The 57,671-nt window shown below is 59.8% G+C and carries 45 protein-coding genes (1 of these 45 cut by a window edge); 23 read left to right on the top strand and 22 right to left on the bottom strand.

Annotation, left to right across the window (positions count from 1 at the left end):
* From M0D65_RS14930 to M0D65_RS14900, 7 genes are all read left to right on the top strand, one after another.
* On the top strand, positions 1–940 hold the 3' portion of the coding sequence (locus tag M0D65_RS14930) for an ATP-binding protein (protein WP_266253363.1). It extends 419 nt beyond the left edge of the window; the window shows 940 of its 1,359 coding nt (coding positions 420–1,359); its start codon lies off the left edge, out of view; its stop codon occupies positions 938–940.
* Between the two features lie 84 nt (positions 941–1,024).
* Positions 1,025–2,011 carry a TnsD family Tn7-like transposition protein gene (locus tag M0D65_RS14925; RefSeq protein ID WP_266253362.1) on the top strand — a complete coding sequence of 329 codons (987 nt, stop codon included), beginning with the start codon at positions 1,025–1,027 and terminating at the stop codon, positions 2,009–2,011.
* 311 nt (positions 2,012–2,322) lie between these two features.
* Positions 2,323–3,027: an SDR family NAD(P)-dependent oxidoreductase gene (locus M0D65_RS14920; protein WP_266253361.1), complete on the top strand. Its 705-nt coding sequence runs from the start codon at positions 2,323–2,325 to the stop codon at positions 3,025–3,027.
* A gap of 327 nt (positions 3,028–3,354) precedes the next feature.
* The gene (locus tag M0D65_RS14915; protein ID WP_266253360.1) at positions 3,355–4,458 is read left to right on the top strand and encodes a porin; all 1,104 of its coding nucleotides are present in this window, start codon (positions 3,355–3,357) and stop codon (positions 4,456–4,458) included.
* A gap of 105 nt (positions 4,459–4,563) precedes the next feature.
* Entirely contained in the window at positions 4,564–7,017 is a 2,454-nt protein-coding gene (locus M0D65_RS14910) for a glucose/quinate/shikimate family membrane-bound PQQ-dependent dehydrogenase (protein WP_266253359.1), read from the top strand.
* Positions 7,017–8,081, top strand: coding sequence for a porin (locus M0D65_RS14905; protein WP_266253358.1), 1,065 nt, complete (start codon positions 7,017–7,019; stop codon positions 8,079–8,081). The genes M0D65_RS14910 and M0D65_RS14905 overlap by 1 nt, the downstream gene beginning before the upstream one ends.
* Positions 8,082–8,340: 259 nt before the next feature.
* Complete coding sequence (locus M0D65_RS14900) at positions 8,341–9,603, top strand: multidrug effflux MFS transporter (protein ID WP_266253356.1); 1,263 nt, start codon at positions 8,341–8,343, stop codon at positions 9,601–9,603.
* Positions 9,604–9,656: 53 nt separating this feature from the next.
* On the opposite strand, the gene M0D65_RS14895 is transcribed toward M0D65_RS14900, so the two are convergent.
* The 5 genes from M0D65_RS14895 to M0D65_RS14875 all read right to left on the bottom strand — a co-directional run bounded on the left by M0D65_RS14895 (position 9,657) and on the right by M0D65_RS14875 (position 16,184).
* Positions 9,657–10,166, bottom strand: a complete 510-nt coding sequence (locus M0D65_RS14895; protein WP_266253355.1) for a DoxX family protein — start codon at positions 10,164–10,166, stop codon at positions 9,657–9,659.
* A 508-nt stretch (positions 10,167–10,674) separates the two neighbouring features.
* The gene (locus tag M0D65_RS14890; RefSeq protein ID WP_091008570.1) at positions 10,675–11,481 is read right to left on the bottom strand and encodes a hypothetical protein; all 807 of its coding nucleotides are present in this window, start codon (positions 11,479–11,481) and stop codon (positions 10,675–10,677) included.
* Between the two features lie 925 nt (positions 11,482–12,406).
* Complete coding sequence (locus M0D65_RS14885) at positions 12,407–13,102, bottom strand: helix-turn-helix transcriptional regulator (RefSeq protein ID WP_266253354.1); 696 nt, start codon at positions 13,100–13,102, stop codon at positions 12,407–12,409.
* A gap of 1,008 nt (positions 13,103–14,110) precedes the next feature.
* Entirely contained in the window at positions 14,111–15,082 is a 972-nt protein-coding gene (locus M0D65_RS14880) for a UDP-glucuronic acid decarboxylase family protein (protein WP_266253353.1), read from the bottom strand.
* 268 nt (positions 15,083–15,350) lie between these two features.
* The gene (locus tag M0D65_RS14875; protein ID WP_266253352.1) at positions 15,351–16,184 is read right to left on the bottom strand and encodes an oxidoreductase; all 834 of its coding nucleotides are present in this window, start codon (positions 16,182–16,184) and stop codon (positions 15,351–15,353) included.
* Positions 16,185–16,278: 94 nt separating this feature from the next.
* Between M0D65_RS14875 and M0D65_RS14870 the strand changes: the two genes are divergently transcribed.
* A complete protein-coding gene (locus M0D65_RS14870; protein WP_266253351.1) occupies positions 16,279–17,250 on the top strand; it encodes an AraC family transcriptional regulator in 972 nt (323 codons plus the stop codon).
* A gap of 243 nt (positions 17,251–17,493) precedes the next feature.
* On the top strand, positions 17,494–18,567 hold the full coding sequence (locus M0D65_RS14865; RefSeq protein ID WP_266253350.1) for a DUF6765 family protein: 1,074 nt from the start codon (positions 17,494–17,496) through the stop codon (positions 18,565–18,567).
* A gap of 46 nt (positions 18,568–18,613) precedes the next feature.
* Here M0D65_RS14865 and M0D65_RS14860 read toward each other — a convergent pair whose 3' ends face one another.
* From M0D65_RS14860 to M0D65_RS14850, 3 genes are all read right to left on the bottom strand, one after another.
* On the bottom strand, positions 18,614–20,080 hold the full coding sequence (locus M0D65_RS14860; RefSeq protein ID WP_266253412.1) for a glycoside hydrolase family 64 protein: 1,467 nt from the start codon (positions 20,078–20,080) through the stop codon (positions 18,614–18,616).
* A gap of 159 nt (positions 20,081–20,239) precedes the next feature.
* Positions 20,240–21,301 (bottom strand): glycosyl hydrolase family 18 protein, encoded by a 1,062-nt coding sequence (locus M0D65_RS14855; RefSeq protein ID WP_091008548.1) that lies wholly within the window; start codon positions 21,299–21,301, stop codon positions 20,240–20,242.
* Between the two features lie 486 nt (positions 21,302–21,787).
* A complete protein-coding gene (locus M0D65_RS14850; protein WP_266253349.1) occupies positions 21,788–22,783 on the bottom strand; it encodes a Zn-dependent oxidoreductase in 996 nt (331 codons plus the stop codon).
* A 139-nt stretch (positions 22,784–22,922) separates the two neighbouring features.
* On the opposite strand from M0D65_RS14850, the gene M0D65_RS14845 reads away from it, so the two are divergent.
* From M0D65_RS14845 to M0D65_RS14830, 4 genes are all read left to right on the top strand, one after another.
* Complete coding sequence (locus M0D65_RS14845) at positions 22,923–23,804, top strand: LysR family transcriptional regulator (protein ID WP_266253348.1); 882 nt, start codon at positions 22,923–22,925, stop codon at positions 23,802–23,804.
* 79 nt (positions 23,805–23,883) lie between these two features.
* Positions 23,884–24,600 carry an O-methyltransferase gene (locus tag M0D65_RS14840; RefSeq protein WP_266253347.1) on the top strand — a complete coding sequence of 239 codons (717 nt, stop codon included), beginning with the start codon at positions 23,884–23,886 and terminating at the stop codon, positions 24,598–24,600.
* A 310-nt stretch (positions 24,601–24,910) separates the two neighbouring features.
* Positions 24,911–26,641 (top strand): ABC-F family ATP-binding cassette domain-containing protein, encoded by a 1,731-nt coding sequence (locus M0D65_RS14835; RefSeq protein ID WP_266253346.1) that lies wholly within the window; start codon positions 24,911–24,913, stop codon positions 26,639–26,641.
* A 235-nt stretch (positions 26,642–26,876) separates the two neighbouring features.
* A complete protein-coding gene (locus M0D65_RS14830; RefSeq protein ID WP_091008535.1) occupies positions 26,877–27,128 on the top strand; it encodes a hypothetical protein in 252 nt (83 codons plus the stop codon).
* Between the two features lie 3 nt (positions 27,129–27,131).
* Here M0D65_RS14830 and M0D65_RS14825 read toward each other — a convergent pair whose 3' ends face one another.
* The 3 genes from M0D65_RS14825 to M0D65_RS14815 form a co-directional block, all read right to left on the bottom strand.
* Positions 27,132–27,977 (bottom strand): carbohydrate ABC transporter permease, encoded by an 846-nt coding sequence (locus tag M0D65_RS14825; RefSeq protein ID WP_266253345.1) that lies wholly within the window; start codon positions 27,975–27,977, stop codon positions 27,132–27,134.
* On the bottom strand, positions 27,974–28,885 hold the full coding sequence (locus tag M0D65_RS14820) for a carbohydrate ABC transporter permease (RefSeq protein ID WP_266253343.1): 912 nt from the start codon (positions 28,883–28,885) through the stop codon (positions 27,974–27,976). The genes M0D65_RS14825 and M0D65_RS14820 overlap by 4 nt, the downstream gene beginning before the upstream one ends.
* A 151-nt stretch (positions 28,886–29,036) precedes the next feature.
* The gene (locus M0D65_RS14815) at positions 29,037–30,269 is read right to left on the bottom strand and encodes an ABC transporter substrate-binding protein (protein WP_266253342.1); all 1,233 of its coding nucleotides are present in this window, start codon (positions 30,267–30,269) and stop codon (positions 29,037–29,039) included.
* Between the two features lie 274 nt (positions 30,270–30,543).
* Between M0D65_RS14815 and M0D65_RS14810 the strand changes: the two genes are divergently transcribed.
* The 3 genes from M0D65_RS14810 (at position 30,544) to M0D65_RS14800 (ending at position 33,387) form a co-directional block, all read left to right on the top strand.
* Complete coding sequence (locus tag M0D65_RS14810; protein ID WP_266253341.1) at positions 30,544–31,317, top strand: SDR family oxidoreductase; 774 nt, start codon at positions 30,544–30,546, stop codon at positions 31,315–31,317.
* A gap of 48 nt (positions 31,318–31,365) precedes the next feature.
* Positions 31,366–32,454, top strand: a complete 1,089-nt coding sequence (locus M0D65_RS14805) for an ABC transporter ATP-binding protein (protein ID WP_266253340.1) — start codon at positions 31,366–31,368, stop codon at positions 32,452–32,454.
* A 66-nt stretch (positions 32,455–32,520) separates the two neighbouring features.
* On the top strand, positions 32,521–33,387 hold the full coding sequence (locus M0D65_RS14800; protein ID WP_266253339.1) for a MurR/RpiR family transcriptional regulator: 867 nt from the start codon (positions 32,521–32,523) through the stop codon (positions 33,385–33,387).
* A gap of 69 nt (positions 33,388–33,456) precedes the next feature.
* On the opposite strand, the gene M0D65_RS14795 is transcribed toward M0D65_RS14800, so the two are convergent.
* The 5 genes from M0D65_RS14795 to M0D65_RS14775 all read right to left on the bottom strand — a co-directional run bounded on the left by M0D65_RS14795 (position 33,457) and on the right by M0D65_RS14775 (position 39,935).
* Positions 33,457–34,533 (bottom strand): aromatic ring-hydroxylating dioxygenase subunit alpha, encoded by a 1,077-nt coding sequence (locus M0D65_RS14795; RefSeq protein ID WP_266253338.1) that lies wholly within the window; start codon positions 34,531–34,533, stop codon positions 33,457–33,459.
* Positions 34,534–34,546: 13 nt separating this feature from the next.
* Positions 34,547–35,506 carry a PDR/VanB family oxidoreductase gene (locus M0D65_RS14790; protein WP_266253337.1) on the bottom strand — a complete coding sequence of 320 codons (960 nt, stop codon included), beginning with the start codon at positions 35,504–35,506 and terminating at the stop codon, positions 34,547–34,549.
* Between the two features lie 89 nt (positions 35,507–35,595).
* Positions 35,596–37,017, bottom strand: a complete 1,422-nt coding sequence (locus M0D65_RS14785; protein ID WP_266253336.1) for an MFS transporter — start codon at positions 37,015–37,017, stop codon at positions 35,596–35,598.
* A 544-nt stretch (positions 37,018–37,561) separates the two neighbouring features.
* Complete coding sequence (locus tag M0D65_RS14780; protein WP_266253335.1) at positions 37,562–38,443, bottom strand: LysR family transcriptional regulator; 882 nt, start codon at positions 38,441–38,443, stop codon at positions 37,562–37,564.
* Between the two features lie 595 nt (positions 38,444–39,038).
* The gene (locus M0D65_RS14775; protein WP_266253334.1) at positions 39,039–39,935 is read right to left on the bottom strand and encodes a LysR family transcriptional regulator; all 897 of its coding nucleotides are present in this window, start codon (positions 39,933–39,935) and stop codon (positions 39,039–39,041) included.
* Positions 39,936–40,042: 107 nt separating this feature from the next.
* Here M0D65_RS14775 and M0D65_RS14770 point away from each other — a divergent pair, with 107 nt between their 5' ends.
* A complete protein-coding gene (locus tag M0D65_RS14770) occupies positions 40,043–41,062 on the top strand; it encodes a LysR family transcriptional regulator (protein WP_218161335.1) in 1,020 nt (339 codons plus the stop codon).
* Between the two features lie 254 nt (positions 41,063–41,316).
* On the opposite strand, the gene M0D65_RS14765 is transcribed toward M0D65_RS14770, so the two are convergent.
* Positions 41,317–41,730, bottom strand: a complete 414-nt coding sequence (locus M0D65_RS14765) for a thioesterase family protein (RefSeq protein WP_266253411.1) — start codon at positions 41,728–41,730, stop codon at positions 41,317–41,319.
* A gap of 543 nt (positions 41,731–42,273) precedes the next feature.
* Between M0D65_RS14765 and M0D65_RS14760 the strand changes: the two genes are divergently transcribed.
* The 6 genes from M0D65_RS14760 (at position 42,274) to M0D65_RS14735 (ending at position 49,445) form a co-directional block, all read left to right on the top strand.
* The gene (locus M0D65_RS14760; protein WP_266253333.1) at positions 42,274–43,497 is read left to right on the top strand and encodes a MalY/PatB family protein; all 1,224 of its coding nucleotides are present in this window, start codon (positions 42,274–42,276) and stop codon (positions 43,495–43,497) included.
* A gap of 570 nt (positions 43,498–44,067) precedes the next feature.
* On the top strand, positions 44,068–44,787 hold the full coding sequence (locus tag M0D65_RS14755) for a glutathione S-transferase family protein (protein WP_266253332.1): 720 nt from the start codon (positions 44,068–44,070) through the stop codon (positions 44,785–44,787).
* A gap of 33 nt (positions 44,788–44,820) precedes the next feature.
* Positions 44,821–46,191, top strand: coding sequence for a glutamate--cysteine ligase (locus M0D65_RS14750; protein WP_266253331.1), 1,371 nt, complete (start codon positions 44,821–44,823; stop codon positions 46,189–46,191).
* A 113-nt stretch (positions 46,192–46,304) separates the two neighbouring features.
* Positions 46,305–47,447 carry an acyl-CoA dehydrogenase family protein gene (locus tag M0D65_RS14745; RefSeq protein WP_266253330.1) on the top strand — a complete coding sequence of 381 codons (1,143 nt, stop codon included), beginning with the start codon at positions 46,305–46,307 and terminating at the stop codon, positions 47,445–47,447.
* A 61-nt stretch (positions 47,448–47,508) separates the two neighbouring features.
* Positions 47,509–48,600 carry a 3-deoxy-7-phosphoheptulonate synthase gene (locus M0D65_RS14740; protein WP_266253329.1) on the top strand — a complete coding sequence of 364 codons (1,092 nt, stop codon included), beginning with the start codon at positions 47,509–47,511 and terminating at the stop codon, positions 48,598–48,600.
* A 122-nt stretch (positions 48,601–48,722) separates the two neighbouring features.
* A complete protein-coding gene (locus M0D65_RS14735; protein WP_266253328.1) occupies positions 48,723–49,445 on the top strand; it encodes a hypothetical protein in 723 nt (240 codons plus the stop codon).
* Positions 49,446–49,532: 87 nt separating this feature from the next.
* Here M0D65_RS14735 and M0D65_RS14730 read toward each other — a convergent pair whose 3' ends face one another.
* The 5 genes from M0D65_RS14730 to M0D65_RS14710 all read right to left on the bottom strand — a co-directional run bounded on the left by M0D65_RS14730 (position 49,533) and on the right by M0D65_RS14710 (position 57,576).
* Positions 49,533–50,975 carry an efflux transporter outer membrane subunit gene (locus M0D65_RS14730; RefSeq protein ID WP_266253327.1) on the bottom strand — a complete coding sequence of 481 codons (1,443 nt, stop codon included), beginning with the start codon at positions 50,973–50,975 and terminating at the stop codon, positions 49,533–49,535.
* Positions 50,968–52,143 (bottom strand): efflux RND transporter periplasmic adaptor subunit, encoded by a 1,176-nt coding sequence (locus M0D65_RS14725; protein ID WP_266253326.1) that lies wholly within the window; start codon positions 52,141–52,143, stop codon positions 50,968–50,970. Before M0D65_RS14725 ends, M0D65_RS14730 begins: the two co-directional genes overlap by 8 nt.
* A complete protein-coding gene (locus M0D65_RS14720; RefSeq protein ID WP_266253325.1) occupies positions 52,136–55,321 on the bottom strand; it encodes an efflux RND transporter permease subunit in 3,186 nt (1,061 codons plus the stop codon). The genes M0D65_RS14725 and M0D65_RS14720 overlap by 8 nt, the downstream gene beginning before the upstream one ends.
* Positions 55,322–55,382: 61 nt before the next feature.
* Entirely contained in the window at positions 55,383–56,081 is a 699-nt protein-coding gene (locus M0D65_RS14715) for a bifunctional 2-polyprenyl-6-hydroxyphenol methylase/3-demethylubiquinol 3-O-methyltransferase UbiG (protein ID WP_266253324.1), read from the bottom strand.
* A 19-nt stretch (positions 56,082–56,100) separates the two neighbouring features.
* On the bottom strand, positions 56,101–57,576 hold the full coding sequence (locus M0D65_RS14710; RefSeq protein WP_266253323.1) for an MFS transporter: 1,476 nt from the start codon (positions 57,574–57,576) through the stop codon (positions 56,101–56,103).
* Between the last annotated feature and the right edge of the window lie 95 nt (positions 57,577–57,671).

The following is a 57,671-nucleotide window of genomic DNA, read 5'->3' as shown; positions in this document are numbered from 1 at the left end:
AGGTTGGATTTTGACACTAAGAGATGGAACAGAAATGAACCAGTTGCTGCGGCCATGCGTCATGCCGGATTTCCCGCAACCTGATCTGGTCGATTTCCCGGTATCAGTCAAGAGACTCAGCGTTCCCGAACTGCTTTCCCTGGCGCGCCGGCGCTCCTGGCGGGACGGGGTGTGCTGGCTTGCGATTGACGAGTTTCAACACATCACACTGGGCAGCGAGACAAATGCGAAGGCGGCTTCCGTGCTTCTAAAATTTCTGGGAGTCGGACCACAGGTGGTCTATGTTGCTAACTTTAGTCTGTTGCATCGGTTGAAAAAGAGAGGGCAGGAGGATCGTGACCGGTTTCTTCATATGCCAATCGTTGTGTATCCGGAGGCCCGCTCTTCGCCAGACTTTATAGGAATGCTGGTTGAATACACGAAAGCCGCTCCGGAGACATTGTCGTTTGACGTAAATTCGACGCAGGAACTGATTCACGAATGCACGTTCGGTATACCGCGGTCGATAATCTGCCTCCTGATTGTTGCAACCCGCGACCGTCTAGCAAGAGGTAAGCGCGCTCGTATGGACGACGATGATCTGGTCCGCGCGTATCGCTCCGCGGAGTACGCCGCGTGTCGCGAAGATGTTGAGGACCTGTTGCGTCAACAAATTACAGGGAAAATTGTTCGAAGAGATCTATGGTGTCCTTTTTCTGGTCTCGACGATATCGCGAGTTTCACTTCGGCAAAAAAGGCTGTGGAGGGATTCAGGCAGAGAGTTGAAGAAGACTATCTAAGGTCATCTCTAACAGCTGCAGAAGCCGAAGCACTCAGGTCAATTGAGAACAAGCATAGTGAAGAGTCGCCTCCAGACCGGGTAGTACCTTTGAAGAAGCCGAAAATTACGCGAGAATCGCTGCTCGAAGGTAGTGAGAAATTTGACAAGCTTCATCATTAGCAGCGGAGGAACAACCCTTTGTAACTTACCTGATGGGTGTGGCGCAATGAGCACTGTTGTCTGGCTATGGTGTACTGAAAAATCGTGAGTTTTTCTAGTAGCGATCGTTCTGGTGGCGTGACCGTCGCCTCGTGGCTACCCGATGAAACTCTTTTTAGTCTTGCGAGCCGACATCATCTTGTCTCCTGTAACTATCTCGCATCAGAAACTTCCCGCCAGCTGTTTGGGCATCCTCGTTCAAGATCTCGGCCAGATTTTCCGTCCGGGATTGATTTCTTTGTGGATGCCACCGATGGGAGGTTCGGCGCAGCAGTTGACGTGATCTTCAGGCATACGCTATTGCCGTTCTATCTGCCGTTCAATACGCGATTGCATGCCTCACAGGCGATCTCCTCTCTGCGGGGAGATCGCATAGGCTCGCTGAGATTCAGCCTAGGAATGCTTCTGAATCACTTTCACGGCCGCCATCCATTGAAAGCCTGCGATCAATGTGTGAAGGAAGATACCGAGAAATTTTGCGTCGCATACTGGCACCGTATCCATCAGGTACCCGGGGTATGGGTGTGCCCGCATCATCAGAACATACTTGAAGTTTTGTCTGGAACAGATGCGCGAGCTGGATACAACTGGTGTCTTCCACGGAGCGAGGGCTCGACACGTCTTGCCTCACCTCTTCAAATCCAGGATGTAGTCGATCAACTTGGTTGCTTTTCGAAGCTCTCATGCGCGGCACTTCGTATCACTGCACTTGCTCCTCACGTATTCCTCGATGGTGAGCGTCTCGTACGAGCCTATACAACCCAGTTAAGGTCGATGGGACTACAGCGGAAGGGCGGGAAGCTCCGGTTTTCGGATTGCATCACATCGATGTTAAAAAGCGCCTCGACACTGCGCGTTATCCCGGAATTGGCCGCGTTGCCCGCTACGGAGCGCGATGCACATATGTACGTCTCGCAAATATGCAGAAGGCCAGTTGTACGCATGCACCCCTTGCAACATCTCTTTGCGATCGTCTGGTTGTTTAAAGATTGGGAAGATTTCTGGACGGCTTACACAATGAATTTCAGGTGATGGTGCACGACGATCTGCCGCGTGCCACAGCTGCGGCGTCTGCTGACACTTTTACTTTTTTATTCACCGACCGAATTGTCGTTGGAAGAAGAATTGACACTTTCACGAGGATTTTTAGACCCAGTGCTGACGGGGAAAAATAGACACTTTTAATTTCTAACATCAATTGGGTGACAGGCTATTCTGGCGGGGTGTGGAGATTTGGCGTAGGTTCGGACAGTGATGTATGGCTCACCGCGGGGAACATGTAGGACCGGCTCGATGTTGCTGGTTCAATTCCCTCAAGACAATCCTTCTTTGGTGCCCGGAACATGGACAATAGCTCGAATGAAAAAGTCGTCGCCGTAACCGGTGGATTCGGTGCCTTGGGTAGCGCTGTGGGCAAGGTTCTGGCAACGCGTGGCATGCAGGTCGTGCTGCTGGGTCGAGAGGCAGCACCACATCTGTCGGTAGAATCGGGCAACAACCTGAGTGCGATGGGCGGAGTGGATCTGGCTTCACCTGCGCAAACCCGGCAGGCATTTGCGGACATCAAAACCCGCTTCGGTCGTCTGGACGCACTGGTCAATATCGCGGGTGGATTTCGCTGGGAGTTGATCGCCGGAGGAAGTGCAGACACCTGGGATCTGATGTACCAGATGAACGTGAAAACAGTGTTGACGGCATCGGAAGCGGCGATTCCTTTTTTGCTGGAAAACGGTGCGGGACGTATCGTCAATATCAGCGCCATGGCAGCACTCAAGGGTGGCCTTGGAATGGGCGCCTATTCCGCATCGAAAGCCGGAGTGGCACGTCTCACCGAAGCGCTCGCCGAAGAGTTGAAACAGAAGGGGGTAACAGTCAACGCCATCCTGCCGAGCACGATCGACACCGCGAGGAATCGTGCGGACATGCCCGACGCTGATTTCACGCAGTGGGTGAAACCGGAACAGATCGGCTCGATCATCGCCTTCCTGCTTTCTTCGGATGCCGAGGCGATCACCGGCGCATTGCTGCCGGTTACGGGGCGCGGGTAGCTCGAGGTTGCTGTGGAATCGCCGGGACGCAGGGTCGGCACGAATGAGTGAACGACAAGCTGCCCGAGCGATTCGCTCTCCTTGTCGCGCTGCCCACCACTTTCGCGCGACCCATTCAGCAATTGTCACCGCCCTAGTCACAGCGCACATCACGCGCTATATTTACCCGGCGTCATCCGTCCGTCCGATCCGCATTGAATCACGCGTTGCCGCCCGGCATCACGCAGAGCATGCCCGCGATGCTGGATAAATCGCCGCGTTCGCACCAGTCCAGGCAGGGCAAGGTGCGGTGCGGAGAACTAAAGAAGAATTCACCTGGGAGTTGACGTGAAACATCAACTAGGCGCATTCGTTCTACTCGCAACCAGCACCGCCGCATTGGCGCAATCGAGCGTGACGCTCTATGGCCGCGTCGACGGCGGTATCGAATATCTGAATCACATTGCCAACGGCACGGGCGGCAGTTCCAGCCGCTGGAGCGCGGAAGGCGGCGACTGGGGCACGAGCATGCTCGGCTTCAAGGGCACCGAAGACCTGGGTGGCGGCAACACCGCGCTGTTCGACCTCGAAACCGCGCTGCAGATCATGAACGGCACCTCAGGCGGCGGCAGGATGTTCTCGCGCCGCGCCTACGTCGGCTTGAAGAACGAGACGTGGGGCCAGTTACAAGCCGGCCGGAATCTCTTCATCGACAGCGACGGCGTGTGGGAATTCGATCCGTTCGTGCAGCAGGCGGTCTCGTCGGCCTCGCTGGTACGCGGGCGCAACTGGCAACAGACAAGCAACAACGTCGAATATCACAGCCCCGTCTGGCAGGGCGTCGACGTGCAGGGACAATACGCGTTCGGTAACCAGGCGAACGGCTTCAACAATGGCGCCCAGGGCGAGTTCGGTCGCTCGGACGGCATCATGCTCAGCTATCACTCGACGCTCTTCGACCTGCGCGGCATCTACGACGAACTGCGCGATTCGAACGGTCGCCTGTCCAACATCTTCACGGCCTCGCGCGAGTATTTCGCGGGCGCCAACATACGCGTGCAGAAGTTCAAGATCCAGGCCGCCTACACACACTACTCGGCACCCGATTCGCCCGCAGGCGTGGCCGACAGCGCCGATCACTACTGGCTCGGCGCCACCTACCAGGCCACGCCGCATTGGGCCGTGACGGCAGCGGGCTTCTACATCCGTGTGGGCGACGGCGGCGGCGATGCCGCGCACGACCCGGGCAGCCACGCCATGCTCTATGCGCTCGGTACCACCTACAACCTGAGCGCGCGCACGTTCCTGTACGGCACCGTCGCGTACGTGAACAACAGCAAGAACGGCACCTTCTCGGTATTCGCGACGCCGCGCGATTCGAGCTCGCCGACCAGCCCGATTGCCGGCGAATCGCAGACCGGCGCGTACGTCGGGATGATGCACGTGTTCTGACGCAACTGTTTTTCCCGCAACTCCCGCATTTCCGGTATGCCTGTGCTGTTCGCATCGCGTAACAGGCGATGCAAACAGCGTCCTCAAACGAAGGTTGAGATCAACATGCCCAGACAATCGACATCCGCGGGTTTCATCGGCGTCATCACCCTGTTGTTCACCGCGCTAACCGCGCTCTATCTGCTGATAGGCGGCGGATGGCTGCTCTCGCTCGGTGGGTCGGGGTATTACTACATCGTGACCGGCATCCTGCTACTTGGCGTGACGTGGTTGCTGTACCGCCGCCGTCCGGCGGCACTTACGCTCTACGCACTGGTACTCGTCGGCACGGCGATCTGGGCACTGTGGGAGTCGGGTCCCGACTTCTGGGCGCTCGCGCCGCGCTCCGGTGTGCTTGTCCTGTTCGGTGTGTGGTTGCTGCTGCTCGTGAGCTGGCGGCTCGACACGCCGCGCAGGTCCGCCGTGAGTGCGCTGATCGCCTCACTCGTGATCTGGGCAGGCGTGCTGGTCTACGCGAGCTTCAACGATCCGCAGACGGTCAACGGCACATTCAGCACCGCGGCCGGAACGCCCGCGGCGAATCCGAACGGCATCGATCCCGCCGACTGGCCGGCCTATGGACGCACCCAGGAAGGCACGCGCTACTCACCGCTGCAGCAGATCACGCCGGAAAACGCGAAGAACCTGCAGGTGGCCTGGACCTTCCGCACGGGCGACATGAAAGGCCCGAACGATCCGGTCGAGATCACCAATGAAGTCACACCGATCAAGATTGGCGATCTGCTCTATCTGTGTTCGCCGCATCAGATCCTGTTTGCGCTCGACGCGAAGACGGGCGCGTTGAAGTGGAGGTTCGATCCGCAACTGAAGGCGGATCCGTCGTTCCAGCACGTGACCTGCCGCGGTGTGTCGTATGTCGATCTCTCGGCGAGTGTGGCACCAGCACCGGCAGCGGCAGAGCCTGCCGTAGCCGCGAGTGACGCGGCAACAGCGGCCTCGGCAACAACCGCCGCAGCAGCACCATCAGCCAACGGCGCCTGTACGCGCCGCATTTATCTGCCCGTCAACGACGGCCATCTCTACGCGCTCGATGCGCAAACCGGCGAGCGCTGCGCGGGCTTCGCCAGCAACGGCGACCTCGACCTGCAGCACGCACAACCGGTCACGACACCGGGCATGTACGAGCCCACCTCGCCGTCGATCATTACCAGCAAGGTGATCGTCGTGGCGGGTGCTGTGGAGGACAACTTCTCGAACCGCGAACCGTCGGGTGTCATCCGCGGCTACGACGTGCGTACGGGCGAGTTGCTCTGGGCGTTCGATCCGGGCGCGAAGGACCCGAATCACATTCCAGGCCCGGGCGAACACTACACATGGAATTCGCCCAACTCGTGGGCACCCGCGGCCTACGACGCGAAGCTCGACATTGTCTATCTGCCGATGGGTGTAAAGACGCCGGATATCTGGGGCGGCGACCGCACGCCGGAGCTGGAGCAATACGCCACTGGGCTGCTCGCACTCAACGCCTCGACCGGCAAGCTCGCCTGGTTCTACCAGAGCGTGCACCACGATCTGTGGGACATGGACCAGCCGTCGCAGCCCACGGTCGCGGACATCACCGACAAGGATGGCAAAACCGTGCCGGTCGTGTACGCGCCGGCCAAGACCGGTAACCTGTTCGTGCTCGATCGCCGCACCGGTGTGCCGGTCGTGCCGGCACCCGAAACGCCCGTGCCGCAGGGTGCGGCCCCCGGCGACCACGTTGCGCCGACACAGCCGTTCTCACAGCTCACGTATCGTCCGTCGAAGAATCTGACCGATGCCGACATGTGGGGCGCGACGATGTTCGACCAGCTTGTGTGCCGCGTAATGTTCCACCAGCTGCGTTACGAGGGCACGTTCACGCCGCCTTCGCTGCAGGGCACGCTCGTGTTTCCGGGCAACCTTGGCGTGTTCGAGTGGGGCGGTCTTGCGATCGACACCGACCGCCAGATTGCCGTCGCAAACCCGATCGGCTTGCCGTTCGTCTCGCGACTGATTCCACGTGGATCGGGCAACCCGCTGGAACCTGAGCCGGGAGCCAAGGGCAGTGGCACCGAGTCAGGCATCCAGCCGCAGTACGGTGTGCCGTACGGCGTGACGATCAATCCGTTCCTCTCGCCGCTGGGTCTTCCGTGCAAGCAACCGGCGTGGGGCTACATCTCGGCGATCAATCTGAAGACCAATGAGATCGTGTGGAAGAAGCGTATCGGCACGGTGCAGGACAGCTCGCCGATTCCGCTGCCGTTCAAGCTCGGCATGCCGATGCTGGGTGGTCCGATCGTGACGGCGGGCAGCGTCGCGTTTATCGGCGCGACCGCGGACAACTACATTCGCGCGTTCAACGTGAACAACGGCGAGCAGATCTGGGAAGCCCGCCTGCCCGCGGGCGGCCAGGCGACGCCGATGAGCTACTCCATCGACGGTCGCCAGTACGTCGTGATCGCCGCGGGCGGCCACGGTTCGTTCGGCACCAAACTCGGTGACTACGTGATCGCCTACGCGCTGCCGCCGCAGTAATGGGGCGATCGAGCGCGGCGTGCGGCGCTTTCTGGGTATTCCGCCGTCGCGCGCCGCGCGCTTCGGCGGCGCTCGTTGCGCTCGCGGCGCACGCGATGAGCGCACACGCCCAAAGCTCGGTCACGCTCTACGGCGCGTTCGACACCAGCATTGAAATCACCAATCCCGGCGCAGGCTACGTCGCGCGCATGGACTCGGGCGCCTATCGCGGCTCACGCGTAGGCCTGCGCGGCGTCGAGGACATCGGCAACGGCGTCGACATCCTGTTCGAACTGGAAAACGGTTTCGGTTCCGCCGACGGCACCTACGCGGTGAGCAACACGATCTTCAACCGGCAGGCGTGGATCGGCGTGGGCACACCTTATGGCACGGTGCGTATGGGCCGCCAGTACTCACCGATCTATATCCCGTTCAAGGGCGAGCTCGATGCATTCGGGGCGGGCACCATCGCCTCGGGTCTCGACAACCTCTCGAAGATCACGCCCTACGTGAACAACGCGATCACGTATCTGTCGCCCGAATTCCACGGCTTCTCGACCACGCTGATGGCCACGTTACGCGATGCAAGCGACGGCGACGGCAACGGCCTCGCGGGCCACATCGAAACCTTCGCGTATCGCGATGGACCGTTACGCATTTCCTACGCGCACCAGCAGACGCACGGTGTCGGCGCACTACGCGCGAACCTTGGTGGCGTCTCGTACGTCTACGGTCCGGTGACGGGTTTCGTGTCGTTCTTCAACGGCGACGGCGGCACGCCGCGCTATCACAACGACGGCTTGTCGGTGTCGGCGCGCTATGCCGTCGACGCGCACCTGCGTGCCTCGCTCGGCTATACCTGGTTGCGCGACCGCTCGGGCGGCGACAACAATGCCGACCAGTTCAGCGCGGCCTTTGAGTACGACCTGTCGAAGCGCGTATTGCTCTATGCGAGCACCGGTTGGTTGCACAACCGCGGGCAAGGCGAATTCACACTGCGCGGCGTGAATGTCACCGGCCTCACGCCTTCGTGGCCCGGTGCGTCGGTGCGTGGCGTGCAATTGGGGATGATCGACCGTTTCTAGCCCAATGCTCAAGGGCTAACGGAATGGCACATGTACTGTTGATCGTCCATGTTGACGGCGTGTGATAGAGACGTGCCTGTTACGTCACACTGATCATCCGCCACGCTACCGACAGCCTGAACAGTAACCCCAGCGCCAGCCGGGACGTAAGCGCCATCAACGCGATAACAGGCACAATACGCATAGATGGCGCCACATTCGCGTTGCGCTCACCCGCAGCGAACAATGCACGTCCCCCGATCCGCCCCTTCAAGCTGTCATGAACCACACTCTCCCTGAGCACGCGCTTACTCCAGCGCGCACGCCGAATTCGCCGCGCTTCCTGTTATTCCTGATCTGTCTGTTTGCCTCCGCGGGCCAACTCGCAATCGACATTTACGTCCCCGCGCTCCCCGCGATGGCACGTTTCTTCGCGACATCGCCTCAGGCGATCCAGTCGAGCGTGTCCGGCTATATGGCGGCTTACGCGCTCGGCCAGCTTGTCTTCGGGCCAGTAGCCGACGCACACGGCCGCAAGCCTGTGCTTGCTTTCGGACTTGTAATATTCACGATCGGTTGCGTGTTGTCGCTTGCCGCGCCGAATCTGGAGATGTTCCTGCTCGCCCGCTGTCTGCAGGGCTTTGGTATTGCCTCCACCAACCTGCTTGCGAAGGCGATCATCACCGATTCGTTCTCCGGGCAGGCGCTGATTCATGCGTTCACGTACATGGCGATCGCATGGGGGCTCGCGCCGATTGTTGCGCCGGTGATCGGCGCACACCTGCAAACGTTGTTCGGCTGGAAGTCCTGCCTGGTCTTTTTGCTCGTCTATTCGCTGGTGATGTGGGCGTTGGTCTGGCGTTATCGCGAGACCTTGCCGCAGCCGGTACACCTCGCGCCGCGCACATTGTTCACGAACGCGGGCAAGGTACTCTCGAGCCCGGTGTTCCAGAGCTGCTTTCTCGCGCAAGGGCTGTGCTACAGCATCCTGCTGGTGTTCAACATCGTCGGGCCGTTCATGGTGCAGAACACCTTGCACAAGCCGCCGACCTACTTCGCCTATCTCGCGCTCGGCATCGGCTTGATGTATTTCCTGGGCGGCCTGTCGAATCGCGTGCACGGCCCGCGCCTGCCGAGCGCGGAGCAGCGGCTGCATATCGGCGCACGCGTGATGGCGGCCGCGTCGATCGCGATGCTGGTGCTTGCGCTGACGGTCGGTCTGCGCGTCTGGACGCTCGCTACACCGGTGCTCGTGATGGGGTTCTGCGCCGGCGCGATGTATCCGACCCTGATGGCCAAGGGCAATTCGCTGTTCCCGCATATCGCGGGGCTGACGAGCGCGATTCTCGGCTGTGCGCTGTTGCTCGTGTCGTCGGCGATGATGGGGCTGGCCGGTTTCGTGTCGGTGCAGGTATTGACGCCGCTCGCAGGATTCTTCGTGATTCTCGCGCTGACCGTGGTCGGGATGGTGACGAAGCTGTTGCGACATCTCGCGCAACTGCAGTCCGAGTCCGCCGTTTGCCGCAGCGGCGAGGTGGCGTAAGGACATAATCGCGGCGGGCCTGGCTTAGCCCGGAGCGATGCGGCGCGGGCGATTCATTTCCCTCTCGTTACCTTTCGGCCATGTAAAAAACCATCGACCGACAACGGCCCCGAGCCGCCGAATACCAGCGCGACGAGGCAGGCAATGTAGAGCAGGTCCGTTTCATAGCCGGGCCGACCAAACTGCGGGCCCGCGCTGGTCACGGCCATCAACTTGATCGACGTGAACCCGAACGGCAGATGTACCGTGAAAATGGCAACAGCCAGCACGACGATCATCGGCACGACCGCGAGCGGCACGAATGCTCCCGCCAGAATGGCCGTGCCGCCCAGCAGTTCGATGGCAATCGTCGCCCACGCCATGAAGTGCGCGGCCGGAACGCCGAGCGCATGAAGAATCGCGGCGAAGTTCTCGGGGTCCTTGATGATCTTCGCGTAGCCATGCGCAATGAAGCCATATCCGACGATCAGCCGTAACGGCAGCGGCGCCCAGCGCGCGAGGCCCCAGCGGTTGGCCAGTGTGGCGGGATCGGCGAGACGCAACAGGCAACGGACGGTGTTCATGCGCAGGGGACTCCTCGTGAGCAATGGCAAAGAAACTGGGGACGATGCCAGGGCGGTTGCATCGTGCATTCCCATGCCTTTCGTCGGAGCTGGAGGTGTCGTTATTACAGCGAAGCGGGGCTTTTTCTCGACCTGCGTATTTCCAGCGATCATTGCGATCCTACGAAAATAGAGGCGGTCGGAGAAAAATACTAACAGCCGGAACTGGTAGCGAGATTCGATGCGTAAAGCCGAAGATTATTGTTGCAATGCGCGAATGAATAATTGTTTACCGCCGGAGCAAAAGTATTTCAGAGCCCGGACAGCCTTTTTCATTAAGCCTTTCTGGGTGGAATGAAAGGTTTCTTGAAGGTCTTTTTAACGATTGAATACCGCAACAATGACGGCATTTCAGAAGAGCGCAGTAGGGTCGACGCTACTTGCGACGCAACGGGACGACGCGCGGGATGGCGACGATGTGCGGCCCTCTATCGGGCGATCTGCCCTGGGCCCAGGCCTGCTCCTGGCGCTAGGAGGCCGTGCCGAGCATCCATTTGGCAAAGCCATGCCGGCCGCTCAGATTCAGCTTGATGCCTGCACGCTTGAAGTACGTGGCTGCCGTGCTCTCCTGTACGCTGAGCTGGCGGGCGATAGCGGGCAACGTGTTGCCCAGTAGATGCGCGAGGCAGACCTGATACTCCCGGCTCGACAGTACGACGCCCATCTCGTTCAGACGCTCGTCGAAGTTGCGCTGTAACTGCATTGCGTGGTTTTCGGCGGCGCCTGGCACTGCGGTAGTTAATCCGTCGCGTTTCGGTTCGCGAATTCTCCTGCGCGCGTGATATCCGACTGCCGGCAGAATGGCATCGGAAAGTTGTTTCAATACCGATAATTCCTGTAATGAAAAATCGCGCGGTTGTGCTGCCCGGGATAATGAAATGACGTGACGCCGATTATCTTGATGGGAGAGCAGGATGCATTGATAAACGATACCGGAAGAATTGTCGTGAATATCGTGAGACACAGTGCGCGGTTTTAAATGAATCAACTGCGAATCTTCTGAATTAACGATTCTGCTCAATATTGACGATTCAGGTCTGTCTTCGCATGAATGTCCGACGTCGCGGCAGAAGCTAAACTGGTTGGCAGCCGCTCCCCACGTGCCCAGCCGCTGAATCGTGGCCACATTCTTGTTCGTCTTGTCGATAATCCAGTTCGTTGCCTCGGTCACGTCTACTGGCACGTAGTCGTTGATCAGCCTGTGTATGCCCGCCACGAAGTTATCGGTTCCGCTGTCGGTGATCACCTGTCCCATCTTCGCAAAAAAACCGTTCAATTCGAACTCCTCAAAATCTACATGGCAATTTTGCCATCTGGAAAATGACTTCGCTGCTCACTGACTCTTACGCCGATGTATCGACGGTATTGGGGGAATGAGTGTGAGTTATCGAAATGCTTTCGAAGCTTTCATATCGCTATCAGTGAATATCAGGGCATGCGGGCAGGACGACGCCGCGCCGACGATTCGATCTCGGCGCTTCATCTTGTTGTTCGGGGCTTTCAGGAACAGTTACTTGGCATCGACGGGGTAGGTCGTAAGACCCTACCGGATCCAGCGCCGACGAATACGCGGCGATAACATTGATCTTGTGGACCGGGAGTGATGATACGTCAGGTGAGTGGATATTTTCTCATTTAAAATTTTAATCGATTACTATAAATAACCTAATGACAACTCATTTCGCAAGTTCCAAAAATTACAAAATCATTCAGACAATTCAAAATGAATTTCACTGGCGCTATTCAATGCCATGCGCATGATGACAGGGGGGAAATGGCGTTTCGTCCATAACATGGATCTGCCAAAAATTCGATGAAAATTCGGAGAATTGCAGGGGGAAATTTTTGTATCTTTCGCGCATCTGAGTGCCGGAAAACCTTGCGGGGTGGGGATCCGGTCAAGTGGCAATATATACTGAAATCTGGATTTTGTCGTTGATATAGCGGTCTCGATGATGCGCTAATGACTGCTGCATGTCCATTCAATGATCCGGCGGAAGTGTAGATGGACTGGCATTCAATTGTCTGATCATTAATCTATGGAGTTATTCATCATTGATAAATCATGGTAATTATTAATTGAGAATTGCGATTCGGCATAGCGTCCCAATTGGTGGAAATGCGCGACGCATTGTAATGGCCGCGCCGGCCCGGAAAGGTGGCACGCATTCAGTTGGACAGGTGGAGTGCGACGGCCGACCCTATTCGATCATCCAGCGCGACAGGCCGTGCCGTCCGCTGAGCCCAAGCTTGATGCGCGCACGTTTTAGATAGGTTTCTACCGTGCTTGCCCTGAGGTTGAGTTCTTCGCAGATCGAGGGCAGCGTGTGCCCCGACAGGATCAGGATGCAGACCTGTTGCTCGCGTGACGACAGCGTGATGTGCCTCTGCTCGAGGCGCGTCAAGAAGGTTTGCGAAAGCGTAGCGACGCTGCTGTCCGGCAACAATGTGTCGGCGGCGGTGATCGCGGGCGTGTCGTCGATCGGGGCGGGCGGTTGCGGCGACGTGTGCTGCTCGACGAGCGGCAACAACACCAATGACAGATCACCAAGCGACGTAAGTTCGTCCGGCAAGAAATCGCCACGCTCCGCATTTCGTTGCAGAACGATGATGAAATGCGAATTGAATCGCCGCATCAGCATGAGACATCGATACATGGGCGATATCGAATCGGCAGCACCGGCTGCCCGCGCCTCTACGTGGATGATCTGCGGGCCATCCAGATCGAGAATCTGCGTCATCAACGGCTCGGGAAGATGATCGCGCATATCGGCGCCATGCAGTTCGGCGCCGTGGACCGCAACGCCATCGATGAAGCGGCCACGCTGCTCGTCGCTGTTCCAGATCGACACGTGCATTGCGTCGATCGCGACCGTGTCGCCGATGAACCGCTTCATGGCTGGAAAGAACCTGGTCGTACCTACGTTAGAAATCACTCTTCCGAGTTGTACGATGCTGTCGCGCATAGTGGCCTGTACTGTTTCACGAATGAGCACCGCAGAGACACACCTTTCTTCGCAGGTGTCGTAGTCGTCTCTGTCCGGTTCGTTCAATCGCGCGGCGTTGATGAAAAGGACACTTGGCCAATCTTCGTATTGCAATAGCGTTACTGGTTTGTTACGTCTGTATTGCGGTAAGGGCCGACAGGCGCGGACATCCCGATATGATCAGCATGGTTTATGTTATCAATGAGTCGAACTGCGTGGCGTGTAACTGTGCAACTTTGCCCGTGCTCATCAGTTTTGCCCGTACGTATCATGTGCTTTTTGTTGGTCGTGCGCATCAACTGAAAGCAATTCAGCATCGCTAGTGCGTAGCTGAGATCCTTGTGCGTAGCCATCGGCAAGACGATCATGCGTTCCAGATATCCGGCACCCAGATCGCAATCGACGTTCCCGTATGCGTTTTTCGCCTCAATGCGAAGCGCATCAAAACATCATCGCCTTATGCGACGGAACTCCTGTTCCCACGAAACATCGTTTCGGAGAATAGCACCGACTCGATGACGCATCGATGTAGTGGCGACGGATCGATGACAATTGCGAAACATCGTTTCGAGGAACCCGCGCGTTGTCGATCGATGTCGACTCGAGCATGTGGGAAGACGATGGCAATATGGTGTAAGAACTTGCACCGGAGAAACTGATTGCGGCATTGCGCGCGCACGGTGCGGACATCGATGAGACAGGGTCTACTCTACTGCAGACGTTTTCCGCGAAGGCTATTCAGTGGGAGTCGGGTGGTGTACATGCACAGAGGATGACGAAGCATTACGCTTGACGTAGCGCAACGGGTTCATGCTCAAGCGAAAACTGGCAGCAGATGTGCGCAGTTCGTGTCAGCACTCATGCCGGCACGAACTACTGCAGAGTCAGGCAGACGAGGTACATCGCCAATACGTTACGTCAAGCGGTAAGCGCGGATAGCCGTAATCCCAAACTCGCCCGGAAGTAGTCGATCGTGCGATGCAGGCCCGCATCCAGCGCCACGCGAGGTTGCCAGTCGAGCAGGTTGTGCGCGAGGCCGATGTCCGGGCATCGCTGTAGAGGATCGTCGACGGGCAGTGGTCGGAACACGATTTTCGAGCTTGAGTCGGTCAGGCGGATGATGCGCTCAGCCAGCTCGCGCACCGGAATTTCATGTGGATTGCCTAGATTGACTGGGCCTGTCGTATCTTTCGGCGTTTGCATCATGCTGACAAGGCCGGAGATCAGGTCGTCTACATAGCAAAATGCCCGCGTCTGGGAACCGTCGCCATATAGCGTGATGTCCTCTCCGCGCAAAGCCTGAACAATGAAGTTGGATACGACCCGCCCGTCGTTGGGACTCATGCGCGGCCCGTAGGTGTTGAAGATTCGCACGACCTTGATATCGACGTGATGCTGTCGGTAGTAGTCGAAGAATAGCGTTTCCGCGCAGCGCTTTCCTTCGTCATAGCAGGCCCGCGGCCCGAGCGGATTGACATTGCCCCGATAGTCTTCGCGTTGCGGATGAACGGTCGGGTCTCCATAGACCTCGCTCGTGGACGCTTGCAGAATGCGCGCATGCGTGCGCTTTGCCAGCCCCAGCATATTGATCGCACCCATCACACTTGTCTTGGTCGTCTGCACCGGGTCGAACTGGTAATGCACGGGGGAAGCCGGGCAGGCCAGATTGTAGATTTCGTCGACCTCGGTATAGAGCGGGAACGTGACGTCGTGACGCAGCACTTCGAAGTGAGAGTTGCCGAGCAAACCTGCGACGTTGTCCTTGGTGCCCGTCATGAAGTTATCCAGACAGATCACGTCGTGACCTAGTCCGACCAGCCTCTCGCAAAGGTGGGAGCCGAGAAAGCCGGCGCCGCCCGTGACCAGTACGCGTTTTCTGTCAAATCTCAAGATGTTGCTCCGTCAGCAGGGAAAACGCATCAGCAATGGAAAGGCCGGATGTGGTGGACACCGATCGAATGGGGGTGTCGTGAGCCGGGTCGCATATCTGGGTTCCGATGCATTCCTGACTAAAAGGATGTCAAACGCGCGGCAATCGATAAGCAAGCTCCGGATTCACGAATGTGTCCCCAGGCTGATCATTAGACCGGGGTGCTCTCGCAATGTCTGTCCCGGAAAGTGGTGACACTGCCGGGAGGCGACGGGCAACGCGAAGTTCTCAACCGTCCGTCGAGACCGTAACGGCCTCCCACGCACCGATTTCATTCTCCAATGCCGACAGCTTGTCTCGCACGAGTGCCAGGGCATCGCTGCCGAGCAATAGATGTGCAGGCGGGTGGTCGGCGGCGATTGCAACAAGCATTGCGCGTGCAGCTTTCGCGGGATCTCCCAGTTGCTTGCCGCTTTTCTCTTCTCGCGCCTTGCGGATCGGTTCGAAGGTGTCGTCGTAGTCTGCAATCGAGCGAGGTGTTCTCGTCATCGAGCGACCTGCCCAGTCGGTGCGAAACGAACCAGGCGCCACGGCTGTCACAGCGATACCGAAAGGTTTGATCTCTTTGCCAAGTGCCTCGGAGATGCCTTCCAGCGCGTATTTGCTGCCGCAGTAATAGGCGATTCCCGGCATGGTGATGTAGCCGCCCATCGACGTGATATTCAGAATGTGCCCACGTCGACGCTCGCGCATGTACGGCAACACGGCCTTCATCATGGCGACCGCGCCGAATACATTCACATCGAACTGTCGGCGCATCTCGGACAACGGCGATTCTTCCATGACCCCCTCGTGGCCGTAGCCGGCGTTGTTGACGAGGACATCGATGGGGCCCACGCTCGCCTCGATTTCCGCAACGACGTGCTCGATGGTGTCGAAGTCGGTCACGTCGAGCACACGTCCAAAGGCCGCGTTCGTATGCAAAGACTCGAAATCGCGCTTTGCCTGTGCGCTTCTCACCGTACCGACGACCTTGTGACCCACTGCCAGTGCTTCTTTTGCGAGTGCGCGGCCGAAACCGCTGCTGACGCCCGTGATGAGCAGAACTTTACTGGATGCCATTGAAATCTCTCCCGAACCTTGATTGGAGAGTGCATACTAGTCTGATGAACGTGGCTAAATAAGCCAGATTCCGCTTAATTTATTGCACAAAACTATGAGTACAAGGCGCGTCGTTCCCCAGCCGCCCGATCTGTCCTCGCAAAGCCAGCAACACATGGTTGCGCTGCTGCGCGCGTTGGCGCCCGATGAGGGCTACAACCTGACGGCGTTGCCGAGCGTGCGCATCCTGCGTTCGAACCGTGCGCTGTCGCGCACGCCGGTTCTGTACGACCCCGGTATCGTGATTGTTTGCCAGGGGCGCAAGCGAGGCCACTTCGGCGATCAGCTCTACCTCTACGACGAGCGTCACTATCTGGCCGTGTCCGTACCCGTGCCGTTCAGCATGGAAACCGATGCAACGCCGCAGCGTCCGCTGCTTGCGCTGTATCTGCACCTCGATTTCACAATGGCCGCCGAGCTCGCGGCGCAGATCGATCACGAAGGCACCGGGGAACGTGTGCAAGCTCCGCAGAGCATGATGTCGACGCCGATGGATGAAGCCATGCAGGCGTCCGTATTGCGCTTCATCGAGGCACTGGGCCGACCGCTCGAAGCTGCTGTGCTAGGCCCAGGGCTGCTGCGCGAAGTGTATTTCCGCGTGCTCTCAGGCGCTCAGGGCAGTTCGATGAGGGAGGCTTTAGCAATGCGAGGACAGTTCGGCCGGATAGGCAGATCGATACATCTTATCCATGCCGGTTACGCGGGCCCTCTCGACGTTACGCAACTCGCTGACGAAGCGGGGATGAGTGTGCCGAGCTTCCATAGCCACTTCAAGGCGATTACGCAGGTGTCGCCGATGCAGTACGTGAAGTCGACTCGTCTGCATCAGGCTCGTCTGTTGATGGTGCGGCAGGATCTGACTGCGGAAGCAGCGAGCCATGCTGTCGGTTATACGAGTCAGTCCCAGTTCAGCAGAGAGTTCAAGCGTCTGTTCGGTATGACACCGGCGGCGGAGGCGAAGCGTATGCGTGAGAGCTTCGCCATCCCGGAGGTGTTCGCGGATGCAATCTATGTCTCGTCGCACTGAGAGCAGGAAAGTGCGGGTCTTGCCGGGGTGACGATCCTTATGCGGCGCGCCCTGCGGTGCTCAACGCAGAAAAGTACCTCGTGAGGGGTTTCCGGACTTGAAGCTGAAATTAAGTCCTGTAACACTCGTTCTTTAGGCAGCGCCAACGCGAACCGCCAACCCTGCGTGAAGAATCGGGCAAACTTGCAGACCATCAGCCCGTTCCTCGACTACGCAACAGGCGAAGAAAAAGAGAGACCAGTCATGAATATCGATTTCCATTATGGCGTCATTTACGTTGTATCGAGGCTTGCCGGACTACCCGTTGCGGACGCAACGACCGTGGCGCACGCCTGTCAGTACGTCGACGACGCTACAACGCCCGGCTTGCTGTATTTCGCCGGCGGCGAGCGTTTCGAGCGCATCGCAAGCGCCCACAAGATTTTCGATTACGAGAATCTGTTCAACGAGTTGAATCGACTCGTCTGGACGCCGTTTCATTTTCTCCCCGCAGGGGAAGGGAATACCCTTGAGGAACGCGCTGTTTGCCGTCCCGATAGCAAGGTCGCGCGCGAGGTCATTCTCAAGGCCATTGCGAAGAAAGGTACCGACAACGATTTGCATCGACTCGGCGTGACCTTGCACACGTATGTCGATACCTGGGCACACCAGGGTTTCGCCGGCATCGAGTCTGACTACAACAAGGTCAGTCACCTCGAAGCCGAAGACTGTACCCCGGCACAATGGTTTGAACATATCCGGCGCGCGACGGACCATCTCGTCGACGATGTCGAGGCCGAAGTGCTTTCCCGCACCGTTCCGCTCGGACATGGTGCCGCTCTGCATTATCCCGACCAGCCGTGGGCAAAATGGCACTACGTCAACGGCAAGGGACAGCGCGTGGTACGGGACAATCTCCCCGACTTCCTCGTTGCCGCCGACATGGCTTGTCGCGCCGTGCAGGCGTACTGCGCGGGCGCGGACGATCTGAACACCCAGCCGGGCCTGAAAGCACAGGAGAAAAGCGTATTGCGCGAGCTGCTTTCGACCAGCGTCGATACGGACGAAAACGTGCGGCTGCAGGTCATCCACGACTGGCTCGCCGCAGGCGCGTTTCCTGGTTTGAAGGAAGAACTGGTTGCCTATATCCCTAAAGGCCCCGGTTCCTGGAAGCACAAGGCGACAGGTATCAAGGTCAAGGACGATGGCAAGTCGAGGCCCGTCTGGACTCCGGCGTTCGAGCAAAGCGACTACCGGAAATTTCACGACGCTGTGAAGGAGCATCGGTTTGCCGTGATTCAGGAGATCTTGCCTGAGAACGGATTACGCCTTGTTTGAGGACGAGTGGCACGGGCACCGCGCCCGTGCCTATGGAAGCGCGTAACTACCAACCCACCGTAATCGTCGCAATGGTCGGATTGGTGCCCACTAGCGAAGAGCTGAACCCATTCACATCGTCATAAGGGAACCCATAGGTCAGGTTGTTGATCGCGTGCGCGTGCCAGAACTGCGAGTACGAGTTCGTGGGTTGTGTCGCGTAGAAGTTGCTGGAAGTGGCCCAAAGTGCGGAGTTTTCCGCAACATGACGGTTTAATGCTGCGCACAGCTGGGCCTGGATCTGCAACTGTTTCGCGGTCGGCACACCGGGCGCGGCATTCGATGCATCGTTCAGCACACCGTTACCAAGCAGTACTTCGGCCGTCGTCGGTTTGGCGTTGATGTAGTAGGTGCCCTGGCCGTCGGTGAACTGGAACTGTCCATTGACGACATGACCCGTGAAGGTACCCTGCGCATCGGTGAAGGTCAGGCTTTGCGAGGTGTACTGGTTCCAGACGGATTGAATGTAGCTGTCCAGGTAGGTCCCGTTCGCGCCGCCCGTGTTGAAACTGCCATGTGCCGGTGCAACGATCCGGTACGGCGACTGCACGAGCCCCTGAAACGGCGCCGGCACCTGTGCCTGGAACTCCTGGAACAGCGCCGCACGTGTTTCCGTCTCACCCACCGTCTGGTCGAACCCACCTTGACCTTGCAGCCGCAACTGCACCGGGAAGCCAAACTGATCGACGCGCGTCGTATTGCCGAAGAAATTCGCGCTGTTCACATCCAGCTCGACGAAGTCGAAGGTCACGTCGATGTTGGGATCGGTCGGGTTGTCGATATTGGGCCCCGTATAGCCCGTTACGGGGCTGCCTACCGCTTGCAGGTACATGGTGCTACCCACACTCAGGTAGAGCCGCGCGGACGTAATCTGCGGGATCGTGATCGACTTGCACTGCGACAGCGGAATTGAATAGTTCGCGTAGCCGATACCGTTCTTGGTCTGTTCGGAGTCGTCGCCGGCACTCATGGGAACCAGTGCGCCCGAGCAATTCACATGGACATAGGCGTTATTGTTCGTCGGGTCCATGCCGACCATCGTCCAGTACACCTGGCTGTCCGGGTACGCACCGTTGGTGCCGTTGACCAGATTGATCGTCGTTCCAGCGGCCGGGAACGATCCGGAAGCGGGTGCCGACGACCCCATCGTAAGCTGACTCCATGCCGTGTCGTACGCAGAGCCGTTTGCCTGACCCACGGTGAACGAATAGTTCACTACGCTGCCAGCGGGGATGTTGGGTACGGTATAGGTTCCGCTCGTTCCAGACATGGTCATCGCGACGTTGAGTTGCGATCCGCTACCCACGACATAGTGCAAGATGACCCACGAGCCCCCTGAGGCGTTGAACCGGACCGTATTGCTGTTGACGATCGTGTAGCTACCCGCGGACGATGCCGGCGGCGTGGCGGCAAGACCCGCTGTTGCATGGAGCGCGCTTGCGGCTGCCGTAACCACGAGCGCCGTAGAAAGCATTCTTGCCAATCTGCCTGCTGTTAATTTCTCTTGCTGCTGTCTCATCTCTTTCTCTCCATATCTGTCTCGCAGCCTGGTCCCATCAGGGGTCGGCCGGAATTTTTTCGCTGACAAGGAGCAGGCGAGCTCGCCTGCTCCGCACTCATGTGCCCAGAGACGTTAGAGATTCAACGCGGACAGGAACCGGTTGGTGAAGCCCAGCGTACCGGCTTGTCCGTAGCTGTTGCAGGTCGGCGAAGAGTAACTTTGGGTACAGTCGTCGTCGCGATCGAATGACCAGAAATGGACCCCTGCAAGGCCGTTCTGTTGAGCAAACGAGGTGACAGTGGCTACATCGGCGAGCGTGAACGTTTCGCCCTGCGTATCATTGCCACCGATCATCGGTGTCAGTTCGATCTGCGAATACGGCACGCCGTAGTAGCTATGCAGATTGGTCGCTGCCTGAACCGCCGATTGACCCATCTCGCACTGCCCGTTGCTGATCGTGCAGTTCGACGCACTGGTGCTGCCGTAATCCATCGCCATCAGATTGACGGTGTAGTTGGTCAGCCCATAGCTCTTGATGGCGTTCATGACCATGACGCCCTCCGTCCCCAGGCTTTGCGGCGAATTGCCACCGAGCGTCGCGATCGTGAAACTGAAACGCAGCTGCGGATAGCTTTGCTGCGCGGTGATGACCCGTTGGACCAGGTTGTTGATGATGTCCTGGCTCTGGCCTTGTTCGATATCGAAATCGACGCCCACGAGATTGGCCGAGTTGTAGGTCTGGATGAATTTCTGGAATCCGGCATCCGTGCCGCAGGTAAACGTCCCCGCCGCGCCCCCGGTCGAGAGGATGTACTTCTTCCCTGCGTTCACCATGTTTTGCACGTTGGCGCTGGCGACCATCGACGGCTGCAGTCCGCCCCAGTTTTCGCTACCGCACTCTCCGGTGGCAAAAGCCCACGTCAGGGTGCTGAGGTTACCTGGCAATACGTTCAGGATCGGTTGAAGCGAACCGGTCACATTGGTGGAAATCACGTTTGTGTTCCAGTTCAGGCTGATTGTGATGTCCTTGTAGGGGCTGAATATAAATCCGCCCGGCACGGCTGCTGCCGCCGCTGACACTGCCTTTTCCTTGTTTGCCACGCTTGCTACGCCGCCGGAACCGCTATCTCCGCATGCCGCCAGTGCACATCCGCAAACAATCGCTATAAGACCTTTGAGCATTCCTGTTCTCATGAACATCTCCTGATTGCTATAGGGGAACGACTGCTGGGATGGCATATTCGCGAGAACATGCACAATCCCAGTTACTCACGCACTTTCTTTGAAGCGCGTATGCGGATAGTTGTATTGCCGGCGGCTGGGCGCGCCTCTACGAGACGCAGCCAGCAGGCGTCGAGCGGCGTTACCCAGATATTGAGCACGCAATTCGATAGAGGCTTTCTCGTTTTTAAAAGAGAGCCCTAAATGTCGGCGAAAATTATGTAACTACAGAATTTCCTGATTCCCGTGTAAATTCCAGAGCCGGATTCAATTAATTTCAATTGAAAGAAATTAATCTGTTCATCAATCGAGTATGACTGGATGGGATCATGCGAGTGACTTGTTGTCAAATTCTTTTAAATGATTTTATCGATTTATTCAATTCGCAATTTATTCGCTCCGCAATTTATCCGATCAGCATCCAGCCGATAAAACGAGGAATGCAATAAATGCCGAAATCTACGCAACCAGGACAGCTTTACTCCCATCGAGCGATTCGTACGCCATGGCCTGATCGATCTGATCGTAGCTGAACTCTTTGCCGATTCGGGTCATGAACATCGGATCGTCGATCACGCCCGCGAGCGTTTTCAGCGCGGCAACGAGTTTGTCCTGATCCTTCACGGTCCTGCTGTCGTAATTGCTGAACCGCCGCATGATCAGATTTTTCATCATGAAGAGTGCGGACTGGATCGAAGCCGGCGCACTGCCACCGAGGAAGCCATAGAAATAGATCGTGGAGTTCATCGGCAGGCTGGGAGCAATTTTGCCGAGCAGGTCACCGCCCACACCGTCGAACACCGCAGTCGTCCCGAGTTCGGTAGATAGCGCAGCGAGCGTATCGGTGAAGCCCTCGCGGGTGACAATGACATGCTCCACACCCGACGCGCGGAGCGCGTCCCGTGCTGCCTCGGTGCGCACGAGAAAAATCGCGGGCACGTTCCTTTTCCGCGCGAGCGCGGCGAGCGCATGGCCGGTTGCCGAATTTCCGGCTGTGACAATCACGCCCTTGTGACCCGCCTCAACGATCTCTTCGAGAAAAGCGTAAGCCGTCATGACGTTGACGAGCGAGCCGCAATAGTCCCTTGCGCGAACATGATCGGGCAGGATCAGGCAACTCGTGTGGCGCATATGCGCTTTTTCGCACCACAGTCCGACGTTCTCCGGGCTTCGGGCGAGCGCGCGATAGATCGCCACCTGCTTGCCCGCATATTCTTCCGGAACACCTGCTCCCAACGCGACGATGCGCCCCGATCCTGAAGCACCCCACACATCGTGGCGACCGCTTACCGGCACACTGCCCGCCGCGGTGGGTACTCTCAGGAAAGTCTTGTCGCCATGGTTGATTGCGGACGCATCCATGTCGATGACGACATGGCCCGGCGCGGGCTGGTCCGGGGTCGGGACGTCGCGCACTTCCAACCCTCGGCTCGGCGTTACACAAATTGCTTTCATCAATAAGCTCCTTCTGTTTCGGTGTCGGTTCTGGTTTCGCTGATAGCGCAGCCCGTAACATAAGCAACTTCATCCATTGCCGAAACGCCGCTTCGAGACATACCATCGATTCCATTCTGGAATTGATGAGGTGCCACAGATGGACCGACTGGATGCAATTCGCCTGTTTGTGCGCCTTGTCGAATGCGGCAGCTTTTCCGCCGTGGGGCGCGAGGAAGGGATCGGGCAGCCTGCCGTCAGCAAGCAGATCGTGGCGCTGGAACGACATCTGGGTGCTCAGCTCGTTTTGCGTACCTCGCGTCGCGTCGTGATCACGGAAGCGGGGCAGACGTTCTACGAGTCGGCGAAACAATGGGTGGACGATTTCGACGCGATCGAGTCTTCCGTGGGCGAGCGCCAGAAGTTGCCGCGAGGACTGATCCGGATCAACACCGCCCCGGCGCATGGCCGGCTTTGCATTACGCCGCTACTTCCCGAGTTCTTTCGACGCTATCCGGATGTCTCGATCGAACTGTCGGTGTCGGAACGCCCGGTCGACCTGGTGGGAGAGGGTGTCGATCTGGCCGTCCGCCATGGGCGACTGGTGGACTCTTCGCTGACCGCGAGGAAATTGTCCGAGACCGATTTCGTCCTGGTGGCGACGCCTGGGTATCTGGCGGCGCAAGGCGTGCCGACTCGCATTCCCGATCTGGACAAGCACACCTGCATTGTCTTTGCGAAAGGCCGCGAGCGTTACCCCTGGGCACTCAAGGTCGGGCGCGAAACCGTCTCCTACGTTCCGCACGGTTCGCTGCTTACCGGCGATGCAGAACATATTCGCGCCGCTGTACTGTGCGGTCTGGGTATTTCTCAGGCGCCGTTCTGGTTGCTGGCGGAAGAGATCCGTTCCGGCCAGGTTCAGGTATTGCTGCCGCAACTGCAGCCCGAGCGGGTGCCTATTCATCTTGTTTATGCGGCTGGCCGCCGCGTGCCGATGCGGGTGAGGGTGCTCATCGACTATCTTGTCGAGGCATTTCAGTAGGCCGGCCACAATATTCGCAGTTCCAGGACGTCCTCACGATGACCACTCATCAACGCCACCGACCTGACGGGGAGAGGACATGTCATCACCAGGCACTGCGCTTCTGAATCGCCTGCACGAACAGAGCACCGCTGAAACGATGGCCCGCGCACGCGCACAGTTTCACGGATCAAGCGAGGAACTCGCGGAACTTGCGGAGCAATACGGTGCACTTGTCCCGCGACTACGCGGCAGGTTTCTTCGCGAGCAAGGACTATCGAGCGAGGATACGGAATCCTCGCAAGGCGTCGACCTGTTGCTGGCAATCTCCGCCGGGATGGGACAGTTCTTGCGGAACATGGTGCTTGCGCACCGGCCGTCGCGGATTCTCGAACTCGGCAGTTCCTGCGGCGTGTCGACACTGTATTTTGCGGAGGCGTTGCGCACGTTGGGTAGCGGTACCGTCATTGCGACCGAACTCGACGCTGCAAAGTGTGCACAGCTACGCAAACATATCCGGACGGCGGAAGTCGAGCCGTATGTCGATCTTCGTGAAGGCGATGTGTTCAAGACCGTCGCGGAACTGGACGGTACCTTCGACATCGTGTTTATCGACATTTGGGCCGATGCCTATCTGCGCCTGTTCAAGCAAGTCGAGCCTCTTCTGCGGCCGGGATCGATCGTGCTTGCCGACAATATGTACACCGCGGAAGATGCCGTGCAGGCCTACAAGCACTACCTCGAGCAAAGTCCGCGTTTTTCGAGCACGACACTGGACTTCGAATCGGGAGTCGAGTTTACGGTCGTCGTTTCCTAGCCGGAACCCCGGCAGCGGTGGACACCGTTGCGTCGGCAACTTGTATGCTGACCCAGAGCAGGTATAAACTCCCGCGCTACTTCTCACTCTTTTTAAAAAGGAGGTAAATATGGTTTTGCTAGTGCGCCCACTGTGGTTGGCACATTTGACCAGCACATTTACCCGCTCTTGCCTGAGTTCCATCGCGCTGCGATAACCCGGTCAGAGCAAAGCCCACTCCACCTTCCCGAGTCCTTTCTCGACTCTACCGTTGTCGCCAGCGCTCCTGTTGACAGGGACAAGCACGTCCCAATGAAACGCGAGCAAGAGCATGACAACCCTGATTTCTGCACTTTCCCTGCAGCTGGACACCGTTCACGGTCCGCTGTTTCAGGATCTTTCCTTTACCGTAAAACTCGGTGACCGCATCGGTCTGTTGGGACATAACGGCTGTGGCAAGAGTAGTTTGCTCGGCATCCTGGCCGGCAGCCGCGAGCCTAATGCCGGTAGCGTTCAATATGCAGGGCAGTGTCGCCTGCAGCACGTCGAGCAGCATCTGCCGCCTGGACTGGCCGGTCTAACCACACGCGATGCATTGCTCGAAGTTGTTAGCGCACAGCCGGCGCAGCATTGGCGCGTAGATAGCCTGCTGGACGAACTGGCGTTATCGGCGCAGGCACACACAGTGGTGTCCAGCCTGAGCGGTGGTCAGCACACCCGTTTGCTGTTGGGGCGCGCGGTGCTACTCGAGCCGAATCTGCTGTTACTCGATGAACCGAGCAACCATCTGGATCTGCCTTCGCTTCTTTGGCTCGAAGATTTTCTGCGCCGCTGGCAGGGCGGTTTCATTCTGGTGTCGCACGATCCGCGGCTGCTGGACACGCTGAGCGACAAGAGCTGGATCTTGCGCGACGGGCGGTTGTATAGCTTCGACATGCCTTGCAGCCGTGCGTTGACTGCGCTGGCCGAGGCCGATGTGGCCGCGCAGGCGCGCCACGCCGGCGAGCAAAAGGAAATCGATCGCCTTGCTGCCAGCAGCAAACGTCTGGCGATATGGGGTCGCGAGCACGACAACGAGAAACTGTTGCGGCAGGCGAAGTCCATCCAGCGGCGTGTCGACAAGCTGAAAGACGATCAAACGTTCGTCAGTCGCGGTAGCCCATGGCGCCTGAAATTGCAGGGCAGTGCGCTGGCGGCCGACCGTTTGCTCGCATTCGAAGGCCTGCAGGTGCGTGCGCAAGCTGAACAACCGTTGTTGTTTGAAATCGATCACCTGTGGCTGCGACCCGGCGACAAGGTCGCGCTTCTAGGCAGTAACGGCACCGGCAAGTCGTCGTTGTTACGCCAGTGCTGGAGCGATGTGCAGCAAGGCGAAGCGCGCCACGGCTGGCGTTTTCATCCCGCGGCGCGCATTGCGTACTACGATCAGTCATTGCAGCAACTGGCAGACGACGCGACGCTACCGGATGCGCTCTATAAGTTTGCTCCGGTGAGCGATAGAGAGCGACGACAGGCATTGATTGCCGCGGGGTTTGCCTACTCGCGCCACAGCCAGACCGTGGCGACGCTAAGCGGCGGCGAGCGGGCGCGTCTGCTGTTTCTCGCGCTATCGATGGCCAGTTATCACCTGTGGTGGCTCGATGAACCGACCAACCACCTGGACATGGAAGGCAAACACGAACTGGCTGATGCGCTGGCTGAGTTCGCGGGCGGTTTTATACTGGTGTCGCACGACCGCGAGTTGATCGAGCACAGTTGCAATCGCTTTTGGGCGATCCATAACGGTCGGCTGCAGGAGTGGCCGGATGCGGCGAGGGCATATCAGCAGCTGTTCACGGCGCGCGATGATGTGCCGGTGTCCGGGGTTGCTCCCGCTACAGCACCGGTCCACGCTGACGCGCCATCCAGCGATAGCGAGGCCGAGTCGCAATGGCAGCGCTTGTGCGAACTGGAGGACTGGCTGGCGGCGGACCTGGCGCGTAAGCGAAAACATCAAAAGCCGCATTTGCAGCAGGCGTGGCAGCAAGAAATGTTGCAACTGAAGCAGGCGCTTGGGCTGTAAGGCCTGAACAAGGGTGGCCCTGGAGTTTGCCCTGTCTATCGTTCGGGTTTGAACGGCGGGAATATTCCAGGTGTTGGTTGGCAGCGCGGATCGCCGTCGTACGGTTCGCGCTGTCAGTGACCTTCACGTAAAGTCAGCAGCGTACACCATACCTGACCAACTGAAGTTCAACGAGGCACGAGAGCTTTAACACGGCGAGGTGTTATCTTGCCGAACCAGACTTACGGAACGTGCGATGAAAAAATCGAAGAAGCTCGCTCTCCTTGCCCTGACATTCACGGCATGGGGTCTGTATAAATTGTTTGCGGTCTTTCAGGACATGCAGACGGGGTGCATCCAGTTCCAGACGCACAAGACATGCAGCTTCGAAAACGCGGAGAATTTTCAGAGCCTGCTGGATGTCGAATTGATGTTCGCGTGCGCCTGGGCTGCGGGTGCGGTGATCTGCTGGATGGTTACGGTGGAGGCGCAGAGGAAAGAGCGGTAACGCTCACTTCACCGCCCCCAACGCCAGCCCCTTCACCAGATACCGTTGCAACCACGCAAACACAATCGAAACCGGCAACGTCGCACACAGCGTGGCAGCCATCACGAGGTGCCACTCAACCGTATATTTCCCCGCCACCATATCGGTCACCTGAACGGTAAGCGTCTTGTTCTCCGGCGAACGGATCAGCGTGTACACCACGGCAAACTCGTTCCACGCATTGATGAACGTGAAGATTGCGGTCACGACGATCGCCGGCACCGCGAGCGGCAAGAACACCTTGAATACCGCCCGCGTGCGACCGCATCCTTCGAGCCACGCCGCTTCTTCGAGATCGCGCGGCACGGTCTGGAAATACGACGACAGCATCCACACTGCGAACGCAATGTTGAACGCCGCATACGAGACGATCACACCGATCTTCGAGTCGACCAGGTTGCCGTCGCCGTACGGAATCATCGCGGCGAGCCGGAACAGGCCGACCACCAGCAAGATTGGCGACAGCATTTGCGTGACGAGCAGGAACTGCCGGTAGGCACTGCGACCGCTAAACGGGAAACGCGCGAGCGCATAGGCAGCAGGCAGACTCACGGCGAGCGCCAGCGATGTCGACAGCACACTGATCACCGCGCTGTTGCGCAACGCAACGCCGAAATTGGCCGCGACCCACATGTCGGCGAAGTTCTGCCAGTGCCAGTGCACCGGCAACCAGCGCGCCGGATAGACGAACACTTCGTCCGCGGGTTTCAAGGCAGTGAACAGCATCACCGCAAACGGAAACAGCACGAGCACGACGAGCGGCGCCAATGCAAGCCAGCACCACAGTGTGCGTTTCATCTTCAGGCTCATGCGGCGTCCCCTTCTTTTTGCGGCAGCATGCGCAGATACGCCATCGAAAACACGAACAGCATCACGAGCATGATCAGCGATACCGCCGCTGCTTCGCCAGGCCGGCCGAGCCGGAAGCCGAGTTCGTACAGGTACGTGACGAGAATATGCGTGCCGTTGTCCGGGCCGCCCTGTGTCATCACCCAGATGATCGGAAACGAGTTGAACACGTAGATCACGTTCAGCAGGATCGCCATGTTGATGAACGGCCGCAGCAGCGGCATCGTCAGTTTGCGGAACTGCTGCCATGCGCTCGCGCCATCCATGCGCGCTGCTTCATAGATATCGCCCGGTACCGACGACAATCCGCCCAGCAGGATCGTCACCGTGAACGGTATCGATACGAGAATACCGACCGCGATCTCGACTGGAAAAGCGAATTCGGGTGTAGCAAGCCAGTGAATCGGTCCGCCGATCAATCCCAACCGCTGCAGCGTCACGTTGACCATGCCGTAGTCGTCGTTGAACGCCCAGCGCCAGACCACGGCGGTCATCGTCAGCGAGACCGACCACGGCAGCATCACGATGGTCCGCGCGACACCACGGCCGTAGAAGTCCTGATTCAGCACCAGCGCAACCGGCACCGAAAACAGCACCGTGCCGCCGACCACACACGCGGTCCAGACGATCGTGCGTCGTGCCGCATCGGCGAACACCGGATCGGAGAACACGCTGTAGAAATTCTGCAGCCCGCTAAAGCCGCGAATCGCACCGAAGCGCGACACCTCATGCAGCGACTGGAACACGATGTTGTAGATCGGATAGCTGATGATGAACAGCGCGAGGATCAGACTCGGCGCGATCAGCAACCAGGGCGCCGACAGGCGCTGCGTGATGGAACGGCTGGGCGTACTGCGGGAACGGCTCATGCGTGCTCGATCGTAGGAAGCGCCGGCCCGGTGAAACATGGGTCGGCGCGACGGGAAGGGCGGGGTGCTGTGTTGCGTAGTCGCTATCGCGGTCGCTGCGCGTAACCCACCCAACAGCGGTGGCTCACGCGCAGCGACTACGCGGAACGTCTTAGTGGCCGAGTGCCTTGTTAGCCTCCGTAGCTGCGCCGTTCAATGCATCGGCCGGCTTCGCCTTGCCGAGGTAGACCGACTGCATCGCGTTCGAGACAGCCTTCGCGGTATCTTCCCAGCCGGTGATGGTCGGGGCGAATTTCGCGGTCGGCAGCAGCGCGACGAAAGCCTTCGTGTCGGGATCGTTGAACGCCGGATCGGTGGCTTCAGCCTTCGTCGTAGGCAGGAAGCCTTCGGTGCTCGTGAACTCGACGCGCGGTTCCTTCGTGAACAGATAGTCGAGGAACTTCCACGCGCTCTTCTTCACCTTCGAATTCTTGAACATCACGATCGAATCCGTCACCGCGTAGGTGGCGTGCGTCGTGCCCATCGGAATCGGATCGATACCGTACTTCAGGTTAGGCGCTTCCTTCTTGATCTGCTTGGCGAGGAACGGCGCCGAGATCACCATCGCGACACGGCCCTGCTTGAACAGATTCTGCACGTCCTCGCGGCTGTAGCCGGTCACGCCAGGTTGCGTCAGACCGTCGTCGATCAGCGTCTTGTACAGCGTCGCTGCCTTCACGCCTGCCGGCGAATTGAACGCGGCCTTGCCGTCCTTGCCGACCACATCGCCGCCGTTGGTCCACAGCGCGTAGTACCAGTAGACGTCGGTTTCGATTTCCTTGCCTTGCAACCCGAAGCCGGCAATGCCCATGGTCTTCAGCTTCTTCGACGCGGCGATCACGTCGTCCCAGGTCTTCGGACCATCGGGGAAGCCGGCCTTGGCCAGCAGATCCTTGTTGTAGTACAGCGCGCGGGCCGAGGCAGCGATCGGCAGGCCGTACACCTTGCCGTTGATCTCGCCCGGGGCCAGGAACGGGCCGATGAAGCGCGCCTTGAAGGTCGGGTCCATATAGCCGTCGAGCGGCTCAGCCACGTCGTCCTTCACGAAATCGAGCAGCCAGCGCGTACCGACGATAGCGAGGTCGGCGTTTGCGCCGCCCGAGATGTCCGTTTGCAGCTTCTGCTGCAGCGTGTCCCAGTTCACGTCCTCGATCTTGATCGTGGTGCCGGGATTCGCTTTCTCGAAGTTACGGGCCATCTTTTCGAAGTACGGCGCCGTCGCATCGCTGTAGTGGGCGACGGTGACGCGGACCGTGTCGGCCTGCGCCGCATGGGCGATACCTGCAAATGCAAGTGCTACGGCAATTCTGCCGAGCACGAGGGAAGCACGTGCATGCAACGACATTTCGACTCTCCTTGGGGTGGTCTGCCGCCGGCAACCGGCCGCTGGGTTGGAATTGTTGTTTGTAAAAATCCTACATGACGAAAAAAAGCTTGTCACGTAGGGTTGTCGATATTTTTTCTCAAACCCGTTTTTGCCATAAGATGCTGTAAAAGAAGGGGGATTTTGTGCGCTGCAAGGCTGGGACGGCGGGCTGGGGCGGTTGCACCTGCGCGCCGCCCGCCAACCCATATGTTGGAAATTTACAAGCTTGACGGGTAATTTGACGAGGACGGACATGAAGCGTGTCGTACTGGTGACGGGAGCAAGCGGCGGGATCGGCAGCGTGTTGTGCAAGCGTTTTGTCGCGGAGGGCGACACCGTGCTGGCGCTCGATATCGACGCCGCGGCGCTCGGCGAACTCACGACGACGCTGGGCGCCGAGCACGTCACGCCGGTCGCGGTCGACATCGGCGACGCGGCGACGGTGCAGGCGGCGGTGGCCGAGGCGGTCGCCGTGCGCGGCCCGGTCGACGTGTTGGTCGCGAACGCGGGCGGCGCACTGCGGCCCACCCTCGCGACCACGGATGCAGCAAGCTGGCAGCGCGACATCAACCTGAACCTGAACGGCACGTATTACGTGGTCGAGTCGGTGCGCAAGTCGATGATCGAGCGGCAGCGCGGCGCGCTGGTGCTGATCGGCTCGGTGAACGGCATGGCGGCACTTGGCCACCCGGCGTACAGCGCGGCGAAAGCCGGGCTCATCAGTTACACGAAGGCGCTTGCCATCGAACTGGGCCGCTACGGTATTCGCGCCAATATCGTTTGCCCGGGCACGGTGAAAACGAGGGCGTGGCAGGCGCGTGTCGACAAGCATCCGCAGGTTTTCGAAGACCTGAAGAAGTGGTATCCGCTGGGCGACTTCGCAACGCCGGACGATATCGCCGACGCCGTACTGTTCCTCGCGTCGCCGCAGGCGCGGGTGATTACCGGCGTGGCGTTGCCCGTCGACGGCGGCCTGATGGCCGGCAACCGGCCGATGGCCGAGGAACTGACGCTCGAATCGATCTGAGCCCGGTGAACACACCGCGTTCGATGCAAGAACCGTAATGAGGACAGCATGGCAGCAGTGCAACTGAGCGGCATCTTCAAGCGCTATGGCGAGACCCAGGTCGTGCACGGCATCGACCTCGCGATCGACGACGGCGAATTCGTCGTGCTGGTCGGCCCGTCGGGATGCGGCAAGAGCACGTTGATGCGGATGGTCGCCGGGCTCGAAGAGATCAGCGGCGGCGATCTGCTGATCGGTGGTACGCGTTCGAACAGCCTGCCGCCGCAGCAGCGCAACATCTCGATGGTGTTTCAGAGCTACGCGCTGTATCCGCATCTGTCGGTGTACGAGAACATCGCGTTCGGTCCGCGCATCCGCAAGGAATCGCCGACGAGTTTCAAGCCGCGCATCGAGACCGCGGCGAAGATGTTGAATCTGAGCGGCTATCTGGACCGTCTGCCGCGCGCACTGTCGGGTGGCCAGCGGCAGCGGGTTGCGATGGGCCGCGCCGTAGTACGCGAACCATCACTGTTCTTGTTCGACGAGCCGCTGTCGAACCTCGACGCGAAGCTGCGCGTGCAGATGCGCACGGAAATCAAGGCGCTGCACCAGCGGCTGAAGAACACCATCATCTACGTGACGCACGACCAGATCGAAGCGATGACGATGGCCGATCGCATCGTCGTGATGAACGCCGGTCGCATCGAGCAGGTTGGCCGGCCGCTTGATCTGTACGACCGGCCCGCGAACTTGTTCGTCGCGAGTTTTCTCGGTTCGCCTTCGATGAATTTCGCCGAAGGCGTGGTTGTGGCCGGCGCACAGGGCCCGGTACTGAAACTCGGCGACGGCGTGGAGATCGGCCTGCCCGGAGCGGGCGCACCGGTGGGCACGAAATGCACGCTCGGTGTGCGGCCCGAACACGTCGACATCGATCTCGCAAACCAGGCCGCGGCTGGCGTAGCTGTCGTGACAATGGACATCGAGGTCGTCGAGCCGACCGGCGCGGAAACGCATCTGTACGGGAAAATTGGCGGCAATACGTGGTGTGTCACCAGCCGTCTGCGCTCGGCGTTCGAGCCTGGGCAACGCGTAACGCTCGGGCTGCCTGCCGGAAATCTTCATCTGTTCGATACGGAGAGCGGACACAGAATCGCCTGACGCCGCCGTGGTCGAAGCCGTGACCGGCGCGCGGATTCCAGACCTCAACCCATAAGGAACGCAGGGGTGTCCGCACCGAATCTGATTCCCCACATCCGCGGCGCACTGACGTCGTTGCGGCCCGCCGAGCGCAAGGTCGCCGACATGGTGCTCTCCGACGTCGACTTCGCGATGCGCGCAAGCATCACCGAACTGGCGCAGCGTGCCGACGTGTCCGAGCCATCGGTGACGCGCTTTTGTCGTGCGATCGGTGCGCACGGGCTGCGCGACTTCAAGATGCAGCTCGCACAGAGTGTGGCGGGGGGGATGCCGTATGCGTCGACAGCGGTTGCGCGCGACGACGATACCCAGACGCTGCTCGACAAGGTGGGTGAGGCAGCGGTCGACGGCATCATGCATGCACGCAGCGAGCTCGACCCAGTGGCCGTCGATGCTGCGATCACCGCGCTCTCGCATGCGCGGCGCGTGTTCTTCTTCGGCGTCGGCTCGGGTTCAGGACTGGTCGCGCAGGATGCCGCGTTGCGCTTTCTGCGCCTCGATATTGCGTCGAGCGCGTTTAGCGACAGTCATTTGCAGCGCCTCTATGCAGGGCTGATGGAACCGGGTGATGTGGCGTTCGCGATTTCGCACGCGGGGCGTAGCGTCGAAGTGAATGAAAGCATCCAGATCGCCAAAGAGCGCGGTGCGACGACGATTGCGCTGACCAACGTCGGTTCGCGGCTGGCCTGGCTCGTCGATATTCCGCTGCTGCTGCGCGTGCCGAGCCCGATCGATCCGAATACGCCGGGTGTGTCGCGGCTCGTGCATCTGTGCATCGTCGATGCGCTTGCAATCGGCGTTGCCTTGCGGCTCGGGCCGAAGACGCTGGAGAAGATGCGGCATGCGAAGGCGCGGCTCGGGCATGAAGCGGAGCCGGCAGGGGGCGAGGTTTAAAGCATCTAGCCGCACCCCAGCCACCCAACCCACCTGTCCGCCGAAGCGGAAACCGACGTCGCAAGCTGCTTACGAAAGACCGAACTTGAGGTCGTTCACACCGATCGGCGTCACCCCACCCTTAGCCTGTTCGCCTTCGAGCCGATCCAGGATTCGCATTGCATGAAGCGCGCCGGCATCGTTCATGACATTGACCGTCGAGCGCAACGGGTCCATGTCGATCAATATCTGTTGAGCTTCGAAGAGACGGTGATCCTCCTTGAACGCGACAAGGACATCTTCGAACAGGACGTTCGTGATGTCTGGCCTGTCGAGCATTCCCTTGTGACATTGACTCCAGAAGTAGTGTGTCGTGCGGTCCGTTTCCGGCGTGATTGCATGCAGGTTGGTCAGCTCCAGCCCTCCTACCCGATGACCGTCTGGCGCGCCCGTGCCGGTGGGACAAGCGCCGCCGTAAATTCGAACGAACCCCGGTGGGATGAAGTGGACGATTTGCCAGCGATCGACATTTCCGTCGAAGCTGGCGAGCTTGTGGTACGTGGCGGGAGGGGCGATGTTAATCATCCAGCGTGAAATGCGAACCTCGTTGTCTTCACGTTCGAACTTGACATTGGCGGCGTCGATCACTGCTCTGGTGCCTATCGTGGAGGCGTGCACGAAGGCGAGATGGGAGAGATCGAGCAGGTTCTGCACGATCAACCGGTAGTTCGATTTGACGTCGAATCGATCCGATTTTCCTCGCCATTCCGGATCGCTCATCCAGTGATAGTCCGGGATATTTTTTTCATCGGCAAGTTCGGGATCGCCCATCCAGATCCAGACCCACGAATATCGTTCTGCCGTAGGGTAATGTTGCACTTTCGCATTGCGGGGAATGACTTCCTGGCCTGGAATCTCGATACACGTCCCCGTGCATTCGTAGAGGAACCCGTGATACCCGCATCGGACATGGTTGCCCTCCAACGTTCCTTTGCTCAACGGGTAGTGACGATGGCAACAGCGGTTTTCAAGCGCGGTCACTGACCCGTCGCTCTTCCTGTAGAAGACGATCGGCTCGTTGATGATGATGCGCTCGAACAACTTGCCAGATATTATTTCATCCGATGACGCGCAGACGTACCACGAGTTTTTGATGAAGTTGGTCATAATCGCTCGGTGTTTAGATATCGATTGATAGATACGGCGTAAGCGCTCGCGAGCAGCACGGCGTAAAGCTCTGGGTTCGCTCTTTCTCGCTCAGACATTGATCGCAGTGATCCGGCAAGCCATCCAGAACACGCGTCACGCAGGTTGCACACACTCCCGACTCACAGCTGAACGGCACCTCGACACCCGCGTCCAGCATGATTTGCAAGGCTGTCTTGTCGGGCGGAACCAGTAACGTTTTTCGACTCCTCGCGAGCTGAAGTTCGAACGCTTTGTTGCCCGCGGATTTTTCAAACTCCGGCTTGAAGCTCTCGAAATGGAGGCGCTCTTCTGTCCATTGCGCATGCCTTGCCTCGGACAGTACTTGCTTCATGAAGCCGTCCGGGCCGCATGTGTAGAGATGGGAGCCTTCGCGTGCCGATCGGATCAAGCTGGCGAAGTCCAGATGCCGGGCTGCGTCTCCGCCGTCGAAATGCAGCGTCACAAAAGGTGCGAAGCGGGGATGCGTCAGCTCCGTCATGAAGGCACAGTGATCTTTCGATCTCGCGCATAGATGCAGGTGCCAGTTCGCATCCATCGACTGAAGGCGATAGGCCATGGCCAGTAGCGGCGTGATCCCGATTCCTCCACCCACGAGGACAGAACTGGGTGCGCCTTCATTCAGTGGAAAGTGATTGACGGGCAGGCTGCCCTCGATCACGTCGCCAACCTGGAGCAGATCGTGAACGGTCCGTGAGCCGCCCTTGGAATTCCTCGCCAACGACACGCCGAGCCGATATCGCTCGTGCTGGGCTGGGTTGCCGCATAACGAGTACGGCCGTGTTACTCCCGTGGGCAAACGGACGTTGATATGTGCGCCTGCCGTAAAGGCCGGTAGCGGCTCACCGTCAGCAGAGGCGAGCTCAAGCATGACGACGTCTTTTGCCACGGCGATTTTTTCCACTACCTTCATCGTGAGCTGCTGAGAAATCATCGGGTCTCCCACATGCCTCGCGTTTTGCCTGCAGGCAAGCTTGCTTGACTTGCCCTCTCTACGGACGGCTTCGGGCGTCAAGACACCGTTCAACCTCCGGCGGGTGATGCGTCGATCGGTTGCTGCTGCCGCGCGGCGAAGCCGCGCGCCACGTGACGACGAATCAGCGCCAGCGACAGTGCGGCGACCGTCATGGTTGCGGTGAGAAAGCCGAAATAGGCGTGCGCGCCGACGGCAAGGAGCGGTGGGCCGACGAACGCGCTGAATACCGCACCCAGGCGCCCGAAGGCGGTCGCCACGCCCACGCCCGTGGCGCGCACGGTGGTGGGAAACATCTCCGCGGCCAGTACGAAGATCGCAACCTGCACCCCTGGAATGGCACCGACCAGGAAGATGCCCAAGGTGCTGGCCCACCTGGTGCCGCCCTCCGGCGCGAAAGAAACCGTCGACAGCGCGAGCGTCGTGACAGCGGCGCCGATCGCGAGAGTCATCAACGGCACCCTCGAGCCGAGCCGCGAAAAAGTCCAGGCTCCACCGATACCGCAGATCAGGCCGCCGAGTCCGAACACCGATGTACTGGCACTTGCCATCGCTAGGCTATAGCCGGCGTCGGTCAGCAGCGACGGCAACCAGGTGGAAACCGTGTAGGTCGACAGGAAGATGGCAAAGAAGGAGAGCGACAGCCACAGGGTGTCGCGGCCGTATTCGCCGCTCACGAGAGAACGGATCGATGCGCGCGGGACGGCGGTGACCAGCGGGCCGTTGTCGACGAGACGGGCTCCCGGGACCAACGTGTGGCCCAGCCTGCGTAACAGGCGCCTCGCCGTAGCGCTGTCCGGCTTCCGTGCGGCCAGGAAGCGCAGCGATTCAGGCAGGATCACCCACAGCACGGCCGCGAGAGCGAGTGGCAACAAGCCCGAGGCTACGAACAATGCGCGCCAGCCGGCGTGCGGGAGCAGGCGGGCACCCAGCAGCCCGGCACCAACCTTGCCGACGATCAGCGCGCTGATGCAGACGCTGAGTGCGACACTGCGCCGCTTGATCGGCGTGTACTCGGCAAGGAGCGTTGTGATGTTGGGCATCGCTGCGCCGAGGCCAGCGGACGCCAGGATCCGCCAGACGCTCAGGCTCCAAAGATCATGGGTATAGGCGCCTACCAGAGTCGTCGCGCCAAACGCAGTTACCGATCCGATCAACGTCCAGCGCCGGCCGATCCGGTCACCTGCTACACCACCGACCAACGCCCCGAGCGCCATTGCGATGAAGCTGCCGGCGAAGATCGGCACGAAGGCGGATCGGGCCACGCCCCATTCACGGACGATCAACGGTAGAGAGAGCGCGAGCACTCTCGAGTCCAGTCCGTCGAGCATCGCTACCAGCGAAACCAGCAGCAACACCAGCTTCTGGTAGCCGGTCCACCGGCCGTGATCGAGGATGGGTGCGATGTCCTTGACGAGCCTCGATTTCGAATGCGGCTCGGAGAAACGTGTGCGTGTCTGGAGAGTAGACAAGATTGCATCCTGCGATTGCGTGTTTCAACATAAATGTGATGCAACCAGCAGCGATCAAACCGTCGCAAGAAAGAGATATGGCGAGGTCCGGTCCCGGGCATTGCCCGGGGAGCGTGGCATCACACGCGGTAGCTACACCTACGGGCGGCGTCTCTGGCGTCGAGGCGTTACGGGTGCTTGTTCCAGTCTTCGCGTTCCACGTTCACGACTCCGGAAATATGGCTTCTAGGAGAGTAGCGTGTTGTCCAGCAGAGCGGAAGGCGCCTCATTTGCACTTTATTCATGAGTCTGACGCCATCCCGGGTTCTGGTCGTCAGGAATAATTTAGTCATGCCAATGGTCGATCACTGCTGATTCGAGATGTGCCTTGCGTTGTTCTTCATGGATCTCGCAACGTCACCGCGCCTGCCCGCTGTGCGCGGCCGATTGTCGGCGCGTGAAGCACGACCGGGTACCGGCGACGCAGTCTCGTCGAGAGAGCAGTGGTGAGATCGAACTGGTGCTTACGGATGCGATGCGTTAGTCCGATACCTGCGACTAAATGTCACCAGACCGGGCCACTACGGAGTATCGAACCCACCGCTTTCAATAGAGGATCCTGTCCCCGGGACGCGAGATGTGCAAACATGACGCGAACGGTCTTCTGTGCCTCGCAAACGATATCGACATCTCCACACAGTTGAGCCTCCCTTGCCGTGTCTGCATGCAGAAGTCCAACTCCGATTCCGCCAGCAAGCAGTGTGCGCGTCACGCTTTCGCGGTCAATGCTCATGATCCGCCTGGGACGGAAACCGTGCGTCCTGAACAGGTTCTCGGCAACCTGCCCGCAACAGAGGCTGGTGGTCGGGAAGATCCACGGATATTCACCAAGTGCCTGCCAGTTCACCGGTTGCGAAGGGTCGATCAACCCGACGGGTGCCGCGAGATCGATACCGAAGCGCGATACTTCGATGGTTGCCAGATCGACGTCGGGCTCGGTTGCCTCGTTATAGAAACCGGCGTCCAGTTCACCGTGGAGGATGCCATTCAGCGTATCGAGCGATGTGCCATGCTGGATTGTGACTTCCACCTCGGGATGGTGCTCCGAGAGTTCCCAGAGCAACCGGCCAATCGACGCGGCACTCGATCGGCCTCCTGCCCCGAGACGAAGCCTCCCGGCGAGGTGTCCCTTGAGCCGCGTGGCCTCGTCGATCAGGTCGCGATGGGTGTCGAGCGTGTGCTCTGCCTTGATGAGAATCCGCTGGCCGTCGCCGGTCAAGCTCATGCCGCGCGCAGTGCGCTCGAACAGAGTGATGCCGAGCATGTCCTCCATCGCCTTTACATGAGCGCTGACCGCGGGTTGACTCAGACACAGCCGTTCCGATGCGCGCGTAATGCTGCCCTCGCGCGCGACGGCAACGAAAGTCTTCAGTTGATGAATTTCCATGCCAATCCCTTCCGTGATTCAAGAGGGTTTGCCTGACGTGATCAACGCAAGTCGAGAATGCATCGCCATAAAAATTCAATGGCATCGGAACACGTGCGGCGACCGTCGTAACAAGGTCGACCACGCCTGCAGGATTCGAACCGGCGATCGTTGACGCTACGGCGCAAGAGAAAGCGGGCGCGCTGGCTGAACGGCTCGAGCCAACCACGATCCCGCAGCCCCGGTCTATCCTGTCCTGCATTGCCCCGCTCCTCTCATCGCCTCATGATCGCTTCACTCCGGCTCTGATGATCTTTTCATTTTGCGAATTAATCTTGAAGGAGATATGGTTATTATCGTAACCCGGTGACCCCGACCGTGGCTGATTATAATTAATTCAGCACGCGCGCTCAAATAATAAAGGTATCTGTGAGAATATTTCAGCTTTTTACTCAAGGCGCATAGATATTCTATATAAACACTCGACAACCCGATCTGCACCAGACGCGAGATGCGCGAAACGCTTGTCCTGGATTCCTGAAGGGTTTTCTGGAGGATCTGCCGAGGGGTCTGTATAGATATCGGCGATGCATTGCGCATCAAAAACCCAAGCCGCTTAACGAGTCACTGCGCAGATCTCGCGAACCCGGCTGCGCAGCCAGCTATGCGCTGGATCGGCATCCAGCCGCGGGTGCCAAAGCAACGAAACAGTGATCTCTGGCGCCGCAAACGGCAAAGGGAAGCTATACAAGCCGGCGCGCATATTGCCGGTGGTCCGCTCGGGAACACTGACAATAAGTTCGGAGCCCCGCACCAGTGCGAGCGCGGTCGAAAAGCCGCCGACGATCGTGACGACCTCCCGTTCCAGTCCGAGCAACTCTAGAGCGTCATCCATGATCCCCCTGTCCGCGCCGCGTCGCGAGACCAGGATATGCCTGCCCGCGGCATAGCGCTCGGGGGTGATCTCGCCCTCGCTCAGGGCGTGCCCTGCTCGCACTACGCCAATGAACCGGTCGCGGAACAAGGCCTGCACGCGGACCTCAGGGCCGGTTATCTTGCTCACGACGCCGGTTTCCAGGTCGATGCTGCCGTCGCGAAGCGGCGTGCTGTCCTTGTCGACTTTCTGGGCGAACCGCAAACGCACGCCGGGCGCCTGATCGGCGACACGGGCGATGAGCTCCGAGCCGAAATTTTCGACGAACCCGTCACTGGCGCGCATCGAAAAGGTGCGCACCAGGCGTTTGAGATCGAGCTTCTCAGTGGGGCGCAGAACCGCCTGGCCGTCCTGGACGAGCTGGCTGACCCGCTCGCGCAGTTCCACCGCGCGAGGGGTGGGCACGAGACCCTGTCCGGCCCGGACCAGCAGCGGGTCACCGGTCGTTTCACGTAGACGCGTAAGTGCGCGGCTCATCGCCGATGGGCTGAGCCGTAATCGTTCGGCCGCACGGGTAACACTACCTTCCGTAAGCAGCACGTCCAAAGTGACAAGTAGATTGAGATCGGGAATCGACATGCGCGAACGGTAGCACATTTTAAACTTGATATAGCGTCAAACGCATGAATTAAGTGCAAACAAAGCGTCTTCCATAATCCAGATTTGGCAATATAGTATTTGTTCCTATGACAGCGGCTGGCTGTTTTCGTAAGTTGGGGCGGATCAGTTATTCTTCGCGCGGTTTGAAAGGGATTAGTATGGAAATCCATCAACTGAAAACTTTCGTTGCCGTCGCTCGCGAGGGCAGCATCACGCGCGCGTCGAAACGCCGGTGTCTAAGCCAACCCGCAGTCAGCGCCCATGTGAAGGCGATCGAGGACACGTTGGGCATTACGCTGTTCGAGCGCACTGCACGAGGCATGACGCTGACCAACGACGGCCAGCGGATCCTCGTCAAGGCGGAGCGGGCGCTCGACACGCATCGAGACCTGACCGAGGAGGCCGCGCGCATCAAAGGACGTCTCACGGGAAAGCTGCGCCTCGGGGCAGAAGCGAGTTCGAACTCCGACGCCATCGGTCGGCTGCTCCGGACGCTTTTCGAACGCTTCCCCGAGCTGGAAGTCACACTGCGCCACGGGACTTCGCTCGACATATTGAACAGCATCCGCAATGGCGATCTCGACGCCGGCTTCTATCACGAGACTGGCGAACCCGATGCAGATCTGGTGACCTTCGAGGTATCGCGCTTCGACATCTACGTGGCGGCGCGGCGCGGGCTCTTCACGACTTCACAGCCACCGGACTGGCGAACACTGGGTGAGATGCCATGGATCATCTCCTCTGCCTCTTTCTGCAGCGGACAGGTGGCGGAGGGTCTGTTCCGGGCACACGGCTTTCGCCCCAGGCGAATCACGCACGTCGATCGTGAAAGTGTGACGCGGACGCTGCTTGCAGCAGGGCTCGGAATCGGACTTCTGCACGCCGAAACCGCGCACGAAGCGCAACGCTGCAGTGAGGTCGATCTGCTGTGCGAAGCGCAGAAGTCCGTACGCGTTTTATTCGCGCATTCCGCGAATCGTATGCAGAGCCCGGCTTTAGGTGTGGTGAATTCAATACTCCATGCAGGGATGAGTGGTGAACGGTCGTTCAGTTACGTCGTGCGGCGGCACGCGCTCACGCGGGACGATATTCTCGTGACGGCTTGACGGTAGCGGCGCAATTCGAATGGTCAGGTCTGTCGGGTTCGAGCTTTTCCATCGCTTCGGAGTGCGATTCTTTGAATTCGTCGGCACTGACAGGAATGATGTGCTTCCTCCCTGACTGAGCTATTTGCGCCGCGATCCTTGCGGCGGCAGATCCGCTTTTGCCGGCTCCACGAAAATCGTCCCGATCTATCGGCGCATCGATGGCGCGTACGCCCGGACACAACGCACAGGTTCTGGCCCGTGTCCGGTTTTGCTTACAGCGCTCCCTGGAAGTCCTGGATGGTGTGCTTGAAGGCCTCAGGTATCGCATACGTGGCGTGTTTGTCGTAGTCGTACATGACATGCACGGACGTTGCCTTTGCGACGACTTCGCCCTTGTCGTCGTCGATATGCATCACGTGCTCCATCTCGAAGCTCTTCGTGCCGTACTTCGTGATAGCGCTAAGCACTCGAAGTTTGTCCCCATATTTTGCCTGGGAAATATATTCACAGGATGTCTTGACCATGATGTGGGGCAGTTTCTTCGACTTCGGAATTTCCAGAATGCTATGCATGTACTCCAGATATGCATACTGCATGTAGTCGTAGTAAACGGGACTGCTCACATGCCCCATGGAATCGGTGTCACGATAACGGACCTCGACATTGGTTTGAAAAGATTTGCTCATCATTTATCTCTCGGCTGACTAAAGGGTATTGACGGGCACGAGCCCGATGTTCTTGATTTTTACCTGCATTTCAACTGCCGACCGCTAACGACCCTGAATCGCAAAAACCGCTGACAGCCGCCACTGTTCGTCAAGCCGATGAAGCGCTTTCCCTGAGCGGATACGTGGCGTCAATCGAACCCATGTCTCGCCCTTCGGAGCAAATCTGACTCTTCCTCGAACATTGGACAAGGAACGGCTCCGGACATGGACATCCAATACAGTCTAAAACCATGCAAAGACAGATCGACGTTAAGGCCTAAGGCAAATACCGCACAAGTCACAATACTTGAGGGGGGTTATCAATTTCCTTGAGGGGTCTTTAATTTCCAGCTCTATTGACGGCACAGGTATGGTGGTTTCCGCTATGCTGATTATTTGGAATCCAAACCACCGATGCAGAAAAGATCGGAGCGACGACACTAGATGGAGCGTCGCGACGCATCGAATGCAACCGTGTCCTCCGCACCCAGTACATTCTTCGAATTTCTTGCGAGGTAGAAATTGATCCACGAAACGGCGGTATCGACGGTTGCCTCTGCTTCGCGCGAAATCCGCGACTTCATTCTGAGTCAGCCGGAGCTGCTAGCGCGGCAAAGCTACAAATGGCATCTTTATCCAGCGGGCGTCATCGCGGCGTGCGTGGCCGACATGGATTTCCGCGTCGCGCCGGAAGTGCAGAGCGTTATCCAGTGTGGCCTCGAAAAATCGGATTACGTATACCCGCTGCGTGATGGTCGCAGGGCGGACCGGGCAGTCGCCGCGGCATTTGCCGCGCGGATGAAGCATGGTTGCAACTGGGATGTGGATCCCGCCCAGGTGCTGGTCGTTGCCGATCTGGTGCAAGCCACCTATGCCTCGATCCTTGCGTTCTCCGAACCCGGAGATGGTGTGGTGCTGCAGGTACCGAACTATCCGCCGTTTCGCGAAGCGCTCGAGATCACCGGCCGGCAACTGATTCCACTCGAGATGGAATGGACCGACGAGGGCTACGTTTTCGATCTCGAGAAGCTGGAAGACCGTGCCGATGAACGTACGAAGCTGTTCATCCTCTGCAATCCCCAGAATCCCACGGGACGCGTTTTCACCCGCGCCGAACTGGAGCGCGTGGCGGCGTTTGCTGAACGGCACAACCTGATCGTCGTGTCGGACGAGATTCATTCAGATCTCATCCATCCGGGAGCGACGCATCTTCCGTTCGCCACACTGTCGCCCGCTGCCGCGAGCCGGGCCATCACGCTCAACTCAGCGTCGAAGAGCTTCAATATTGCCGGCTTGCGTTGCGGGCTGGTCCACTTTGGTACGGAGGCGCTAATGCAGCGCTTTCACGCGCGGATCCCGGTCAGGCTCACAGGGTCCGTCAACAACGTTGGCATCGATGCGACGGTCGCCGCCTGGACGGACGGTCATGCATGGCTCGATGCCGTACGGGCGCATCTGCTGACCATGCGCGACTACGCGGTGGGAATTCTGCGCGATGAAATTCCGGAGATTCGTTTTCACGTGCCGGAAGCGACCTACCTGTTATGGATGGATTGCAGCGATCTGAACCTTGACGGGTCCGCTTCCAGTTTCTTTTTGAAGCAGGCACGAATCGGTTTCAGCGCCGGCGAGACTTTTCATCCTGACGCGATGAACTTCGCGCGTATGAATTTTGCTACGTCGAGGCCGATCCTCAACGAGATACTCGAACGAATGATCACGGCGGTCCGTTCCCTTCATCGCTGAAGCAACTCGCGCAGCCGAAGCACATCAGTCGCTCCGGAACAATGTTCGCGCGATGACAGCCTTGCCCGGTGGCCCACACCGGTCTCGATACACATCACAACCTTGATCGAACGACGCATTGCGGCGTCGCGTTCGGCGTGCCGAACGCGTTCGCACGTCTAACGTGAGTTCGCGGGTTGTGTTTCATTACACGGCTATCAGGAATATGGAGCGCAGCATTCACGATTTTTGAGTTGTGTCGGGAGCGGGTTGAGGCTTATCTTGCTTATTCCAGACATTCATATCGATATTCATTTTTGACTGAATTGCTTAGCAGCCTAAAGATTGCAAATTTCGCTTTGAAATGAGGAAGCGTGCAGGCAGTTCTGTCGATCAGAAGTGGTTTCGATTGAATCGTCAGCCCGCGGGAGTCAGACCCGCGGAGGTTTCAGCTTTTCGCTTGGTGGACCCGTATATCCAGTATGCATCGAAATTCAGCGAGACATGTCCGGAATGCCGATCCAGCATTCCATACAGCGTCTCGGATGGTGAGTAGGACTGCCCGGAATTAATTCTTTCAGAGGCGTTTGAATGCAAAGAATTCTCTACAGCCTGGCCTGCGCGGATCGGGTTCGCCATTATTCGCCGCATGTATGGAAAATCATTCTGGCGCTAAAGCACAAAGGATTGGATTTCGAGCTCAAACCGGTGTCCTTCAAGGAAATATCGCAAATCGAGGATGGCTCGTTTAAGAGCATTCCCGTCCTTAACGACAACGGGCATCTGGAAGGCGACAGCTTCGGAATTGCCGTCTACCTCGAGGAGCGCTATCGCGACGGCGATAGCCTGTTTGGCGGCGAGGGTGGACTCGCGACCGCGCGTTTCGTCGAGGCTTTCAGCCAGGCGGTGATCCATCCTCCGGTTTCGACGATCGCGGTTATGGACATGCACGCGATGATGTCGCCGGAAGATCAGGCGTATTTCCGTGCGGCGCGCGAAAAACGTTTCGGCAAGAGTCTGGAAGCGTTTCACGCGAACAAGGACGTGGAGCTGGCGGGACTCGCAGCCAGGCTCGCGCCGATGCGTATCGTCCTGGAAAAGCAGCCATGGATGGGTGGACAGCGTCCGCTATTCGCTGACTACATCCTGTTTGGCGCATTGCAGTGGGCGCGCATTTGCACACCCACAAAGCTGCTCGCCGACGACGACCCGATCAAGGAATGGTTCGAGCGGTGTCTCGACCTTCATGGCGGTATCGGTCGCTCGGCCGCCGCCTCAGTTGAGCACGACATTCAACACACGATGCTTTGAAACCGCGCTTCGATTCACTAGAGGGGACCCCAGATGGCTCGTGATATTTCGAATGCAGCACCGATCAGCAGTCTTGACTCACTGATTGCCCATCATCGCGATGGCTGCAAGCCTGAAGGGGCATTCCGGATCGGTACGGAACATGAAAAGTTCGCTTTCTTTCGCGACGGGCATCGCCCTGTCCCGTATGACGGCGACGCCAGCATTTCAGCGCTTCTCAATGGTATGAAGGCCAGACTCGGCTGGGAGCCGATCCTCGATGAAGGCCGGATTATCGGGCTGACTGGGCCGCAAGGCATGGGTGCGATTTCACTGGAACCAGGCGGACAGTTCGAACTGTCCGGCGCCCCCGTGAGCAATTTGCACGAGACGTGCAAGGAAGCTGGGCACCATCTGTCAATACTGCGCGGCATCGCTGAACCGTTGGGCATCCGGTTTCTCGGTGCCGGCTCGAGCCCTAAGTGGCATCTGGACGACACACCGGCTATGCCGAAGTCGCGCTACGAGATCATGCGGCGCTATATGCCGAAGATCGGTAGCCGTGGGCTCGACATGATGTATCGCACCTGTACGATTCAGGTGAATCTGGACTATTCGTCGGAAGCCGATATGTGTCGCAAGATGCAGGTGTCGATGAAACTCCAGCCGCTGGCGACTGCAATCTTCGCTGCATCTCCTTTCACCGAGGGTCGGCCGAACAACTTCCTGTCCTGGCGATCGGACGTATGGCGCGACACCGATAACGCGCGCGCCGGCATCCTGCCGTTCGTCTTCAATGAAGACTTCGGCTTTGTCGACTATGTGAAGTGGGCACTCGACGTCCCGATGTATTTTGTCATTCGCGACGGCAAATACCGCGACTGCACCCACATCACCTTCCGGCAGTTCCTGGACGGCGCGCTGAAAGGCGAAATCGACGACTGGCAGCCCAACATGGGCGACTGGACCAATCACCTGTCCACTCTCTTCCCCGAGGTCCGGCTCAAGAGCTATCTGGAGATGCGCGGCGCAGACGGTGGGCCTCTGCTGCGCATTTGTGCGCTGCCGGCTTTCTGGGTTGGGCTGCTCTATGACAACGAAGCGCTGCAAGCTGCACAGGAACTGACGGCCGACTGGACCTACGAAGAAGTGCTGGCCTTGCGCAATGAAGTCCCGACCCACGCACTGAACGCGTCGTTTCGCGGGGAGAAACTACTCCACGTTGCCGAAGAAGTCATGGACCTCGTGCGTCTCGGCCTGAAGAATCGCGACCGCCGCAACAGCGACGGCTACGACGAGCGCATCTTTCTGGCACCGATCGAGGACATGCTCGCACGCGGCACCACGCTGGCGGAGGACATGCTCAATCACTATCGTTCCCGGAGCGGCTCGATCGACTCGATCTTCGAGCAGTATCAGTGCTGAAACGTGGTCCGGGCAGCGGACGATGGTCTGTCTGGGCCATCGTTGCCGCCGGCACGTGATGGCTATCGAGGCGGGTTGCCGATCCAGTCACGCAACTAGAGGGTAGAAATCAAATGTTATTCGGTTTCTCGGAAGACCAATTAGCAATCCAGAGAAAGTATCTTGCGATCGGTGAAGAAATCGCCGATGCAGCAGCTGCTTCTCCGGAGGGGTTTGATTTCGATGGCTGGAGAAGGCTGCGCGACGAGGGATTGTGGCGCCTGATCGTACCAACCGGAGCGCTCGATGCCGACTGGTGGACATTTACGGCGGCACTCGACGGGCTCTCGTCGTCGATCAGGACCCCGGAGCTCCTGCTTTCCGTGATTGCGCAGGCTGGCATGGTGCGCGCACTCGAGCGGCACGGCAACCCGGCCCAGAAGGATCGCTACCTCGACGCCATCTTGCGCGGCGACGTGAGTGCGACGTGCATTGCGGAGCCGACAACAGGGACGGACGTGAGAAGTATCGAGACGTCGCTGACCGAGGTGCCCGGCGGCTACCGGCTCAACGGCACGAAATTCAATATCGCGCATGCGCCGATCATGGATTTCGCACTGGTTGTCTGCCGGCTGCACGGAAAAGAGCAGTGCAACATCGAGCTCGCTTTGCTCGATCGCAAGACAGCCGGGTTGTCCATCGGGCAGGTCGACGACAAGCTCGGTAATCGTAACCTGCCGACCGGAGAAATTCATTTTCACGACGTCGAAGTTCCGCACGAGCGCGTGCTCGGAAGACCTGGCCACGGGCTGTCGACCCTCATCGACATCATTTCGTTGGGGCGTCTCTATTACGGTCTCGTGGCGGCGAATCTCATCAGGCCGTATCTCGTCGATGCAATGAACTACGCCGCGACGCGAACCAGCTTCAAGAGTCAGATCGACTCACACCAGTACGTGCAGCGACGTCTCGTCGACCTGCGCATCGGTATGGAGCGCTCGCGCTGGCTTGCCTACGGCGCGCTGTCGCAGTTGCTGACGGATCACCCCGAGGGACTGATGATGAGTTCCATCGCGAAGCTCGTGGGCGCCGAGGATCTGATCGCGAACGCGACGAACCTGATGAAGCTCTACGGCAGTCTCGGCTATCACAACGGTCGTGTCGCCGAATTGATGAAGAACGCGTTGGGCTTCGCGAGCGTGGGAGGAACCGAAGAAATGCATCGGAAGAATATTTTCAATCAGATGAAGCGTTTGGCCGGTTTAGAGCGACGGTAGGCAAGCTCGCGCCGTGTCGCCAGGTTCGCACCGTTCGCACGATTGCTCCAGGAGTAGGCACATGTCTTCGATGGTCATCAATGCGGGAAAAACCGAGAGCGTCGGGATTATCAAGCCTGCGAAGCTGCTCCAGCAGCTTCCCGCCGGACCGAGGAGCCGCCAATGCGTACTCGATTCGCGCGTTGCCGTGAATCGCACGTTACGCGGCGGCCGGGACAAGCTGCTCGTGATCGTCGGACCGTGCTCGATCCATGATCCACAAAGTGCTCTCGAATATGCCGGTCGACTGGTGCGCGAGCGTGAGCGCCTCGGCACCGAACTGGAAATCGTCATGCGGGTGTACTTCGAAAAACCGCGCACGACGGTCGGCTGGAAGGGACTCATCAACGATCCGTTCCTCGACGGCAGCTTCGAAATCGAGCACGGGCTGCATCTTGCGCGGGAGCTGTTGCTCGCTATCACGTCGATGGGCCTGCCGGTTGCGACGGAATTCCTTGACCTTGCGACGCCGCTTTATCTTGCCGATCTGGTGAGCTGGGGTGCCATCGGCGCGCGCACCACGGAGTCGCAGGTGCACCGTGAACTGGCCTCGAGCCTGCCTTGCGCCATTGGCTTCAAGAACGGTACAGAGGGATGCGTGCAGGTGGCGATCGATGCGATACGCGCAGCGCGCTATCCGCATTGCTATCTCGGCGTCGATGAGCAGGGCGAACTCAGGAAGCTCGCAAGCACGGGCAACCGCGACGGTCACCTGGTGCTGCGTGGCGGCAAGGTGCCGAACTATGAGGCGGAGTACGTCGATGAGGCGTGCCGCGCGCTTGCTGCCGCGGGTCTCAACGAAAGCGTGGTGATCGACGCGAGCCATGGCAACAGCCGCAAGTGTCACGGCAATCAGCGGTGCGTCTGCGAGTCCGTGGCCGAACGGGTCGCGCGCGGCGAGCAGCGGATCTCAGGTGTCATGATCGAATCGCATCTCGTCGAGGGCCGGCAAGATGTCGGTACAAACATGTCGCTGGTCTACGGCCAAAGCATCACGGACAGTTGCCTCGGCTGGGACGACACCGTTAGCTGCCTCAACACCCTGGCCGACTCGATCCGTTGCCGCCGGGTCGCACGGCAAAGCACCGTGCTTTCGTTTGCTCTCCCGGCATGAGGCGGCGACCTGGCGACCTGGCGACGGGCAACGCAATCCTGCCGCGCGGGGCGCTGATGGCCAACGGCGCAGCGCCATGCCGTGGCTGTCAAATGGACGGTTCTCTTTAGTGGAACACTGAGATGGCCATCGTGCCTGAACACGTCTCGCGCCAGCTCGAGTCGATTTTTGCTGGTCGCGACGATCGGGCGTTCGTCATGCTGCGGGTCCGGGCGCAACTCTTCTCCGATACCCACGCGCTTGCGTGGCTCGCGCGCATGCGCGAGCGCTACGACAGCGAGCTCGAACTGCTTTTGCTCGTATCGTCAACCGATGAACATCACGAGCCTGACGCCAGCGAATCGATCGGTCTGCCGCTTGTGACCGAACTCGCGATCTGCGGCGCGCCGAAGCGCTGTGAGTCTGTCTCGCTCGTTAGCTGGATGCTATGCGATAGCGTGCGCCCGCGCCCGGCGGATTATCTTCGAGTGGTCCTGGCGTCGCGCAGCATCGGGTGGCTGCTGAGCTGCCCGCTCAACGAGTCGATTGCCCGGATCGCAGACGACGCAGGGCTCGATGCGTGCAACTTGCGGCGAACGGTGCTGGATCTGAGCGGGAGCGGCGTGCCCGAGACGTGCGTAGCCGCTTATGCGCATGCCTTTTTCCTCGAGCGAGTGGCCAACGGGGATGAGCCGTGCGGGATCGCATTCGATCTTGCCGCTTCCGGCAAGTCCGGCCCGGCAGATAAATGTACGTGGCAAGTAGATGCAACGGAGGCATTGCTGGATGCGGTGGCTAGTGCCATCACGATGCGCCGTATGACGGCGCATACGAGATTGTCGATGTCGTTGCGCCGGATGCTGTGATGCCGCCAGCAGGATGATGGTTGACGAAGGCGGCGCGTCCCGGTTGCCGGGACGCCAGGCGTGTGCCGCCTTTCGGTTGCTTGGGGTTCAGCGGATAACAGGCTGCGACCGGTTCGCGCCGATCGTTATGCCACTGTCGGTTTCCCAGGATCCGCCCAGCGCGCGCACCAGGTCGACGCATGCCGTGAGGCGTCGCGCCTGCAGCGTGATCTGCGTTTCGCGCACCTGTAGCTCGGCCGTTTGAGCCGTCACCACCTGCAGGTAGTCCACGGCACCTTCGCGGTACTGAACGTTCGCAAGTTGAGTCGTGCGCTGCGCAGCCTTCACGGCCTCCGCTTCGCGCTGCGACGCATTTGCGAGCCGGTTGATCAGGGCAAGCTGGTCCTCGACTTCGCGAAACGAATCGAGCGTGGTCTGGCGGTAGTCGGCGGCTGCCTCGTTCAGTTGCGCGCGCGCCTGATCCAGATCCGCGCTTCGGCTCCCGCCGTCGAAGATCGGCAGCAGCGCGGCCGCGGGGCCGAGCGCCCACACCCTGTTCGCCGCCGAGAACAACGTGCCGGCCGTAGCCTCGACCCCTCCCGAGCCGCCAAGGGTGATGGCGGGAAAGAATGCCGCTCTCGCCACACCGATGCGCGAGTTCGCGGCGGCGACGCGGCGCTCTGCTGCCGCCACGTCGGGACGTCGTTGCAACAGTCGGGACGGTGCCGTTACCGGCACCGGAGGCGGTTCGGCAAACACTTGCTCCGGCGCGATCGAGAAGACCGACGCCTGCTCGCCGACCAGCACCGCGATTGCATGCTCAAGTAAAGCCCGATCGGCCATTCGCTGCTCGATGTCCGACTGGGCCGACGCAAGCTGAGTGCGTGCGCGACCGACGTCGAGTTCGCTCGCGGCGCCGCCCGCGAAGCGCTTCATCGTGAGCTGCAAAGCCGCGTCGTAGGCGTTGCCGGTTTGCCTGAGCAGCACGATCTGGGCGTCGAGGCCGCGCAACTGCACATAGTGATCGGCAAGTTCCGCTTGTAGGCTCAGCTTCACCACGGCGAGATCCGCCGCGCTCGCCTGCTTCTCCGCGTCGCCTGCCGCGACCAGATTGCGGACGCGCCCCCAGAGATCCAGTTCATAGGAGACCGATGCGCCGATTGCGTAGTCGCGATAGTCGATATGCGTGCCGGTGGACGGCGACGCCGTTCGCATTCGCGCCGCACTGGCCTTAGCGTCGAGTTGCGGAAACAGACCCGAGCGCGCCCGGCGCGCGAGCGCGCTGGCTTCGTCGTAGCGGGCGACTGCTGCGGCCAGTTGCGGACTGTCTGACATGACACGCTGCTCCAGCGCGTCGAGTTGCGGATCGTCGATGATCTTCCACCATGCTCCGCGATGGGCGCCGTCATCGGGCTGCGCGGGTGTCCATGGCCCGCTCTCCTTGAATGTCGCCGGCGCGGGCGCGATCGACGGTTGCGTGTAGCGTGGGGCGAGATCGCAAGCCGACAGCAACAGCAACACCACGCAAACCGGCCAGCAGCATTTACGCATGACCCGGTCTCCCCGTGCGGACGATCTTCACCTGGTCGTCAGTGCGGATGTCTTCAGGGGGATTGTCGATCACGTTGTCGTCCGGTTTCAGTCCGGTGACTTCGAGCTCACTGCCGAAGTCCGTCTGGATGACGATGGGCTGAACCTTGACGCGCCCTTGCGGGTTCGCGATCGCAACGGCTGTCCCTTCCCGCCGAAACAGCAGGCTGCTCACCGGAATGCGGACGGCGCCAACCGCGCGGTGCTTGTCGCGGTTCAGATCGAACGTCACTTGCGCATAGGCACCGGGTTTCAGGAGACCGGCGCTGTTGTCGTAGACGAGCTGTACCAGCATCGAACCGGACACGGGGTCCACCGAATCCGCCGAGCGCGCGAGCGCGGCCTCGAAGGTCCGATGCGGATGATCCGAGACTGCAAACCGCGCAGTGAGTCCATCGCGCATCGTCGACGCATAGGCTTCGGGCACGCTCACGTAGATCCGCAGATGCGATACGTCGGAGATCGTGAAGAGCGGCTGGGTTGTCGTTGTGCCCGCGACGATCAGCGCACCGATGTCCGTCGAGCGACTGGTTACGATTCCGTCGAAGGGCGCGACGATCCGCTTGAAGCTTGTCAGCGTTTGCAGGCGCTGGACGTTGGCCGTTGCTTCGTTGCGCATGGCCACGCGCGCAGCGAAATCGCCGCGGCGCTCGTCCGCATCCTGTTGAGAGACCGCTTCCTGGGCCAGCAGGCGACCCCAGCGCGCGCTGGTCGAGCGGGCGAGGTCGAGCTGGGCGTCGGCGGTCGCCAGTGCTGCACGCGCGGCGTTCAACTGCTGGTCTACTTCCGGCGTGTCGACCTCGGCGAGGAGCTGACCTGCGCGCACGGGCTGCCCAATGTCCACATACCAGCGGCGCAGATAGCCATTGGTCCGCGAATAGACGGGCGCCTGGTTCCAGGCCTGCAGGCGACCCGGCAACACGAGGGTATCGGCCGCGCTGCCGCCGGGCCTGATCACGTTCACGGTCAGCGTCTGGTTCGCGATGGTCTGCTTGTGCAGATCGTCGCGCGCGGCGAGACGGATCGCTGTGCCCACGGCGAGGATCGCGATGAAGCCGACGGCGGCGACGATCGTGTACGTTCTGAGCGACGTGGAGCCCTGGGTGGGGAACCGATCTGTGTCAGACATTGGTGAGGGCTCCTTCGAAGTCGGAGCGGCGACCCAACGGCCGGCCGTGAAGAATGGCGAAGAGGGTAGGCACGAGCAGGGTCGTCGCCCAGGTTGCAAACGCGAGGCCGCCAATCACGGCGCGGCCGAGCGGCGCATTTTGCTCGCCGCCTTCGCCGAGGCCGAGTGCCATTGGCGCCATGCCGATAATCATGGCGAGCGCTGTCATCAGGACGGGCCTCAGTCGGGTCATGCCGGCCTCGAGCGCGGCCCTGGCGGGGTTGCCGTGCTCGGCCAGTCGTTCGCGGGCGAAGCTGACGACGAGGATCGAGTTGGCGGTGGCGACTCCCATGCACATGATCGCGCCGGTGAGTGCGGGGACGGACAGCGGGGTGCCGGTCGCGAACAACATCCAGCAGATGCCGGCGAGCGCCGCCGGCAGCGCCGAGACGATGATGAACGGGTCGACCCAGCTCTGGAAGTTGATCACGATCAACAGGTAGATGAGCACCACGGCGCCCAACAGGCCATAGCCCATTCCCGAAAAGGCAGTGTTCATCGACTCGTACTGGCCGCGCAGCGTCACGGTGACGGTTTCCGGCCGGTCCTTGTCGAGCCGCTGCAATGCGTTCCGTACATCGTCGGCTACCGCGCCCAGGTCACGCCCATCGACACCGGCGTAGACATCGATGAGTGGCCGGATGTTGTACTGGGTCTCCACGGCGGAAGTAGTGCCACGCTTGATGGTGCCCAGCGCGCCAAGAACCTGGGGTTGTGCGGTGCCGTTCGCAGTGACCGGAAGGTCGGCGATATCGTTGAGCGAATTCACACGGTATTCCGGCATCTGGATCACGACAGGGTAGGTGACCTTGTTCTGTGGATTCAGCCAGTAGATCGGCGCGGTTTGCGACGTGCCCGCGATCGAGGTCGCGATGCTGTTCGTGACGTCGACTTCATCGAGCCCGAGCTGGTTGATCCGGGTGCGATCGGCATCGAACCGCAGTTCGGGGTAGCTCGCGGGCTGCTGGATCCGCGCATCGACGAGTCCATCGATGCGACGGATCTCGCGCAACACCTTCTCCGCGTATTGCCGCGCCACGTCGGTTCGCATGCTGGTGATCTGAATGTCGATCGGTGCGGGCGCGCCGAAATTCAGGATCTGGCTCGTGATGTCGGAGGGCAGGAACGCGAAGGTCGCTTCCGGGAAGTGCGCCGGAAGTGCTGCGCGCAGCGCGTGGACATAGCGCTCTGTCGGCGCATGTCCATGCCTGAGCGCGACGATGATGTTGCCGTCCTGTGGGCCGATCGTTCCGGACGAATCGTAGACGGTGTTGGTGGGGCTGTTGGGCAAGCCGATGTTGTCGGTGACGGAAGCCAGTTCCGCTGCGGGAATCTCCTGCGCGATCTGCCGCTCGATTCGCTGGAACAGCGCGGAGGTTTCCTCGATGCGCATGCCGATCGGTCCCCGGACGTGGAGCGTGAACGACCCCCCGTCCACCTGCGGGAAGAAGTTGCGGCCGAGAAACGGGGCGATCAGCAGGCTGGCGAGCGTGAAGCCGAGAAAGCCAAGGACGAAGATGCGCCGGTTGCCGAGGATGGTTTGCAGCAGCTGTCCGTAGCGTGCACGAAAGGTCTCGAAGCGCCGCTCGAAGCCGCGCTGGAATCTCGCGAGACGGCCGCCGCCACGCAAGCTGTCGGGGTGGGCGTCGTCCTTCGCGTGGTGCTGCAACAGATACATCGCCATCGTGGGGACGAGGGTGCGCGACAACAGGAACGACATGACCATCGCGAAGATCACCGATAGCGCCATCGGGACGAACAGGAACCCGGACACCCCTGGCAGATAGAACATCGGCACGAAGACGATGCAGATACAGGCGAGCGAAAGAAAGGCGGGAACGACGATCTGCTGCGCGCCGTCGAGGATCGCGGTGCGGACGTCCTTGCCCTGTTCCAGATGCCACTCGATGTTTTCGATGGTGACGGTCGCCTCGTCGACCAGGATACCGACTGCGAGGGCCAGTCCACCTAGCGTCATCACGTTGAACGTCTGGCCGAACGCGGACAGGGCAGCGACCGCGCCGAGCACGGACAGCGGGATCGAGGTGGCGACGATCAGCGTCGAGCGCCACGATCCGAGGAACAGCAGGATCATCAGGCTGGTCAGTGCCGCGGCGATCGCGCCTTCGCGCGCCACGTCCGCGACGGCCGACTTGACGAAGATCGACTGATCGTTGATCGGCGTGACGGTTAGCGCTTTGGGCAGTCCCTTCAACACGTCCGGCAGCATTGCCTTGACGCCGTTCACGATCGCAATGGTGGATGCCGCGCCGGACTTCAGCACGGTCAGCAGCGTCGAGCGCTGGCCGTCCACGTGCACGATGTTCTGCTGCGGCGCCGAGCCGTCGCGAACATGGGCGACGTCACCCATCCGGATCACGGCGCCGTTTACCGTGCGGATCGGCAGCAGGTTGAGCTGCTCGACCGAGGGCGGCGCATTGTTCAGCCGGAAGTTGTACTGATACTCGTCGATTTTCACGAACCCCGCGGGCGTGATCTGCGTCTGGTTGGAGAGCGCAGCGGCGACGTCGTTCGCGGAGACCCCGCTCGACTGAAGGGCGTGTGGATCGAGGTCCATCTGAATCTGTCTGACCCGTCCGCCATAGGGGTAAGGGATGGCCGCGCCGGGCACGGTTACCAGCCGCGAGCGAACGAAGTTCAGGCCGTAGTCGTATAGCTGCTGCTCGCTCAGCCCGGTGCCCGAGATGGCGAGCTGGACGATCGGCACCGTCGACGCGCTGTAGTTCAGGATGAACGGCGGCACGGTGCCGGGCGGCAACTGGCGAAGCATCGTCTGTGCGATCGCGGTGACCTGGGCGTTCGACATGCGGATGTCGGCGCCGGGCTGGAAGTAGATCTTCGTGATACCGATGCCGGTCAGCGAGAGGCCCTCGATATGCTCGATGTCGTTGACCGTCGTGGTGAGCGAGCGTTGGAACGGCAGCTCTATGCGGCCAGACATGTCTTCCGGAGAAAGGCCCGGGTAAGTCCACGCGACGGCGATGACCGGGATGCGGATGTTGGGGAAGATATCGGTCGGGGTTCGAAACGCGGCGAGGCCACCGGCTATCATGATCAGCAGCGCCATGACCACGAACGTATACGGCCGGGCGAGCGCGATGCGGACGATGGCATTCATCGAAGGTTTCCTGATGTGACCCGGTTGCGCATCTGTTCACCCACCGCCCCGGATCGAGCCGTCATGCGCGACGGCCTCGCACGAGGCAATCGATCGCGATCCCGGTGCGTTCGCGGGTCTTGACCAACCGCTCGACAGGGAGTGCCCTTTCTATCTCCAGCTCGCCACCGAGCGCTGCGACCACCTGTTCCGCGGCGTAGAGCACCTCGGGATGTTGCGGGCCGCCATAGCCGTGTGTCAGGTTCGAGGAATCGTGCGCAACGAGCAGGAACGTGCCGCCAGGCGCCACCGCTTTCGCCGCGCGCGCGAGGATGGGGGCGAGCTCGGCCAGTGGAAGTTGCAGGTAGAACAGCACGACCAGATCGTAGCTGCGGACCTCGGGCTCGTAGCGCGTCAGGTCCGCGACCTCGAACCTGATCCTGCCGTCCACCTTTCGTGTGGCGGCCAGCTCCTTTGCCTTGCCGATTGCCACGTCGGAGAAATCGACGGCGTGCACGGTCCAGCCTTGTTCCGCGAGCCACACGGCGTTGCGCGCTTCGCCGGCAGCCAGGTCGAGCGCGCGGCCGGGCGGCAGGTTCGCGGTCTCCGCCAGCAAGCAGTCGTTCGCCTCGACCGTCCAGATGAAATCTTTCGTGGCGTAGCGTCGGTTCCAGTCATCGGGTCCCATGGTCCACGGCATCGCGTGGATTCCCGCGGTCGCGTTGGCTGCATTCGCTGCGTTGCTTGCGTCGGCGGCGGCCGGCAGTGGCGTCGAGGTCATCGTTGGGATTCCAGAGGGCTTATTTTTTGCCCGCACGTGCCTCTGCATCGGCAAGAGCGCCGCGGCTGGCGAGGGCGATCAGGAGCGCGATGACAAGGAGTACCCCCGAGACACTAAACGTAGTCCGCATGCCGATGGCGATCGCTTCGGGATGCGCGGTGGTGATGTCGGTCGTCTTCGACGCGAACGCGAACACCGCACCCATGACAGATGCACCAGTGATGAGTCCGAGATTGCGCGACAGGCTGAGCATGCCGGAGATGACGCCGCGCTGGTCCGGGTTGACGTCGATCATGACGGCCGTGTTGTTGGATGCCTGAAACAACTGGTAACCCGGCGTCAGGATGAAGATCCCGACGATATAGCCCGCTACGCCGATCATCGACGGAAGCAGGGCGATTGCGAATGCGCCGATCGCCAGTGCGAGCAGTCCAAAAATGATAATCGCCGTCGCACCGAGGCGATCGACGATGCGGCCGGCCGGAATCCCGGTCAGCGTGGAGATGATCGGGCCCACTGCCATCACGGCCCCAACCATCGCATTGCTGAGTCCGAGTGCACGGGACAGGAAGAACGGCCCGACTACCAGTGTCGTCATCATCACGGTCGCGACGAGTACGTTCATGGCGAGGCTGGAACTCAGCACGACATTGCGGAACGCCGCCAGCTTGATCAGCGGGGATGCCACTCTTGCCTGCACGAACAGAAAGAGACCGGCGCCGACGACCGCAGCGATCAGCAGTATCTGGTTGATCCGCGCAAAATGGCCGCCCCCCATCGTTACGGCGAGTGCGTAGGCCGCGAGCGTCACGCCGAGCAGTAGCGTGCCCAGTTTGTCGAAGCGGTTTCCGTTCGCCGCCGCCTTCGGCTTACCCTCAGGCAGGAAGCGCCGCGCGAAGACAAAATTGAGGATACCCAATGGCACCATGGCCAGAAAGATCGATTGCCAGCCAGGCCCGGCAACCAGCACGCCGCCGAGCGACGGGCCGAGGGCGGTGCCGATCGCGGACATCGTACCGAGCAATCCCATCGCGCTGCCGGTCCGTTCTTTCGGAACGGTCTCGCGGACCATAGCGAGGGTGAGTGCCATCAGGATCGCCGCTCCGATGCCTTGCACCACGCGTGCGGCAATCAATGCCCATAGCGTGGGTGCCACACCGCACAGGATCGAAGCCAGAGTGAACACGGCGATGCCACCCAGCAGCACCCGACGATGGCCCATGATGTCGCCTAACCGTCCGACGCCCACGATCATGATGGTGATCGCGAGCAGGTAGGAGACGACGATCCACTGAACTTCGGGGAAAGAGGCGTTGAATGCCAGGGCTATTGTCGGCAATGCAACGTTTGGACTACTGATTCCGAGCGACGACAACAACATGGAAAGCGCAAGCGCGACGAGCACCCATCGAACCGAATGCGTTTTTGCCGAACTTCCCGCGACGGCGCCACCCTCGATTGCTTGTGTTCCTTCTGCATTGACTGGTTTCAACATACCTCCCGCATATAGTGGTTCCTGAGGCCGAGCCTTGACCGGGAGCATAGCGCTGCGCCTGATACGGCGGAAGACGCTTCATCTGCACTTACTTT

This window comes from Paraburkholderia sp. CHISQ3, from assembly GCF_030464945.1.
GTDB lineage: Bacteria > Pseudomonadota > Gammaproteobacteria > Burkholderiales > Burkholderiaceae > Paraburkholderia > Paraburkholderia megapolitana.
Note: the sequence above shows the minus strand (reverse complement) of the source record. Positions and strands in the feature narration are given on the sequence as shown.

Bases quoted from the DNA above. Each gene is read 5' to 3' on its own strand.
- M0D65_RS14920 (WP_266253361.1), top strand. From the start codon at position 2,323: ATGGACAATAGCTCGAATGAAAAAGTCGTCGCCGTAACCGGTGGATTC.
- M0D65_RS14910 (WP_266253359.1), top strand. From the start codon at position 4,564: ATGCCCAGACAATCGACATCCGCGGGTTTCATCGGCGTCATCACCCTG.
- M0D65_RS14905 (WP_266253358.1), top strand. From the start codon at position 7,017: ATGGGGCGATCGAGCGCGGCGTGCGGCGCTTTCTGGGTATTCCGCCGT.
- M0D65_RS14900 (WP_266253356.1), top strand. From the start codon at position 8,341: ATGAACCACACTCTCCCTGAGCACGCGCTTACTCCAGCGCGCACGCCG.
- M0D65_RS14895 (WP_266253355.1), bottom strand. From the start codon at position 10,166: ATGAACACCGTCCGTTGCCTGTTGCGTCTCGCCGATCCCGCCACACTG.
- M0D65_RS14885 (WP_266253354.1), bottom strand. From the start codon at position 13,102: ATGAAGCGGTTCATCGGCGACACGGTCGCGATCGACGCAATGCACGTG.
- M0D65_RS14875 (WP_266253352.1), bottom strand. From the start codon at position 16,184: ATGGCATCCAGTAAAGTTCTGCTCATCACGGGCGTCAGCAGCGGTTTC.
- M0D65_RS14870 (WP_266253351.1), top strand. From the start codon at position 16,279: ATGAGTACAAGGCGCGTCGTTCCCCAGCCGCCCGATCTGTCCTCGCAA.
- M0D65_RS14865 (WP_266253350.1), top strand. From the start codon at position 17,494: ATGAATATCGATTTCCATTATGGCGTCATTTACGTTGTATCGAGGCTT.
- M0D65_RS14860 (WP_266253412.1), bottom strand. From the start codon at position 20,080: ATGCTTTCTACGGCGCTCGTGGTTACGGCAGCCGCAAGCGCGCTCCAT.
- M0D65_RS14855 (WP_091008548.1), bottom strand. From the start codon at position 21,301: ATGAGAACAGGAATGCTCAAAGGTCTTATAGCGATTGTTTGCGGATGT.
- M0D65_RS14850 (WP_266253349.1), bottom strand. From the start codon at position 22,783: ATGAAAGCAATTTGTGTAACGCCGAGCCGAGGGTTGGAAGTGCGCGAC.
- M0D65_RS14845 (WP_266253348.1), top strand. From the start codon at position 22,923: ATGGACCGACTGGATGCAATTCGCCTGTTTGTGCGCCTTGTCGAATGC.
- M0D65_RS14840 (WP_266253347.1), top strand. From the start codon at position 23,884: ATGTCATCACCAGGCACTGCGCTTCTGAATCGCCTGCACGAACAGAGC.
- M0D65_RS14835 (WP_266253346.1), top strand. From the start codon at position 24,911: ATGACAACCCTGATTTCTGCACTTTCCCTGCAGCTGGACACCGTTCAC.
- M0D65_RS14830 (WP_091008535.1), top strand. From the start codon at position 26,877: ATGAAAAAATCGAAGAAGCTCGCTCTCCTTGCCCTGACATTCACGGCA.
- M0D65_RS14825 (WP_266253345.1), bottom strand. From the start codon at position 27,977: ATGAGCCTGAAGATGAAACGCACACTGTGGTGCTGGCTTGCATTGGCG.
- M0D65_RS14820 (WP_266253343.1), bottom strand. From the start codon at position 28,885: ATGAGCCGTTCCCGCAGTACGCCCAGCCGTTCCATCACGCAGCGCCTG.
- M0D65_RS14815 (WP_266253342.1), bottom strand. From the start codon at position 30,269: ATGTCGTTGCATGCACGTGCTTCCCTCGTGCTCGGCAGAATTGCCGTA.
- M0D65_RS14810 (WP_266253341.1), top strand. From the start codon at position 30,544: ATGAAGCGTGTCGTACTGGTGACGGGAGCAAGCGGCGGGATCGGCAGC.
- M0D65_RS14805 (WP_266253340.1), top strand. From the start codon at position 31,366: ATGGCAGCAGTGCAACTGAGCGGCATCTTCAAGCGCTATGGCGAGACC.
- M0D65_RS14795 (WP_266253338.1), bottom strand. From the start codon at position 34,533: ATGACCAACTTCATCAAAAACTCGTGGTACGTCTGCGCGTCATCGGAT.
- M0D65_RS14790 (WP_266253337.1), bottom strand. From the start codon at position 35,506: ATGATTTCTCAGCAGCTCACGATGAAGGTAGTGGAAAAAATCGCCGTG.
- M0D65_RS14780 (WP_266253335.1), bottom strand. From the start codon at position 38,443: ATGGAAATTCATCAACTGAAGACTTTCGTTGCCGTCGCGCGCGAGGGC.
- M0D65_RS14775 (WP_266253334.1), bottom strand. From the start codon at position 39,935: ATGTCGATTCCCGATCTCAATCTACTTGTCACTTTGGACGTGCTGCTT.
- M0D65_RS14770 (WP_218161335.1), top strand. From the start codon at position 40,043: ATGACAGCGGCTGGCTGTTTTCGTAAGTTGGGGCGGATCAGTTATTCT.
- M0D65_RS14765 (WP_266253411.1), bottom strand. From the start codon at position 41,730: ATGAGCAAATCTTTTCAAACCAATGTCGAGGTCCGTTATCGTGACACC.
- M0D65_RS14755 (WP_266253332.1), top strand. From the start codon at position 44,068: ATGCAAAGAATTCTCTACAGCCTGGCCTGCGCGGATCGGGTTCGCCAT.
- M0D65_RS14750 (WP_266253331.1), top strand. From the start codon at position 44,821: ATGGCTCGTGATATTTCGAATGCAGCACCGATCAGCAGTCTTGACTCA.
- M0D65_RS14745 (WP_266253330.1), top strand. From the start codon at position 46,305: ATGTTATTCGGTTTCTCGGAAGACCAATTAGCAATCCAGAGAAAGTAT.
- M0D65_RS14740 (WP_266253329.1), top strand. From the start codon at position 47,509: ATGTCTTCGATGGTCATCAATGCGGGAAAAACCGAGAGCGTCGGGATT.
- M0D65_RS14735 (WP_266253328.1), top strand. From the start codon at position 48,723: ATGGCCATCGTGCCTGAACACGTCTCGCGCCAGCTCGAGTCGATTTTT.
- M0D65_RS14730 (WP_266253327.1), bottom strand. From the start codon at position 50,975: ATGCGTAAATGCTGCTGGCCGGTTTGCGTGGTGTTGCTGTTGCTGTCG.
- M0D65_RS14725 (WP_266253326.1), bottom strand. From the start codon at position 52,143: ATGTCTGACACAGATCGGTTCCCCACCCAGGGCTCCACGTCGCTCAGA.
- M0D65_RS14720 (WP_266253325.1), bottom strand. From the start codon at position 55,321: ATGAATGCCATCGTCCGCATCGCGCTCGCCCGGCCGTATACGTTCGTG.
- M0D65_RS14715 (WP_266253324.1), bottom strand. From the start codon at position 56,081: ATGACCTCGACGCCACTGCCGGCCGCCGCCGACGCAAGCAACGCAGCG.
- M0D65_RS14710 (WP_266253323.1), bottom strand. From the start codon at position 57,576: ATGTTGAAACCAGTCAATGCAGAAGGAACACAAGCAATCGAGGGTGGC.